The organism is Streptomyces sp. NPDC111516, assembly GCF_055635345.1.
Genome location: NZ_JBVKBV010000002.1, coordinates 110,395 through 167,188 on the forward strand (window position 1 = coordinate 110,395; position 56,794 = coordinate 167,188).

Genomic DNA, 56,794 nt, shown 5'->3' on the forward strand with positions numbered 1-56,794 from the left:
GGCTGTGCAGGACGGCGGCCTGGGCGACCGCCCAGCGCGCCACGGCGCGCGCTGCCGGGCCCTCGCCGGCGATGCCCAGGACGTCGTGCTCCCGCAACGGAACGGTCACCGGGACGTCGTACGCGGTCCGTGGGTCCTCGCGGCGGTGTTCGTCCTTCGTCGGGTCCTGGAGCACCACGTCGGAGGCCAGATCGGCGGTTCCGATGCGCAGTTCGAGGAAGTCGGCGTCGGAGGTACGGCGTTCCCACAGACGGCGCCGGGGGCCGACGGCGGTCAGGACGACCTCGGCCGGGTCCGGGAAACCGCGGCGCCGGGCGGTGCGTTCGTCCGCCAGGGCCTTCGCCGCGTCGCCCTCGATGCGTGCCTTCTTCTCCTCGTAGGCGGCGACACTGCCGGAGTGGGTCTGGCGCCCGGTGCGCCGGCTCATCAGATAGTTGCCGAGGATCGCGACCGGGGAGAGCAGCCCGAACAGCAGCATCGACATGCGGCCGAAGATCAGCGCCCCGGCCCCCGCCATCACCAGCGGGGCCGCCGCGGTGATCCACGGGAGCGGCCGGGCGGCGGGCGGGGCGGGCGGGGAGGGCAGGGTGAAGCGGGTGGCGTTCTCGGCCGGCCGCAGCCGCGGCGGCCGGTTGTAGTCCCAGCCGGTGCCGTCCTCCGACTGCTGCACGGCCGCGTCCGGCTTCTGCGGGAGGGCGAGTTCGAGCAGGCAGTCCCCGACGAGGAGCTGTGCGCCGGCCGGCCAGGCGGTCGCCTCGGCGAGGTCCTCGCGGTCCAGTTGCAGGGTGCCGCCGTCCGGCGCGGAGGCGTCGGGCGTGATACGGCAGCGTCCTTGGGGGCCGACCGCCAGGACGGCGAACGGACGGTCCGGTATGGCGCGCAGCACCTGGGCGGTCCCGTCGTGGGCCAGCCCGATCCGGTACTCGCCCATGTCGAGCCGGTGCACGGAGCCCGCGCCGGTCCCGCCGACCGTACGGACCTCCACCAGCCCGTCCGGTTCGGCCGACGCGGTGCCCGCCGGGCGGCCCAGGCCCACGATGGCCGCGTGGTGCAGCGGCGCGTCCCGCAGCCGCATATCGGCGGGCAGCAGCCGGTCGCCGGCGTACAGGCCGAGGCCCTCCGGGGGCCAGTGGACGCCTCCCGCCCCGGCCAGCGCCTCCGCGACAGCGCGCGCGGGCGTGTCGGGGTCGGCGTCGAGGTGGACGTCGAACGCGTCACCGCCCTCCTCGACCACGGTCAACATCAACGACACGAGAACGTCCTCCAGCCGGCGTGAATGGGGGGCCTCGGCAGCCGCACTCGGCGGCTCCCGTGCCACTGACGGGACCTACGGCGCCCGACCGCGGATGGTTCACCCGGCGCACCGGTGAACCATCCGCCGCCGGGCGCCGTAGTCGCCATCGGGTGCACGGCGCAGCAACTGTGCCGCCCTCGTTCTCGACCGTCCCGGCTCCGCCGCCGGGGCGTCCCGACAAGGAGTCAGAAGATGATCTGGTACGTCCTGGCCGTGGTGCTGGGGCTGGCGCTGATCGGGGCGGTGGCCGCACTGATCGTCACCGAGCGACGGCCCCGCCCGCCGAAGCCCGTCGCCGCCTCGGCGGCCGTCGTGGGCCGGGAGGCGCTGGACGTGGTCAACGCGGGCTTGCGCCGGCTGACGGGCGAGTGCCTGCGCTCCGGCCGGTCGCTGCCCGACCTGTACGCCGTCGTCTACTCCGAGGAGCGGCTCGCACTGCTGCTGGCCGGGGCCGAGGAGACCGCCCCCGCGCCCTGGACCGTCGAGGCGGACGGCGAGCGCTGGACGATCTCGCCCGACGATCTGCACCGCCCCGGCCCGGAGGGCGAACCGGCCCTGCCGTACGCGCTGACGGTGACGGTGGGCCTGGACGGACCCGACCGCGTGCTCGTCGACCTCTCCCGGGCGGCGGGGCCCGTCTCGGTGACGGGTCCGGACGAGGAGGTGCGCAGCCTGGTACGGGCCGTCGTCACCGAGGCGCTCGCCGGCCCGGTGGGGGCACTTGCCGAGGTCACCCTGGTGGGATCCCTGGCCGACGGCCGGCTCCTTTCCGGCGACGAGCCGCGGACCTCGCGTCTGCACGACGCGGCCAGCCTGGAGGAGGCGTTCGCCACGGCGGCGGCGTCGGCGGGCACGGGAGCGCCGGAGCCCGGCTCGCCCGACGTCACCCAGATCTACCGGCTGATCGAGGGCAGCAGCCGGATCGCCGTCCAGGGCGAGGCGCCGCATCTGTTCGTCGTGGACGCCTCGCAGCTCCCGCGACGGGAGGGGGCACTGGCCGGTCTGCGGCGCGGGGACGCGCTGCTGGTGCTCGGCGAGGCACCCACGGGGTGGCGCTGGCGTGCCGGTGCGGGCGGATCGCTCGACACCGGACCGCTCGGCCTGGAGATCACCCGGCACGCGGGACGTCTGGCATAAGAGCGTCCGGCAATTGGGGGGTGGAAGAAGGAGCGGGGCCGGGGTGCGTGCATCGCAAGGCGGAGGATTGAGGCAGATGGGGTCTCCCCTGCTCGAACGCAGCTGAGAGCTTGGGGAAGGAGCCATGGTGATTGACGACAACGCCGCGAGGTGCGTGCCTCAGCCCCGTGACGCCGGCCCCCAATTGCCGGACGCTCCAAGCGTCATCCGGCCTCGCGGTCCAGGCCGCCCGCGTACAGCCCGCGGCTGTGCAGTGCCTCGCGCAGGGCGCGGGCGGCGTAGTACGTACGGGACTTGACCGTGCCCGGCGGCACGCCGAGGACCTTGGCCGTCTGGTTGACGCTGCGTCCCAGGTAGTGCACGTGCAGCAGGACCTCGCGCTGTGCCGGCCGCAGGTCCCGCAACGCCTCGATGAGCACCTGGGAGGTGAGGATGTGGTCCACGCCGTCGGACACCGGCAGGTGGGCGAGTTCGGGGTCACCGGTCTCCGGTGGTCTGGCCTGGCGAGCCCGGTGGCCGTCGATGACGAGATTACGCAGCACGGTGAACAGCCAGGGCCGCACCGAATCCGCGGTCGGGTCGAGTTCCCCGGCGTGCCGCCAGGCGCGTATCGCGACTTCCTGGAGGACGTCCTCGGCGCGGTGCCAGTCGCCCTCCAGCCGCCGTGCGGCGAACTGCAGCAACGCGCTGCCGTGGAAGTCGTAGAGCGCTCTGAGGAACTCGTCGGGGCGGGGTTCCGCGGCGTGGGGGCCGGGCATTAGTTCTTCGGTCGTGCTGGCCGACAAGGGCCTTTCCTCTCCGGTCGTCTGCGGGGAAGACGGGTTCCGCCGGCTGCGGGACAACCGGCAGGCGCCGCCGCGAGCCGCCGTGCGCCCGTGCGGCGCCCGTCGGCCTGCGGCGGCGGTGAACTCGCCCCGTCAGCGCCGGTCAGCCCGGTTCGTGAGAGGAAAGCGAGTTCACCTCACGGGACGTCAACTCCCGGTTGTAGAGATGTACGTCGGCGATGTCACCGTTCCAGTAGTCGGTCGCTTTCCCCTCGAACTTGGCGCGTCCGATCACCACAGTGCCAGTGGGTTTCACGCCGTTGGAAGCCACCCTGGTTCCCGCGAGCCGGCCGTCCACGTAGAGCTGCATCCGGTGGTCCTTCTGACTGTACGTGCCGGTCAGGTGGTACCAGCGGCCGGGCTGCGGCTTCTCGGTCTCCGCGATCGTACGGGTACCGAAGAAACTGAAGGCGAAGTTCCCGTCCTGGCCGGAGTACTGGAGGAAGAACGTGCTGATCCCGTCGCCGTCCTGGGACACGGCGGTGCGCATGCCCTTCATGCCCTGGGGGGTGAGGCGCACCCGCGCGGCGACCGAGTAGTCCTTGCCCACGGTGTCGAGCCGGGTGTTGGAGTCCGCGTATCCGCTGGTGCCGTCCAGCCGCAAGGCGCCGCCCTCGGGGCCGTCGGTCCACTGCGTGCCGCCGCTGACCACAGCGTCTTGCTCGCCGGCCTTCGCGGTGCCGGACTGGTGCAGGGGCCACCAGCCGAGGCCCTGCAGCGACTCGGTGCCGCCACTCGGGCTCGCCCCGGCCTGTTCCTTCCCGGCCGGTTTCGCCTCGGCCTGTTCCTTCCCGGAGTCCTGGCCGCGCACCAGTTGGACGACGACGAAGGCCAGCGCGACGGTCAATACGGTGATCGTGGTGATGAGCGGCCATCTGCGCGTCATGAATGTCCTCAGGAGGTGCGGCATAAATGTGTCACCGGCGATTACGCGTCCGATCCGGAAGTGGTTCAGTGTGCACGTAAGTTGTGACAGGCGTGCGAGACGGCGGACCTGTCCGCCCCTGGACGTGCGCCCGTGAGCCGGGAGATGCGGCGACGCCTTGCCCGGGGCAGTGGAACACGGGGAGTTGTGACAATCCCGCGGCGTGGGCACATCGTCCGCCAACCGTTCCCGAGTGTTCACGTCGCGGTCGCCGGCGTCCGCCGTCTTTCCCCTGCCGGGAGCACGGCCCGCAAGTCCTGGCCCGGTGAGGCGACTGTGCCGAACTCGTGTGCGGGCCGGATCAGTTACGTGCCGATCCCGGCCCTGGCCGGCCGTACCTGGCCGCTGGCGTGGCACTTTCCGCCGACGGCGCCCGCAAGGTTCGTCCCCGCCCTGTTGCTGCTGAGCGCGGTGTCCGCGTTGCTGGGTTGATCAGCCGGTCCTGGTGTACGTGAGCTTTTCGCCGGTCTCCGGGGTCTCCCGGCTCAGGGTGCCGTTCGGGAGCAAGGTCAGCGTGGTGGCTTTCCCCGCGGTGCAGGACGACATGGGTTCGCCGACGGCGACGGTGGAAGGCGCGATCTCGACGGATCCGTTCGGGGTCGGTTCCGAGGCCAGGCCCGCCTCGAAGACGCAGTGGTAGGAGCCGCCGTTGTCGAGCGGGCCGTCGGCGGTGAGGGTGAGTACGGACTGGCCGACGGTGCCCTGCTTGATGACGAGTTGCCGGGTGGAGTGGCCCGCGGGGTTGTCGATGGAGCCCGACCAGGTGCCGAGGTAGCCGGCCGGGACGGAGCCGTCGCTGTTCCTCTTCTCGTCGGTCGGGCTCGACGCGGCCGGTTTCGCCCCGGCCTGCTCCTTCCCGGCCGGTTTCGCCCCGGCCTGCTCCTTCCCGGCCGGTTTCGCCCCGGCCTGCTCCTTCCCGGAGTCCTGGCCGCGCACCAGTTGGACGACGACGAAGGCCAGCGCGACGGTCAATACGGCGATTGTGGCGATGAGCGACCATCGGCGCGTCATGGATCTCCCCGGAGGTGCGGCATAAACGTGTTACCGATGATCACGTGTCCGATCCGGAAGTGGTTCAGTGCGCATGCACATTGTGACAGGCCTGTGAGACAGCGGACCTGGGCGCTCCTGGATGTGCGCGGGGAGACGCGGTGGGCCTCGCCCGGGGCGGTGAACCATGGGGAGTTGTGCCGTTCCGGCGGCGCGGGCGCGCCGCCCACCAGCTGTTCCCGAGTGTTCACGCGGCGGTCGCCGGAGTCCGCCGTCCTTTCCCGGGCGTTCATCCGGGTGCGGTGCGGGGCGGGATCTGCGCGTACCCGAGGCCGCGCGGCTGCGTCCGGCCAGCGCGGGCGGTTGACCTGTATGCCTCGCTCGGATGGCAGGGTGGGTGCCGCCTCGCATAGCGTGGCAGCCGGCTGCGCAAGGTGGTCGATCGCGTCGGGCGGGAGACGGAACACCGATGGGAATCCCGAGTACGAATCCGGCTGAACACTCCGGCCGGGGCGGCGGCCTACCGCCCCGTACCCCCTTGACCCGCGGAGGCCGGACGTGAACCTCGGTCTGCACTACTGGAACTACTCGACACCGGCCGACCCCGCCCTCATCGCGCCGACCCTCGCGGAGTCGGTGCGCATCGCCGAGCAGGCGGGGATCGCGTCGTTCACCCTGATGGACCACTACTTCCAGATGGAGACCGGGCAGACCGTCGCCGACGAGCCCATGCTGGAGGGGTACACCACGCTCGGCTACGTGGCGGCGGTGAGCGAGCGCATGACGCTCGGCCTGATGGTCACGGGGGTGATGTACCGGCACCCCGGACTGCTGGCGAAGATCGTCACCAGCCTCGATGTGCTGTCGGGCGGCAGGGCCAGGCTGGGTATCGGCGCCTCCTGGTACGAGCGGGAGCAGTACGGGCTCGGAGTGCCCGTGGTTCCGGTCGCCGAGCGTTTCGAGCGGCTGGAGGAGACGATCCTGATCTGCCTGCAGATGTGGAGCGACGACAACGGCCCCTTCCACGGCCGTCATTACCGGCTCGCCGAAACGCTGTGCGTGCCCGAACCGATCGGCGAGCGCCCGTCGATCATGATCGGCGGCGGGGGCGAGAGGAAGACGCTGCTCCTGGTCGCCCGGTACGCGGACGCCTGCAATCTGTTCGCCACCGGTCAGGAGGAAGTGGCCCACAAACTCGATGTGCTGCGCGCCCACTGCGCCGCGGAGGACCGGGACTACGACGCCATTACGAAGACCGTGATGTACAACGGCCCGGTGCTGGAGCGGCCGGACGTGTTCCTCGCCGACGCGGAGGCGTACGCGAGCCTGGGCATCAGCGAGATCCAGGTGCTGCCGGACCGGCACCCGGTCAGCTTCACTCACCAGATCGCCGAGCACCTCGTGCCTCGGATCGCCACGATCGGTTAGGCACCGATCCGGCGCCCCGACGCTCCACCCGCATGCACCGCCGGAACATCGACGCCGGGCGGATGGGACGGAGGAGACTCCCGACCATGGACACCGGACAACAGCAGTCGGGAGAGGACCCCCAGGACCGGACCGGCTGGTTCAGCGCCGGGGTGGGCAGCGTCGGCGCGGCCAGCTTCTTCAGCGACTCCGGGCACGAGATCGCCACCGCCGTGATGCCGAGCTTCCTGACCTCGACCCTGCACGCCTCGCCCGGCGCGCTCGGCCTGGTCGAAGGGGTGAGCGACGCGCTGACCGGGATCGCCAAACTGGCAGGCGGCCCGCTGGCCGACGAACCGGCGCGGCGGGCACGTATCGCCACCGGCGGCTACATCGGAACGGCCCTGGCCACCGGCGCAATCGGCCTCGCCGCGACGGTCTGGCAGGTCGGCGTGCTCCGTGCGCTGGCCTGGGTTTCGCGTGGATTACGATCCCCGGCGCGCGATGCGTTGCTGGCCTCACTCGTCCCGCGCCGGGCGTACGGACGTGCCTTCGGCGTGGAGCGCACGGGCGACAACCTCGGCGCGGTAGCAGGGCCGCTGCTCGCGGCGCTGCTGATTTCCCTGGTCGGGATCCGGGAAACCCTGTACTTCGCCGCGCTGCCGGGCCTGCTGGCCGCAGTGGCGATCACCGTCGCGGGCCGCGAGGCACGCCGCACGCTCACCGAACCGGCAGCCCGGCGCCGCATCAGCCTGAACATGAAGGAGCTGCGGCGGGCCGGGCTGCCGCGGGCGCTGGTGCCGGTGGCCCTGTTCGAGATCGGCAATGTGGCTGTGACGCTGCTGATCCTGCGCGCCACCCAGCTGCTGCATCACGGCACCCGGGATCTGGCAGCCGCGACCTCCCTGGCCGTGCTCATCTACGCGGCGCACAACGCGTTCGCCGCCGTGGTCGCGTACGCCGGCGGGCACTGGATCGACCGCGCCGGTCCACGTGCCGCGTTCGCCGCCGGAGGAGTGCTGTACCTCGCGGCGTACGGCATGTTCGCCGTCTCCTGGCACGGATGGCCGCCGCTGCTGGCCGCCTTCGTGCTGGCGGGCAGCGGCATCGGGCTGGTGGAGACCGCCGAGTCGACCCTGGTGGCGGGCCTGCTCCCCGACAAGTTGCGCGGCAGCGGGTTCGGGCTGCTCGGCCTGGTGAAGTCGGCCGGCGACTTCGCGTCCTCGGCCGCGGTCGGACTGCTGTGGACGCTGCTCAGCCCCACGGTGGGCTTCACCTACGCCGCCGTGTGGACCGGCGCCTCCGCCCTGGCGGTGTGGATTCTCCGTCCTCCCCGGACAGAACACTAGGTGCCGGTGGTGCCGTCGACGATCTCCCGGATCATGTCGAGGTGGCCGTTGTGCCGGGCGGTCTCCTCGATCAGGTGCAGGACGATCCAGCGCAGATCCGGGTGACGGCCGTCCCTGCGTGGACGTTTGGCCGGCGTGTCCAAGTCGTGGGAGGCGACCAGTTCGCGGTAGCGGGTGGTCCGTGCCTCGTACTGCGACAGCACATCGGCGAGCGGCATGTCCACCGCGATGCGCATCTCGCGGTCGGGGTCCTCGTCCGTCCAGGGGCCTTCGTCCTCACCGCCGAGGAAGGCCACCTCGAACCAGTGGTACTCGACCCAGCTGAGGTGGTTGATCAGCCCGGCGATCGTCATCAGCGGGGAGCCGGGCAGCGGGGCCCGGCGGGCGTCGTCCGGCGAGACGCCCTCGCACTTCGCGCGTGCGGTGTCGCGTACGTAGTCGAGGAAGGTGGCCAACTGGGTGCGCTCGTCCCATGCGGGAGGCGAATCGGTGCGTGTCATCGACGTACACCATGGGCGCTTCAGCGGCCGTTGTCCATCGGATAGTTCGAGGGCGACGGACACCGGCCGGTGAACCCGACGCGGTTGTCCAGGGGGACCTGAGTCCCCCTGGAAATGGGGGACAGGCCCAATGCTCCCGGGGCCGTCCCACGACAGACTGATCTCGCCGGACCAAGAGGCCACTCGCAGGAGGCAGCAGTCATGACCGCACCAGCACCGCCCAGACCCTGGCAGCCGCCACTGCGGGGACTCGCCCTGGTGGCGCAGAAGGTGCCGCAGCTCGCACTCTTCGTCCTGATGGTGATCTCCCTCGTCTACCTCGGGCTCGGCGTGGGCGTGCTGCTCCTGCCGCTCGTCGTGGCGGGTGTACGGAAGCTGGCGAACCGTTCGCGGCGCCTCGCGCACACCTGGTCCGAGGTCAGGATCTCCGAGCCGTACCTTCCGCTGCCGGCCCGCGAGCCGGGATTCGCCGGCCGGTGGCACCGGTGCCGGCACCTGCTCTCCGACCCCGCCACCTGGCGGGACATGCTGTGGACGATCAGCGACCCCGTCGTCGGCACCGTGCTCGCACTGCTGCCCGCGGCGCTGCTGGTCTACGGGCTGGAGGGCCTGGTCTTCCCGTTCGTCTGGGACGACCTCGTGTCGGCCGGTTACGACGACCGCTACGCCGGCCTGATCCGGGTGAGCGGCGAGCGGGGCACGGGCACCTGGCTGATGCCCCTGGTGGGCATCGGGTTCATCGGCCTCGGTGTCTGGGCCGGACCCCGGCTCCTCACCGCCCACGCCCGGTTCACCCGCAAGCTGCTCGGGCCACGCCCCGGGGACGAACTCGCCGCCCGGGTCGGGCATTTGACCCGGACGCGCGGGGCGGTCGTGGACAGTCAGGCGGCGGAGCTGCGCCGCATCGAACGCGATCTGCACGACGGGGCGCAGGCCCGGCTGGTCGCCATGGGCATGAATCTCGACGCCGTCGAACAACTCCTGGACACCGACCCCGAAGCCGCGCGGGCCCTGTTGGCACAGACGCGGGACTCGTCCTCGAAGGCGCTCGGCGAACTCCGCGACCTCGTCAGGGGAATTCACCCACCGGTCCTCTCCGACCGGGGACTGGGCGATGCCGTACGCGCCCTGGCACTGGACAGCCCCCTCCCGGTCGACGTCGTCGTCGATCTGCCGGGGCGGCTGGACGCACCGGTCGAGTCCGCCGCGTACTTCGCCGTCGGTGAACTGCTGACGAACACGGCGAAGCACGCCCGTGCCGGACGCGTCTGGATCGACATCCGGCACGACGACGACGCGTTGCGCATCAGCATGAGCGACGACGGGATCGGCGGCGCGAACCCGTCGGCAGGGACCGGGCTGCGCGGAATCGAGAGCCGCATTGCCGCATTCGACGGCATACTTGCCGTGAACAGCCCCCGGGGCGGACCGACGATGGCGACCATGGAGATCCCGTGCGCATTGTTCTCGCCGAAGATCTCTTCCTCCTGAGGGAAGGCCTGGTCCGCCTCCTGACGGCCCACGGATTCGAGATCGCCGCCGCCGTCGACAACGGTCCCGAACTCCTGGACGCGCTCATCGAGCACCGGCCCGACGTGGCGCTCGTGGACGTACGCCTCCCCCCGACCTTCACCGACGAGGGGCTGCGCGCCGCCATCGAGGCGCGGACCAGGATCCCCGGACTACCGGTGCTGGTGCTCTCGCAGTACGTGGAGCAGCTCTACGCCCGCGAACTCCTCGCGGACGGCTCCGGCGGGGTCGGCTACCTGCTCAAGGACCGGGTCTTCGACAGCCGGCAGTTCATCGACTGTGTGCGCCGGGTAGCCGCCGGAGGCAGTGCGATGGACCCGGACGTGGTGGCGAAACTCCTGGCGGGCAACGCGAGCGACGAACCGCTGGCCCGGCTCACCGCACGTGAGCGCGAGGTGCTGTCACTGGTGGCGGAGGGCCGCTCCAACGCCGCCGTCGCGGGACGGCTCGGCGTCAGCGAGAAGGCCGTCACCAAGCACACGTCGAACGTCTTCACGAAACTCGGCCTGGCACCCTCCGACGACGACAACCGCCGCGTTCTGGCCGTCCTCGCCTATCTGAATTCCTGAACTTCGCAGCCGTACAGGCGCCGCACAGCCATCACGGGCGTGCCGCGCCCGATGAGGCATGACCTCATTCGGGGGAGAGGCCCGGTTCAGGCCTGCCCGCGACGACGCGGAGGCGCCGCCCACCGCGCCCTGGTCGCCGCCCCCCATCCCACACCCACCCCTGGACGAGGAGCCCCCATGCCAAGACCGCACAGCTGGGCCGACCGGCTCGTGACCTCACCGGCCGGAAGGAAGGGAAAGTGGCTGACGCTGATCGCGTGGCTGATCGTCGTCGCCGTCTCCGTGCCGCTCGCCGGACAGCTGTCCGGCATCGAGAAGGACGAACTCACCGTCGAACTGCCCCGCGGGGCCGAGTCCACCGAAGTCGCGGGCCTCGCCGACCGGTTCGCCGACGGCCGGATCTCGCTCGGCATCGTCGTCTACGCCCGCGCCGAGGGGCTCACCGCCGAGGACGAGGCGAAGGTCGCCGCCGACATCGAGGAGTTCGCCACGCTGGCGGCCGGGCCGGTCGGACCGCCCCGGCCCTCCGTCGACGGCAAGGCGCTCACCGCGCTGGTGCCCCTCGCCAAGGAGGACGGCACCACGCTCGCGGACAACGCCAAGAAGGTGCGGGACCGGGCCACGGCCGACCGGCCCGACGGCCTCGAAGCGAAGCTCACCGGCCCGGCGGGCAACTCGCTGGACGCCACCGACGCCCGTGAGTCGACCGGCCGGGCGCTGACCGTCATCACGGTCCTCGTCGTCGCCGGTCTCCTGCTGATCACGTACCGCAGCGCGATCCTTTGGCTGCTGCCCCTCCTCGTCGTGGGCGTCGCCTTCCTCACCACCCAGGCCGTCTCGTACCTCCTCGCCAAGGGCTTCGGCCTGACGGTCGGCGGCGGGAACGAGATCGTGGTGACGGCCCTGCTGTTCGGCGTGGGCACCGACTACGCGATGCTGCTGCTGGCCCGCTACCGCGAGGAGCTGCGGGTCCACGACGACCGGCACCGGGCGGCGCGGACCGCACTGCGCCGGGCCGTACCGGCCATCGCCGCGTCCGCCGCGACCGTCAGCATCGGTCTGCTCTGCCTCACCCGGGCGGACGTCGGCTTCAACTACACGCTCGGCCCGGCCGGCGCCATCGCCATCGTCTGCGGACTCGCCGCGATGACCACACTCTTCCCGGCCGTGCTGGTGCTGCTCGGACGCTGGGTCTTCTGGCCCCGCGTGCCGCGCGCCGGGGTGGCCGTGCCGAACGCCGGCCATCGCCTGTGGGACCGGATCGGCGGCCGGATCTCCCGGCGCCCCCGCCTCGTGTGGATCGGCTCCGCTCTCGTCCTCACCGTCCTCGCGCTCGGCTCGCTCGGCCTGAAGACCGGACTCGACGACGAACACCTCGTGGTCGGCAAGCCGGGCTCGATCGCCGGCCAGGACCTCCTCGCCGCCCACTACCCGGCCGGACAGAGCCGGCCCGCCGAGGTCATCAGCAAGGCCGGCGCCGCCCCCGCGATCGCCGCCGCACTCAAGGGCATCGACGGGGTCGCCGAGGTCGCCCCGGCGGAGAAGTCCACCGACGGCACCCTCGCCGCCACGCGCGCCGTGCTGAAGGACAGCGCGGACAGTGCGGCCGCGGCCCGCACCGTGGACCGGGTCCGGACCGCGGTGCACGCCGTGCCCGACGCCGACGCGCGGGTCGGCGGGCCCACGGCGATGGCCCAGGAGAAGGCAGCGGCCCAGGCCCACGACCGCAAGGTGGTGATCCCGCTGGTCCTCGCCGTGGTCTTCCTCATCCTGGTGGCGCTGGTACGGGCGCTGGTCGCCCCGCTGCTCCTGATGGCGACCGTGGTGCTGTCCTACTTCGCGGCGCTCGGCATCAGCCGGCAGCTGTTCCAGCACGTCCTGGGCTTCCCGGCGGTGGACGTCCAGGTCATGCTGATCGGCTTCCTGTTCCTGGTGGCGCTCGGCGTCGACTACAACATCTTCCTCATCCACCGCATCCGCGAGGAGGCCGGTCACCGCGGCCACCGCGCCGGGGTGCTCGCCGGCCTCACCTCCACCGGTGGCGTCATCACCAGCGCGGGCGTGGTTCTCGCGGCGACCTTCGCCGCACTGACCACCGCACCGCAGGTCGCGTTCATCGAGATCGGTCTCGTGGTGGCCATCGGTGTCCTCATCGACACCTTCCTCGTCCGGTCCGTGCTGGTCCCCGCCCTGGCTCTCGATGTCGGCCGTACGTTCTGGTGGCCGGGCAGACCCTGATGCCGTGGCCGGGGGCCCTGCTCATTGGGGCCCGCCCCTGGGCCCGTGGGCCCAAGCCCGGGCAGGCGGAGCTCATTACGCTCGTACGTGACCGACCGTGAGCAAATCCGACCCGGCGCCCGTCACGGGCGTCCGCCCGGCGCGCCCATACGCACGTTGATCTGCACCCTCCACCTGTATCCGTTCCCTGGGGTGATGTATCGATGAGTAACGGTTTCTTCTACTCGTACCACCTCGGCTGGAGCCGCCCGGACGCGGAGTCGCTCTTCGGCGATCTCGACGCTGCGGGACTGCGGCTCAGCCACCCCGTCACGCGGCGGGTCACGCTCCTCGGCCCCGGGCCCGATCCGTGGGGCACTCCCTCGTGGGTGACCAGGGAACAACTCGTACTCCTGGCCGGCCTGCAACGGATCGACACGGTCGACTTCCTGCTGTGGGTGAACAGCGGAACCGACGTCCCGGCGCGCATCCGGCGGATGGGGGACGGAGTCGTCGCGCTCGAATTCGGATTCGGGCGGCTGACGCGGGACGAGCAGGAGGTGGCCGCGCGGGCGATCAGGGAGGCGATAGGGCGGGCTTCCGTGCTGTGCATCGGCTTCGTCGTCGACCGGGAGGGCGCTTCCGCGGCGACCGACTGGAGCGGAGTCGTCATCAACGGCACGACGTTCTTCGACAGTTGGCCGGACACGCTCGCCGTACGGCACGAAATCGCCGCGACACAACCGCAGTTGTCCGGAGTGGCGTCGTTCGACCAGTCGCCGTGGATGCTGTTCGGGAGCGAGGTCCCCAGCCGTTAGGGCCGTGCCTGGGCAAGGCCTGCCGGGAGGGGCGCCGGCAGGTCAGAGCCACCCTCGCAGCGCCATGAACCCCAGCAGCAGCCCCACCGCGAACACCCCCGGCACGACGGCGAACACCGCGGGCATCATCACCGGCCCCCACGCCCCCGGCCCCGCCACCGTGGCGTGCTTCGCCGGGTCCGCCGGGTCGTAACTGACCCGGACGGCCGCCCCGACCTCGAAGCCGAACGGGCCCGGGGCATGGTCGGTGAACTCGATCTCGCGGCCGTCGCGGGTACGGAAGGCGAAGACGTACTCGGTGACGTAACTCCGGTCCGTGCCCGGCCCCCGGTCGACCGTCCGGCGGTCGGCGCACCGGCCCTCGGCGCGCTCGCCGTGCCGGACCAGCCGCAGCACCCGGCTCAGCCGCAGCGCCGACCGGATGGCGAACGCACCGAGGAGGAGGCCGAACAGCAGCAGGAAGGTGGCCGTGCCACCGGGCAGGATCTGCATGAACGAGCGCCCCTGATCCGCTACTTGACCGTGATCGAATCAACGAACGCGTCGAGGTCCTGCCGGCTCAGCGAGCCCTTCACCGCATTGATCCGGACGGCGAACGGCACGTGCTTCGAATCGACGCCCGCGACCACCACGCCTGTCATCACGGTGCCCGGCGCGGGCGTCTGCTCCTTGCCGCTCGACGTGAACTCGTAGTCGATCCTGCGCGCCTCACGGGCGCTCTCCGCACCCGCCAGCCGTACGTCCGTGGTCTCCTTGCGGGTCGTCCCGAGCCCGATACCGGCACCCGCCGCGGCTGCCGCCTCACCGGCGTCGTCCACGCCCTTGGCGAAGTCGAGCTGCACGGAGACCATGCCGGTGCGCAGCCCGCCCTCCTCCTTGAGCGCCACGGCGGCGTTCGCCTTGGCGCGGTCGGCGGCGGGCTGCTCCTTGTACCCCTTCTTCTCCGGGTAGCCGACGGAGAGGCTCTTGGTGTCGAGCTTCCCCCAGCCCTCCGGGGCCGAGGCGGCCTCGTCGCCGCAGCCGGTGAGCAGAGTGAGACCGATGGCGGCGGCAGCAGCTGCGCCGAATGCCCGGGACATCTTCATCGTCGTCGTCATCGCCTATCGCCTCTTCGTCGTGCGTGCTTGCCGTGCGCGGTGCGGCCGTACCTTCACCAGAGCTACAGGTACGGCCGCACCTTTGGCTACCCGCGCTACTTCGCGCAGTAGCTGTAAGGAAGGTACGAGCGCTTGTCACCGTTCGGGGCCCCGAGGAACTGCGCGTCCGTCAGGGTCTCCTTCTTGTGCTCGTCCGAGATGGAGAGCCCGAGACTCATGCCGAGCGAGATCTCGAAGCCGAACTCCTGGGCGTCCGTCCGACCGTGGTACTTCATCGAGCTCGACAGGCCGTCCTGGAACATCAGCTGCTCGAACGGGTCGTTCCCGGTGGGCTTCTGCTGCATGGAGTGGTCACCGAACATGTACTCGAACGGGGCGGTGTTGTTGCCGGAGCCGTTCAGCCACTGCTCGGCGACGGCCCGCTTGTCCTCGGTGGCCCGGTCCGTGTCCTTACCGAAGATGATCGAGTTCGTCTTGACCTCGATACCGGTGTCGCCGGAGGAGTCGGTGCCGCTGACCTTGCCGCCGCGCTTGTCGTCACCCTTCTTGCCATTGTCGCCGCTGATGTCGCCCTTGTTCGCCGTCGAGTCCTTCTCGACGGTCTGGGTCATGTCGATGCGGACGATCTTGCCGGTCTTCTGGTCGCGGGTGACGGTGATCGCCCCGGTGCGGCTGTCCTTCGAGGTGGCCGCACCGCCGTACGGGCCGACCGTACCGCTCACCTTGCCCTCCAGTTCGAGCTTGGCGGTGTACGTGTACGACTCGTTGCCGTTCACGTCGTCCTTGGTGATGGTCACCTCGGGGGAGAACTTGGCCTTGCCGCCGAGCTTGGCGCCGAGCTTGGTCTCGTCGCCCGAGCTGATGGAGAGGCCGCCGTCCGCGTAGGCGTTGAGGCCGATGGTCGAGTAGGAGATCTTCTTGTCGCCGATCTTCTTCTCGATTTCCTGCTTCTTGTCGGCCCACTTCATGCCGGAGTACCAGCCACCGCCGTAACCACCGCTGTACTTGGTGGAGTTCTCCCATATCTTCAGTTCTTCGATGTCCTTACGGAGCTTCTCGGCCTCTTCCTCGCTCTTGAAGACCCAGGTGTCACCGTTGGTGATCTTGATGCCGCCGCCGACGTCCACGTCCGCCTTGCCCAGCTTGCCGAGCTTGATGCCGGGGGTGCTGGCGGTGCCGCCGGCCGAGGCGGCGTCCGTGAACGTCATGTAGACCAGCTTGTCGTTCTCGTCGACCTTGCCGTCGCCGTTCAGGTCCGTGTTGGCCTGGCTGACCTTCTGCTGGAAGCCGTACTCGTTGCCCCACTCGAACCAGCCGAGCTTGACCTTGCCGCCGGCGGTGTCGGAGATGCTGGAGACCTGGCACATCCTGGGCTGGTAGTCGGCGTCCGCCTTCGGCTTGGCGGTGGTGTCGCCGCCGCCCGTGGAGCAGCCGCCGGCACCGCCGCCCAGCGAGCTGATCGCACAGCGGATGCGTTCGCCGATCTGCCCGCCGACCCCCGCCATGGCCATCGCGCCGATCATCGTGACGACGAGGACGATCACCCCGAGGTACTCCATGGCGGTGGCCCCGCCGTCCCGCCAGGAGTACGGCTGGTACGGCGTCGGGGAAGGCTCTTCGTCGCGGTCGTCCAGCAGCCGGTCGACGGCCAGCCCCGCGGCCGAACCGGTCGCCAGCGTGACGACCGGCATCAACGTGCCCTCCAGGCCCATGAGATGCCAGGACACGGCGAATCCGTAGGCGAGCGCGGCCAGCGGGACACCCAGGGAGGCGAGCAGGGTCAGCGGCCGGGACTCGCGCTGCTCGTCGGGCAGGACGCGGGCCGAGGCCAGGACGGTGAGCACGGTCGTGATGACGTTCGGCACGTGCAGAAGCCCCAGGCGCCAGCCGAAGCTCGCCAGCCGCTCGTCGGTGGCGAGCATCTCGACGAGCCCGCGCGACACCAGATATCCGGCGGCGATGTAGACCAGAGCGCCGGCGGCCCAACTACGGGTCAGGGCGAAGAACACGCCACTGCTGGCCCCGGAACCACCCCCGCCTCCCGGTGGTATGCGGCCCGCGCTTCCGCTCTCCCAGCCCCCGCCACCACTCACGGTTCTTCCTCTCCGACGCCTACTCGACATGCCTGTGCCCGCAGTTCCGCAATTCGGGTGTGGCGTGAGCGTACGGGTGTACGAGCCGGGTGACCTGGGCCCTCGGCCCCAAAACCGGGCCCAACGGGGAACGCCCCTGCCCTGCCACTGCCCCGCACCGAGCTCCGTCCGCAGCCGGGGCCGCTGACCCGGCCCGCAGCGGGTGGGGCCACCCGCTGCGGAGATAATCGATTGCATGCCCGACGACGATCCGGCCACTCAGGCCACCGCCTCCGCCCAGCAGCTCGTTCGGCAGCGCAGCCGCCGAACGCGGCCGCAACCGCCGCAACCGCCGCATCCCCCCGTCCGAGGCCGCCTCGCCGCGGCCCTCGCGGCGGCGGCACCGGCCCTCGGGGCGTATGCGGCCGTGCGCCTGATCGGTCTCGCCGTCCTCGCCGCCGCCGCGTCCGACGCCGGAAAGAGCGCCTTCCACCTCCTCGGCGAACGCTGGGACTCCGTCTGGTACCAGCGGATCGCCGAGAACGGCTACGGCTACACCGTCACCCTCCCGAACGGCGGCATCCACTCCGACCTGGCCTTCTTCCCCCTGCTGCCCGCTCTGGAGCGCGGCATCGCCGAGCTGACCCCGCTCTCCCTCGCGGGCGCCGGACTGCTGGTCGCCTGGGTCGCCGCGCTCTTCGCGGCCTGGGGGATCTTCGCCGTCGGGGCGCATCTGTACGGGCGTCGGGCAGGGGTGGTGCTGGCCGCGCTGTGGGGCGTGTACCCGACGGCGTTCGTCCAGTCGATGGCGTACACCGAAACACTGTTCACCGCCTTCGCCGCCTGGGCGCTGTACGCCGTACTGACCCGGCGCTGGATCGTGGCGGGCGCACTGTGCGTACTCGCCGGGCTGACCAGGCCCTCCGCGGCTGCGCTCATCGCCGCCCTCGGGATCACCGCCGCGGTCACGCTCGTACGGGAGTACCGGGCCGGCCGGATGGACGGCATCGTCCGCCGCAACACACGGATGCTGATCGGTACCGTGCTCGCGCCGCTGGGCTGGCTCGGGTACGTGGTGTTCGTCGCCGTACGGGAGGGCAGCCTCTTCGCGTACTTCGACGTCCAGGCACAGTGGGGCAACAGCATCGACGGAGGCGTGGCGCTCGCCACGTTCATCCTCGGTCTGCCGCTGCCCGGCGCGCTGGGGCTGGGCGCGGCGCTGGTGGGCCTCGGATGGCTGGTGTTCCTGTGCGTACGGCAGCGCCAGCCGCTCCCCGTACTCGCCTACTGCATCGCCGTCGTCGTCATCGCGCTGATCGGCTCCGGGTACTTCGGGTCCAGGCCGCGGCTGATGATGCCCGCGTTCCCGCTGCTCCTCCCGCCCGCCGTCGCGCTGCTGCGGCTGCGCACCACGGCTCGCACGGTGGCGGTCGTCGCCGTGCTCGCGGTGGCGTCGGCGGCCTACGGGGCGTGGACGCTGCTCGGCTCCGGCCCGCCGTGAGCGCGAGCATGTGCGTGAACCCGGTCGGGGCCGGGGCAGGTCGAAGGGGACACGGCGGGTCGCGCGGCCCTGGGTGTCCAGGAGCCGGCCGCCCGGCCGCCCACGCCTCAGAGGTCACCCGACAGGCTCTCAGCCCCGGCCCTCCTCGGTCCGGACGATCCGCACCCGCGCCCCCGGCCGCAGTCCCCACTTCTCCATCGCCCCGGCCTCCGACTCGATCACATGACGGGCCCGCAGCCGCGGCATCCCGAGTCGGCCCGGCTTCATCGTGTGCACGGCGACCACGTTGAACTTCCGGTCCAGGTACGCCACATCGATGGTGAACCGCATCCGGAAGGTGTGCACACTCCCGCACGGGGTGATCAGCAGGGCGCCGTCGATCCCGTCCTGCCCGAGCAGCCCGCGGCTCCTTGCCCGGTACGTGGCCGCGATCCGCAGCGGTATCTCCGGCTCCTGCCCCCCCTGTGGATCGGTGACCGTCAACGTCCCATTCCCATTGCGCCATTGAGCCATGGCCAAGACGGTAGCGTCCGGTGACGGCCGCAGGGTCCACAAACGTGTGCAGTGGGCCCCAGGACCCATGACCCGTGCCCCGCACCCGCCTAGGGTCTGATCCGTGTACGCCATGCTGACAGTGCTCGCCGCACTCTGGGGCGCAGCGGCCGGACTGCTGGTCCCGCGCGCCGCCTACCGGTTCTCCGTCGAACCGGAGGACGCCTGGCGGGACACCTGCCCCGCGGGCCACGCCCTGACCGGTGCCGCCCGCGGCTGGCTCGGCTCCACCCGGTGCGCCACGTGCGCGGCGGCGGTGCCGGTCCCCGCCGCTCCGGGCGCCGAGCAGGGAGGCCGAGGCGGCGGAGAAGACACCGGGCAGCCCGCGGCGCGCTACGCCCCCGGTGTCCTCGTCCCCGTCGTCACCGCGCTCGCCTGCGCCACGCTCGCAGCGGCCACCGGACTCCGGCCCGAGCTCGCCGTCTGGCTGCTGCTGGCCCCCGTCGGCGTACTCCTCGCCACGATCGACCGCCGCGTCCACCGCCTGCCCGACCAGCTGACCCTGCCCGCCGCGGGGGCGGTCGCCGTACTTCTGGGCGTTGCGGCGCTGCTCCCGGAGCACGGCGGATCCTGGCTGTCCGCCCTGCTCGGCGGTGCGGCCCTCGGCGCCTTCTACTTCCTGCTCTTCCTCATCAACCCGAACGGAATGGGCTTCGGAGACGTCAAGCTCGCCCTGTCGCTGGGCGTGGCCCTCGGCTGGTACGGCTGGGCCGTGGTGTTCGCCGGGGGTTTCGCCGGGTTCCTGCTCGGTGCGGTGTACGGGTTCGGGCTGATGGTCCTGAAGCGGGCCGGGCGCAGGACCGGCATCCCGTTCGGACCTTTCATGATCACGGGCGCGCTGCTGGGCATACTGCTCGGCGGACTGGCCGCCTGACCGCTGCCCGGCCTGCCGTCCGCCCCGCCGTATTGAGGTCGCGCCGGACACCACCCGGCTGACACCATTGCGGTATGCCCGGAACACCCGCGGAAGCAGCAGAACACGCACGGTTCGACGCCCTGGTCGCGGAGGCCGCCGCAGTATCCGTCGACGGCTGGGACTTCTCCTGGCTCGACGGCCGGGCCACCGAACAGCGCCCCTCCTGGGGCTACGCCCGCGCCTTGGCGGACCGGATGGGACGGGCCAGGGCCGCGCTCGACATCCAGACCGGCGGCGGCGAGGTCCTCGCCTCCGTGCCGAAGCTGCCGCCGCTCACCATCGCCACCGAGTCCTGGCTGCCGAACATCGGCCGCGCCACCGCACTCCTGCACCCGCTCGGTGCGGCCGTGGTCGCCGATGCGGACGAGCCGCCGCTGCCGTTCGGCGACAACGCCTTCGACCTGGTGGTCAGCCGGCATCCGGTGACCACCTGGTGGGCGGAGATCGCGCGGGTGCTGACCCCCGGGGGCACGTACTTCTCGCAGCAGGTCGGCCCGGCCAGCGTCTTCGAACTCGTCGAGTACTTCCTCGGCCCGCAGCCGCCCGAGGTGCGCGGCGCCCGCGACCCGGAGAAGGCACGGGCCGAAGCCGAGGCGGCCGGGCTCGAAGTCGTCGATCTGCGGATGGAGACGCTGCGTACCGAATTCTTCGACATCGGCGCCGTCGTCTACTTCCTGCGGAAAGTGATCTGGATGGTGCCGGGCTTCACCGTCGAGGAGTACCGGCCGAAACTGGCCGCGCTGCACCACCGGATCGAGACCGAGGGGCCGTTCGTGGCCCACACCACCCGATTCCTGATCGAGGCCCGCAGGACCGAGGCCCGTAAACCGGAGTAGGCCGCGCCCCTTGCTTTCGCCCGAAGGGTGCGACCCTTGGCGGTGAGCGCACAGGAGGGAACCGGCCATGTGGGTGGGGAACGAAGACGAGGCACCGCGTGTCCCGGAGCACGCCGGCGCCGACTGGCTCAGAGGCGCACGGATCGTCGGAGTGCTCGGCGTCTTCTACCGGCCGGAAGGGCGGATGGGGGAGCCGGAGGCGGTCGAATTCCTGCTGGCCGACGGCCAGTCGGTGGTCCTGACCTGTGCCTCCGACGGGACCCTGCATGTCGGCCCCGGCACCTGGCCCCGGCTGCCCGGCTGGTGCGTACCGTCGGGACAGTGGGAGTTCGCCGCCGTGCCGAACCTGCCGCAGCCCCCCGACGGCGGCTGGACCGTCACCCGCACCGAGGAACGCGTGGACGGGCGGGGCGAGGTGCACGAGGCCGTCATCCGGTGCGAGGGCGGACGCTTCGTGGTCATCGGCGGTGACACCGTGTCGATCCGCTTCACCCGCGGCCACCGGGGCGCACCGGCGAGGAGCTGACCCGGCGAACCAATGCTGTCGCAGCATCAGCCGCACCGGCAGGCGTTACGCGTGCGGCCCCACCGTCACCTTCCCCACCGTCAGGTCCGGTTTGCCTTCAAGGACTTCGCCGACCCGCGCCACCTGCTCCTCCAGCCCCCGCAGCTGCCCGGGCGCGCGCGGTGAAAGCGGCTCCACCGTCACCGCGATCCGCCGGCCCGACCGGCGCTGGTGCCACACCCCGGCCACGGTCCCGTCGATCAGCAGCACCGGGAAGTTCCCTGCCTGGCCACCCGCCAGCGCACGGGTGTACGCCGCCCCGGGGAAGAGCTTCTCGCGCGGCTGGGACGCGATGAGATACGCGTCGAAGTAGGGGAGCAGCCGCACCCCGCGCACCGGCTCCACCGGAAAGGTGGTGTCGCCCGCCACCAGCCAGGCCGGCTCCCCCTCGTACACCACCTCATCGATCTCCCCGCGCGCGGCCATCCCCGCGAACACCTCTGCCGCCCAACGCTGCGGCGCCGCGAGTCACTTCGCGAAGTGCTGGGGCGTGGCCGGACCGTACGCGTACAGATAGCGGCGTACGAGACGGGCGAGCGCCTCCGGACCGTAGAGTGGGACGACGTCCGGGCGGGTGTAGGTGACCTTGCGGCCGCGACCGGGCGCGAAGCACAGCGCGCCGCGGTGACCCGCAAGATGCATCACCTGCCGCCAGCGCGGCCACATGCCCTGGAACGCGGGCATCACCCGGTCCCCGGCCCATGCCCCGGCACGATCCACCACCGCCTCCGAGAGCTCGTCGACGGTCAGCTCGGCCCCGGTCAGCGCGTCCGCGATCGCGGCGAGCACCGCCTCGGTCTGCTCCGGCGTCATCCGTACATCCTCGGGGAGCGGATTGCGCCCGGCCGGTACGGCGGACAACGCGCTGGTCCACATGGACAGTTCGGCCATCGGCAGCAGATGGACGGTGCCGCGCGGCCCGTGCGTCTTGACCAGGGTGCGCTCGGTCCACAGTGCCTCGCGAACATCGGTACGGGTCGCGCCCGCCGTCCGCAGCCCGACGGAGAGCTCGGCGGCCGACAGCACCTGGGCATGCGCGGCGGGCAGCGCGCCGACCACATCGGCCGGGGTGAGGTGCACCGGAGCGGCGAGCCCCTGGCGTTCCATCCGGCGCGCGTTCGCCCCGGTCCAGGTAACGGTCGCGGTTCGTGTCGTCATGATTCGGAATCTAGCGGCCCATCAGGTCAGGGCCTGTCCCATACTCGGCCCATGACCTCTCGGAGACGTACAGCGAAGGCCTCCGCCACCGCGACGGCGCTCCTCCTGGCCACTGCCCTGGCGGGCTGCGGCACGGAACGGGTCGGGGACGCCGGACCCGGCGCGGGCAGCAGCAGCGCGCCCGCCGTGGGCGCCTCGCCCTACGTCGGACCGGGCGCGGGCGACGACGCGTCGCGCTACCGGGAGAACCACGCCTTCCAGTCCACCGCCGAGCTGTCCCCGGCCGACCGGGCCAAGGGCGATGCCGAGGTGAAGAAGGTCGAAGAGGGTCTGGCCGGGCTCGCGGAGGGCGGCAGGAGCACCGAGTCCCAGCTCCATGAGGCGCTCACCGGTCTGGGATACAGCCCCCAAGCGATCACCACCAAAACCTTCGGCCCCCACCGCAACACGTTCACCGTCGAACTCGGCCCGATCTGTCTGGAGGGGGCGCTGGACGGCCGGGTCAACGGACTCGTCACGGCCGAGGCCCACGGCCGGTACCTCGAAGGAACCGGCTGCGTGAAGCCGGTCGGCGGTCACTGACACGTCAACCGGAGAGCAGTGCTCGCACCGGAGTCCGATGAATTCGGAGAGTGATTGTGGAGTGGCGTGGCACCCAGCATCACTTACGAAGGGTTATGGTGGAACCCCCCCCTCGGGCCGGTCCGTATCCCCCCCACGGACCGGCCCGTTTTTTGTGGGCGCGCTGTGCGCCCCGCGTGGCGGCCGCGTGCCGACTGCGTATCGGCCCCGCGAAGGCCGCCCCCGTCAGCTCCGTCCGGCCCAGATGTTGGTGCCCGCGGTGTCCACGGCGAAGGTGTCGATCTCCTTCAAATCCTCGGCGGACAGAGGCGGTCCGGCGAGCGCCGCGACGTTCTCCTCCAGCTGCTTCACGCTCGAAGCGCCGATCAGCGCCGATGTCATACGGCCGTCCCGCAGCACCCAGTTCAGCGCCAGCTGGGCGAGTGACTGACCGCGTCGCCGGGCGATGTCGTTCAGCCCGTTCAGCCGGCGGAGCACCTCGTCGGAGAGCAGGCCCGGGTCCAGGGACTTGCCCTGGGTGGCGCGCGAACCCTCCGGGATGCCCGTCAGGTACTTGTTCGTGAGCAGGCCCTGCGCGAGCGGCACGAAGGAGATGCAGCCCATGCCGGCCGCCTCCAGGGTGTCGAGCAGCCCGTCGTCCTCGATCCAGCGGTTGATCATCGAGTAGGAGGGCTGATGGATCAGGGCCGGTACGCCCATCTCCTTGAGCAGCCGGGCCGCCTCCGCGGTCTGCTCCGCGTTGTACGAGGACACACCCACGTACAACGCCTTGCCCCGCTGCACGGCGGAGGCCAGCGCCCCCATCGTCTCCTCCAGCGGAGTGTCCGGGTCGAAGCGGTGGGAGTAGAAGATGTCGACGTAGTCGAGCCCCATCCGCTTCAGTGAGGCGTCCAGCGACGACAGCAGATATTTGCGGGAGCCCCATTCACCGTAGGGGCCGGGGTGCATGTCGTATCCGGCCTTGGTGGAGATGATCAGCTCGTCCCGGTAGGGAGCGAAGTCCTGCCGGAACATCTTGCCGAAATTGAGCTCGGCGGAGCCGGGCGGCGGCCCGTAGTTGTTGGCCAGATCGAAGTGGGTCACCCCGAGATCGAAGGCGCGGCGCAGGATCGCCCGCTGGGAGTCCAGCGTGCGGTCGTCGCCGAAGTTGTGCCAGAGGCCGAGGGAGACGGCCGGGAGCTTGAGACCGCTGCGGCCGGTGCGGCGGTACTCCATGGAGTCGTAGCGCGAACCGGCGGCCCGGTAGAAGAGAGGAGAATCAGTCACGTTTCTCTCCCTATCACGGACTTGTGACAGGCCGGGTTGGGCCGGTGTGCCGCCTGCGCAGTAATGTGGCGGCCTCGGGGAATGCCACGGCACGGCGGGGCGATGGACTCTGTGGAACGGTGCGGTGATCCCCAGGGAGACGCCCCCGGGCCCCGGGCCATGGGGCGGGCGGGCCCGCACAGAACCGAGAGGTGAACTCAGTGAACTTGCGCGACCTGGTGTACGGGCTCTACGCGCGCCGGGTGGAGGCCCGCCTCGACCTCACCCAGGTGCCCAAGCACATCGGTGTCATCCTCGACGGCAACCGGCGCTGGGCGAAGGCGTCCGGCGGTACGGCCGCGCAGGGGCACCAGGCAGGCGCGGACAAGATCCAGGAACTGCTCGGCTGGTGCAGCGAGACCGATGTGGAGGTCGTCACACTCTGGCTGCTCTCCACGGACAACTTCGACCGGCCCGAGTCCGAGCTGACGCCGCTCCTCGGCATCATCGAGAACACCGTGCGCGACCTCGCGGCGGACGGGCGCTGGCGCGTCCACCACGTCGGCACACTCGATCTGCTGCCCGCCCGCACCCAGACCGTCCTCAAGGAGGCCGAGCAGGCCACGGTCGGTGTCGACGGGATACTGGTCAATGTCGCCGTCGGCTACGGCGGCCGCCAGGAGATCGCCGACGCGGTCCGCTCGCTGCTGCTGGACCACTCCGCCAAGGGGACGTCCTTCGAGGAGCTTGCGGAGATCGTCTCCACCGACCTGATCTCCGAGCACCTCTACACCCGGGGCCAGCCCGACCCGGACCTGGTCATCCGCACCAGCGGTGAGCAGCGGCTGTCCGGCTTCATGCTCTGGCAGAGCGCGCACTCCGAGTACTACTTCTGCGAGGTCTTCTGGCCGGCCTTCCGCCGCGTCGACTTCCTCCGCGCCCTGCGCGACTACGCGGCCCGCCACCGCCGCTACGGCGGCTGACGCCCCCGCCCGGCTTACAGGGCGCTCCTCCCCCCCCCGGCAGTGCACCGCTCCCCGGCGGCACCGGTTCCGGGCGGCCACGGTCATTTTCAGCCGGTCCGGCGTTTGAGGACAAAACCGTGCGGGTGGTGCGCCCGAACCCGTGTACCCGGGCCACACTCCCAGCTCAACCGCCCGCCCGGGGCGGCATGGCTTCGCGTGTTCGAGGGAATACCCCTGACAGGTCGACGTCCGATCACCAACCAGGCGGACGTCGTGTCCAAGTGAGCGGCATGGAGTCCGCTCGCCCGGGAGGCCCGTTGCACACGAAGGACCGTACATACAGTGCGGCCGACGCGGAGGGCCGGCGCTCGGCCCGTGCATCGGGGTCGCAGCCCGGTCCGTCCTCTCCCATTGGGATGCTCCGCGACGCCGTCGCACCCCAACCTCGTCCGAGGGGGTACGTCCTTCCGTGGTGACCAGCACGAAGCGCCGCATGCTCGACAGGCGCACCTATGTTCTCGACACCAGCGTCCTGCTGGCCGATCCGAACGCCATGGCCCGGTTCGACGAGCACGAAGTCGTGCTCCCGATCGTCGTGGTCACGGAACTGGAGGCCAAACGGCACCACCCGGAGCTGGGGTACTTCGCCCGCCAGGCCCTGCGCCTGCTGGACGACTTCCGCACCCGGTACGGCCGGCTGGACGCCCCGATCCCGCTCGGGGATCTGGGCGGGACCCTGCGCGTCGAACTCAACCATTCCGATCCCGGCGTACTGCCCGCCGGCTACCGGTTGGGGGACAACGACTCACGGATCCTCGCGGTCGCGCGCAACCTCCAGGCCGAGGGGTACGACGTCACGGTCGTCTCCAAGGACCTGCCGCTGCGCATCAAGGCGTCCTCGGTCGGCCTCCTCGCCGAGGAGTACCGCGCCGAACTCGCCATCACCGATTCCGGCTGGACGGGGATGTCGGAACTGCCCCTCGCCGCCGAGCAGGTGGACCTGCTCTACGGAGAGGAGACGCTGTACGTACCCGAAGCCGCCGAACTGCCCGTGCACACCGGACTGGTCCTCCAGTCCGAGCGCGGCAAGGCGCTCGGCCGGGTCACCGCCGACGGCAATGTGCGCCTGGTGCGCGGTGACCGGGAGGTCTTCGGCATCCACGGCCGCAGCGCCGAACAGCGGATCGCGCTCGATCTCCTCCTCGACCAGGACGTAGGCATCGTGTCGCTGGGCGGCCGGGCCGGCACCGGCAAGTCGGCGCTGGCGCTCTGCGCCGGTCTCGAAGCCGTCCTGGAGCGCAGGCAGCACCAGAAGGTGATGGTCTTCCGTCCGCTGTACGCGGTCGGCGGGCAGGAACTGGGCTACCTCCCCGGCACCGAGGCCGAGAAGATGAGCCCCTGGGCGCAGGCCGTCTTCGACACGCTCTCGGCGGTCGCCGGACGCGAGGTGATCGAGGAGGTGCTGGGGCGCGGCATGCTGGAGATCCTGCCGCTCACCCACATCCGGGGCCGCTCGCTCCACGATGCCTTCGTGATCGTCGACGAGGCGCAGTCCCTCGAGCGGAACGTCCTGTTGACCGTGCTGTCCCGGATCGGGGCAAATTCCCGGGTGGTGCTCACGCATGACGTGGCACAGCGGGACAACCTCAGGGTCGGCCGGTACGACGGGGTCGTCGCCGTGGTCGAGAAGCTGAAGGGGCATCCGCTCTTCGCGCACGTCACGCTCACCCGCTCCGAGCGCTCGCAGATCGCCGCCCTGGTGACCGAAATGCTGGAGGACGGCCACATCTGATACGGGATACGACAGTTGGTGCCGCCCGGTGAGCGAAGCAGCTTAGCCGGGCGGCATCGTGCTGCGGTGGCATTTCCGTAAATCACTAGCCCCAAACGGGTGTGAGCTTTCACACGCAACAGAGAATTGCTTCCCGGCGTGCCGTTCCGGCAGAGTCTTGCTTCCGTCAGGCCCCGCATACGGCACACCCGCACCTCCAGAGGTGCCACGCACCACACAACTCAACAATCGCCGTCCGTATGCCGCCCGCGAGCACCACGCGGCACTCCCTCCGGGGGGTCGCCCACCGGGCCCGTGCCTCCCGTGACCCAAGCAGTAGGGAGGCCAGTGCCAGGGGCACGATTGCGTCCGCGAGGTCACCTAAGCGGGCGATGCTGGAAGGACACCGTGTGAGCCGGATCTCGGTCCGGGGGTTCGCCGTGGCGTCAGCCACCGCGGTCACCACCGTCGGCGCCGTCGTAGGCGTTGCCTCGGGCAGCACTCCCGCTGCCGACGACAACAACTTCGAGGCGGCCGCAGCCGACACCACGCTTCTCGCCGACATCCCTGCGGGCCAGCAGGCCCAGGTGCAGACCGCTTCGCTGACGCAGCAGGCCGACGCCCAGGCGTCCGCGGCCGACGCGGCGGCGAAGAGGTCCGTGGAGGAAGCGGCCCGCATCCAGGCCGCCAAGGACGCCAAGTCGAAGAAGCAGGCGGCCGAGGCCAAGCTGGAGAAGGAGCGCCAGGACAAGAAGGACGCGGCCGATCGCGCCAGCCGTTCCGAGATCCGCAGCACCGCCACGTTCGCCCAGCAGAGCTCGTACACCGTGGCCGAAGTCCAGGCGATGGCGCGGCAGATCGTTCCCGCCGACCAGTTCCAGTGCTTCAGCAACATCGTGAACCACGAGTCGACCTGGAACTACCAGGCGAGGAACCAGTCCTCGGGTGCCTACGGCCTCGTCCAGGCGCTGCCCGGCTCGAAGATGGCCTCCGCCGGCGCCGACTGGCAGACCAACCCGGCCACCCAGATCAAGTGGGGCCTCAGCTACATGGACGGCCGCTACAAGAGCCCGTGCGGCGCCTGGTCCTTCTGGCAGGCCAACCACTGGTACTAGAACCTGCCGAGATTCCGGTCTCGACCTCGCGAAGCCCCTCGCCGTCCTGCGGTGAGGGGCTTCGCGCGTGTACGGTCGGTCCGGACCGCTCGGCGGGGGAGCGGTGGGGCGAGATGACGGGGGAAAAGGAACGATCATGTCGAAACTACCGGGGTGGCTCGGCAGTCTGGGCGCCGAACTGGCCGACCTGGGCGAGCGGCTGGAGCGGCGCAGGGTCGAAGCCGAGGGGGGCGAGGTCGAGGGGGGCGAGGCCGAGCCCGTCGAGCCGCCGGTGCCGGCCGCCGTACCCGCGAGAGCCGCCGCCGTACCGGACGAGGCGGCCCGGCCCGACATCGCGGCCGGCGATCGTGTGCCGCCGCCGCCCGCGTACGCCCCCTCCGTGGCCGCCCGGCCCGATCCGGTCGCGGCGATCCCCTGGGGCATGCGGGTCGCGGCCGAGGCCGGCTGGCGGCTGCTCGTCCTGGCGGGCACGCTCTGGGTGCTGATGCGGGTCATCAGCGCCGTACAGCTGGTCGTTCTGGCCTTCGTCGCCGCGCTGCTCGTCACCGCGATGCTGCAGCCGACCGTCGCCCGGCTGAAGGGGTACGGTCTGCCGCGCGGACTGGCCACCGCGGTCACCGCGATCCTGGGCTTCGTCATCATGGGGCTGGTCGGCTGGTTCGTGGTCTGGCAGGTCATGGACAACATCGACACCCTCTCCGACAAGGTGCGGACGGGTATCGACGATCTGAAGAACTGGCTGCTCGACAGCCCCTTCCATGTCACCGAGCAGCAGATCAACGACGTCGCGAAGAACCTCAGCGACACCATCGGCACCAACACCGAACAGATAACCTCCGCCGGACTGCAGGGCGTCACCGTGATGGCGGAGCTCCTCACCGGGATGCTGCTGGCGATGTTCTCGACGCTCTTCCTGCTGTACGACGGGAAGCGCATCTGGCACTGGGTGTTGAAACTGGTGCCCGCGCAGGCCCGGCCGGGTGTCGCGGGTGCCGGGCCGCGGGCCTGGCGGACGCTGACCGCCTATGTGCGGGGCACGGTCGTCGTGGCGCTGATCGACGCGATATTCATCGGGCTCGGGATCTGGTTCCTCAAGGTGCCGATGGCGGTGCCGCTCGCCGTCTTCATCTTCCTCTTCGCCTTCATCCCGCTGGTCGGCGCGGTGATCTCCGGGGCGCTCGCGGTGGTCGTCGCGCTCGTCACCGAAGGCGTGTTCACCGCGCTGATGGTGCTGGCCGTGGTGCTCGCCGTGCAGCAGATCGAGGGGCATGTGCTGCAGCCGTTCATCCTGGGGCGCGCGGTACGGGTGCATCCGCTCGCCGTCGTCCTCTCGGTCGCCGCGGGCGGCATGATCGCGGGCATCGGCGGAGCGGTCGTCGCGGTGCCGCTGGTCGCGGTCACCAACACGGTGGTCGGCTATCTGCGCGCGTACGGGCAGGAGGAAGCCCTGCGGCACGCTCCGTCCCCACGCGGGGCGTCCGCGCTCGGCGTCGCTCCGACCCCCGCGCCGGGCTCGCCGCCCGAGGACATCGACTACGGCGACGACGAGGACGGCGCCGACCAGACGGCCAAGTGAACAGAAGAAGGGCCCCGGGGACGGTCGGTCGTCCTCGGGGCCCTTCTCGTACAAGGGGTACCGCTGGTCCTACTCGGCGAGCACGGCCTCGGCTTCGAGGGTCACGCCGACCGCCTGGATCACCGAGGCAATCTTGACGGCTTCCTGAATGGTCTCACGGTCCACGCCCGCCTTGCGCAGCACCTGCTCGTGGGAGTCCAGGCACTGGCCGCAGCCGTTGATCGCGGAGACCGCGAGCGACCACAGTTCGAAGTCGATCTTCTCCACGCCGGGGTTGCCGATGACGTTCATCCGCAGGCCCGCGCGGAGCGTCCCGTACTCGGGGTCCGACAGCAGGTGCCGGGTCCGGTAGAAGACGTTGTTCATCGCCATGATGGCGGCAGCCGACTTCGCGGCGGTGTACGCCTGGGCGGAGAGGTTGGCCTTCGCTTCCGGCTCCAGCTCGCGCAGCACCTTCGGCGAGCGCGAGGCGATCGCGCAGGCGAGGACGGTGCCCCACAGCTGCTGCTGCGGCAGGTCGCTGTTCCCGATGACCGAACCGAGGTTCAGCTTCAGGTCCTTGGCGAAGTCCGGAACAGCGGCCTTCAGTTCGTCGAGTGCCATGTCGCCGTCAGCTCACTCGCCCGCGAGGAGCGCGACCGGGTCGAGGGTGTTCTCGCCCTTGGTCCAGTTGCAGGGGCACAGCTCGTCGGTCTGCAGGGCGTCGAGGACCCGCAGGACCTCCTTGGGGTTACGGCCCACGGAACCGGCGGTCACCATCGTGAACTGGATCTCGTTGTTCTGGTCGACGATGAAGACGGCGCGCTGGGCGAAGCCGTCCTCGCCCTCGATGCCGAGGTCACGCATGAGCTCGTGCTTCGAGTCGGCCATCATCGGGAAGGGCAGGTCGGTCAGGTCCGGGTGGTCCTTGCGCCAGGCGTGGTGCACGAACTCGGAGTCACCGGAGAAGCCGAGGATCTGGGCGTCACGGTCGGCGAACTCTTCGTTCAGCTTGCCGAAGGCGGCGATCTCGGTGGGGCAAACGAAGGTGAAGTCCTTCGGCCACGCGAAGACCACTTTCCAACCCTCATACGACTTGTGCGTGATGGTCTCGAACTCCTTGCCCTTCTCCAGGGAGACGCAGGCGGTCAGTTCGAACTCGGGGAACTTGTCACCGACAGTGAGCATGGTTCTTGGTACTCCTGTGTTGCTTGGGGCTGGACCAGGCCACCGTGCCACACCCCCCATTGATCAGGGAAATCGGTATTGGCGGGGGAATTGATCGTGAGTCGCAATCAGTGGTAAGCGTGCGATACTCGTGCCAGCGGCCCGCTCTGAGACCCCTCCCCAGGATGAACAGAGCGGGCCGCTTCTCTTTGGCTCCATCCGGCACGAAAACGGATGGGGTCGACTTGTGCTTGTTTTGCCTAATGGGGCCTACTGTCCGGTTCGGACTCGCTTGAAGATCACCCTTATGGCCGTGTTTGAGTTGTTGAAAACTAACCGACCACTTCGCAGGGAACAGAGTGGGTAAGCGTAGGAAGAAGTCCCTACCCTTAGCGGCCACCGTCGGCTACAGCTGCTAGGACCCGTTTTCAAAGTCGGCAGTCTGGCCGGGGATCCGTGGTGGACCGTACATCGACTTCGTCAGTGCGCGAGGCCGTCGATCAGTTTGCCAAGCGTGGCGCTGATCTCTTGCGGTTCGGTGAGCATGGCCAGGTGGTGTGCGGTGCGGCGCGTGACCCGCCAGCCTTCTTGCTCAGCCTGGTGAGCTTCGGCCGTGTACGCATCGCTCAGCTGCAGGTAGGCACTGTGAGAGGGAGCAGGCCCTGAAAGTTCTGGGGCGGGCTCCTCGAAGTAGGCCAAGGGCAGGCGGGGGAGCTCTCCGCAGAAGCGGGCGCGCATGTGCGGGTCGGGCAGGATCTCCTCGACGGTGCCCGGCGGAAACCACTCATTCCAGGGCAGCAGAAGCCCGTCCCGGGCTTTTCCGCGCAACTGCTCGCACATTTCCGCTGGGACTGTGTCGAACCAGCTGCGGCCGGGGTGGGGTAGGAGGGCATCGACGAAGATCGTGCCGACAACCGTCGCTGTCGTTGCGCCGACGACAGCGGGCAACAGGGCGCCGGCGCCGCTGTGCCCTACGAGCACGATCCGGCCGTCACCGCCGTGTCGGTCGATTTCGTTCGCGACGGTTGCAGCAATCCTTGGATAGTACGGTGCAGCACCTGCGAACGCCTCCGCCAAGGAGGACACAATCGTCGCGTGTCCTTGCGCGCGCAGTGCGCTCGCGATCGGCTGCCAGACCGAAGCCCCTACCAGAGGGCTGTGCACCATGACCAGGGTCGGTTGTCCTCGCATGACACCTCGTTCTCGATCACCACGCAGCCGTGGCGGAATCGTAGACACTGGCAAGCGTTGGGTGCGCTTACGCGCTGGGCGTTCGCTGAGGGGAGAGTCGAATCATGTCCAAGTGCATCGGCATGAACTCCCACTCTGGTCGGCGAGTTTATGTCGGCGCCTCCGACCTGATCCCTTGAGTGAGGCGACTTTCGAAAGTGCTGGTCACAGCCACTCGTTGATGGCCGCGACCAGAACGGTCGCCTCGTAGCGGACGGCGAATTTGTCGTACCTGGTAGCCACGGCGCGGTGGCGCTTGAGGCGGTTGACGCCGCACTCCACCGTGTGGCGCTCGCGGCAGTCGGCCTTGTCGCACTTCGGCGGGCGGCAGCCGCGGGAACGGCGTTACGGCCGTCAGGCGGTGTACTCGAGCTCCGTCAGGGCGGCCTGGCGTACGGCCAGAGGTGCCTGGGTCACATCTATCCCTGCCAAGTACTGGACCAGGCGTCACGGGTATCCAGTAGCTGCCGCCCCAGCTCGACACCTTCCAGTTGTCCAGGACGGATGACCCGGCGGAAACGCCCCTCCTCGATGGCACCGACGACCAACTTCTCGGCCAGCCACAGCGGCGTCCGTTCCCTGATCGCGAACGTCAGATGAACGCTGGTCTCGTCAGAGTCCGCGACGAGCGGGTTGTGGACCCACCCTCTCGGGAGCAAGAGGGACTGGCCGGCCTTGAGATCGACCTCGATGTTGGGGCCCTGCTGTGCGGGGCCAGGCATGGCGCGAGCGGAACCTCGAACTGTGGGGTCTGAAGGACGCGGCCGGTAGCAAGTAGTAAGAAACCCCCTGCCGGGCGGAGGGGGTTTCCTGGTGTTTGCTACTCGTCTTCCATCCAGACGATCTCGATCAGCTCCGGGTCGAACTTCTTCCCGCGGCCTGCGGGGTGGACCATCACGGCCCGGATCGACTCGCGGAGCCGGGTCTTCTTCTGCGAGACCGTGTATTCCTCCCACTCCTCTAGGAGGGAGGGGGAGGCGTTCTGCCTGCGGACCTTCGCGGCGACCAGTTGGCGACGCTGCCGGTTCAGCTCGTCGCGCTCACCCTCAAGCTCCTCGATCATATCGAGAGCCGTACCCATGCTGATCCGCTTCGCCCTGCGACGCCCGTTGACCTCTTCGATCTCCTGGTCGATCTCGGCTAGCCGGGCATCGTGCTTCGTCTCGTCGACCTCGTCTTCCTTGACGACCATGCCGAGGCTCCGCTGGACCTCCATCAGGAAGATTTCCTCGACAAGCTCTTCCATCGGGGGGCCGACGCGGGTGACGCCACCGCAACCGCCAAGCGTGGTGAGGCAGGCGTACCGGTATCCGTACCTCTCGTAGGAAGTGGTCCCCTTCGAGTACTGGTTGGACATCAGAGGGAAGCTGCACTTGCCGCACCGGGCGATTCCGGAAAGCAGGTACTTGGCCGAAGTGGTGTGCACCGCACGGCCTTCCTTCCTGGCCTTCTTGCGCTCCTCGATGGTGGCCACGCAGGCTTGCCACTGTTCGGGGGAAACGATGGCTTCCCAGTCACCCTTTACCGGCTTGCCGTCCTTGTAGACGACGTAATCAGGCAGCCAGGGCTTCTTGGCACCGCGTCGCTCAGACTGCGGCAGGTAGATGCGGTATCCGCAGATGCGGGGATTTACGAGACGCGCTTCAACAGTGCTGTGCTGAAGGCTGTGCGACCCGGCCTTCTTCTTGTTGCGTGTGGGCTCGAACCCGAGGTCGATCCACTGCTTGCGAACTTCGCCGACCGTGAGGCCGCCGGGAATCGCGAGAACTGCCGCCCGAAGCACCTCGGCTTCAGTCTCGTGAAGCGACTGACGGTCTTCGGCCCATCCGAAAGGCCGCGGGGCTCCGTGCATGTGTCCACGTTCAGCCAGGCCCTTGTTCCTTCGGGCGACACGGCGCCCGGTGTTGTACACCTCCATGCCGCCCATGGTGGCCTGGATGGTGAGCATTGACCGGCCCTCTTGGGTGGACAGATCTGTACCACCCATAACGGCCCGCCCCACATATTTGGGGTTGAGCTGGAACAGCCGGTTTACTCGGGCTGCATCGTATTCCTGCCGGACCAATCGGTCAGCGTGGTAGAAGAGGATGCCCCGGATCGTGCCGTTCTCCAGGTCGACCAGCATCTCTTCGAAGTCCTTGCGGACGATGTGCGGGTTGCTGGCCGGGGTGTTGTTGTCGTTGTAACGACGTGTGATGGTCAGGCCTAGTTCGGCCGCGACCTCATCCATGTCTTTGAACTGCTCGGCGACCTGTTCGCCGATCTCGCGCCAGTCGGCAGCGTTCGCCTTGAGCGCCTTGTCCTCCGATACGCGCGCATACGCGCCTACGGGATGCACGTCAGACCCCTCCCCAGAAGTTGACTTGAGTAGGACGCTAGCACCGGGCAGGGCGTTATTAGTAGGAATTCCCTTTTTTGGGGGAGTTCCTGAGGGTTGGATGATCCCGCCTTGGCGCAGAGCGCATTGATCAGGGAAATAGCTACACTAGGTTGTGATGATCGGAGGTCCCTATCAATGGTGCAGAGGAATCAGGGCAATCGCCCCAAGCAGCCCAGCCTGTCGCAGCTGCGCGCCTTCGCGGCCGTCGCCGAGTATCTGCACTTCAGGGACGCGGCGGCAGCAATCGGGATGAGTCAGCCGGCGCTCTCCGGAGCCGTGTCGGCGCTGGAGGAGGTACTGGGTGTCCAACTCATCGAGCGTACGACGCGCAAGGTGCTGCTCTCGCCGGCCGGGGAGCGGCTCGCGGTCCGGGCGCGGGTGGTATTGGAGGCTGTGGGCGAGCTGATGGAGGAGGCCGAGGCGGTTCGGGCGCCGTTCACCGGAGTGCTCAGGCTCGGCGTGATCCCGACCGTCGCGCCGTATCTGCTGCCGACCGTGCTGCGGCTGGTCCATGAGCGCTACCCGGAGCTGGACCTCCAAGTGCACGAGGAGCAGACCTCCTCGCTACTGGAGGGGCTGGCTGCGGGAAGGCTGGATCTGCTGCTGCTCGCCGTGCCGCTCGGGGCGCCGGGAGTGACCGAACTTCCGCTCTTCGACGAGGACTTCGTATTGGTGATGGAGCGGGACCACTGGCTGGGCGGGCGCACCGACATTCCGCGCGAGGCCCTGCGCGAGCTGCCGCTGCTGCTGCTCGACGAGGGGCACTGCCTCCGTGACCAGGCGCTCGACATATGTAGGGAGGCGGGGCGCACGGAGGGTGCGCCGGTCACCACGACCGCGGCCGGGCTCTCCACGCTGGTGCAACTGGTCGCTGGCGGGCTCGGGGTGACGCTGCTGCCGCGTACCGCGGTGACGGTGGAGACCGGTCGCAACGACGCGCTGGCCACCGGGTATTTCGCGGAACCAGCGCCTTCGCGGCGGGTGGCGCTGGGGATGCGGACGGGGGCGGCGCGGCACGAGGAGTTCGAGGAGTTCGCGGCGGCGCTGCGGGAGGCGATGCGGGCGCTGCCGGTACGGGTGACGGGGAAGGGGTGAGGGGTGCGCCCCCCGGGGACCGCACCTCTTGCGGCTACGCCGTCACTCCGTGCGCAGGCCGTCCGGGCGCATCATGTGCCACAGGGGCGGCAGTGACATGTTGGACTGGCGGGTGCTGCCCCTACGTCCGAGGTGGTCTCCGACCAGCCCGCCCGGACGTCTCTCGATTCCGTTGCCAAGCTTCCGATGGTGCGCTCGTCGGTGCCCACCGCCCCTGAGGGGACATCGCCCCTGAGCGGACACACGCTCACAGGGGCACCACCCGGAGCGCCGTCGCTGCTCCGGCCTTCGACGGAGGCGGCGAGGGGCGGCTCGACGAACCCTGTCACCTCAATGCGGCCTGTTCGAGGCGTAGTTGAAGGTCGCCTGCCCGGGATGGCCGGGCGCGGGTCGATCGAGTCCGTGCAGGGGTGCACCCTCGTGAGCAGCGGTACGGAGTCGGGTGGGCGCATGGTGGGCATGCCGGGGCAAGGTGCCCCGGGCTCGGTACCCGGCCGGGGCGTGGCGCCGGGAAACCACGGGATCCATGGCGGTCGTCCCGGGGAGCCCGCAACGGCAACACTTCAAGCCAAGTTACCTATGCAAACTCTTAGTTCTCGCAGCCGCCGAACTGCGGTCCGAGCAGCGCGGGCTCTCCGGAAGGGCACGGATTCGGGCGGCCGGAATGAGTCAAGGAGCCAACCCGGCCGTGTGCCGGGTTCGGCCTGACCGGGCCCAGGTACGGATACTCAGGCCGGGATTTGAGTGATCGTACGGACGTCACTTAGCGCACTGAATGTGTAACGTCTGCAACTGCAACCTCAATGAGCGCGACGGACCCATGAGGAAGCTTGCCCGGATGGCATCCGGGACACGGGGGGAGAGATCAGACATGGCGTGGGACGAATGGGAACAGCTCAAAGCCGATGCGGCGCAGCGCCACACCACGCACATGCAGATCAACGGCCTCCAAGGCGAAGGCGGATATGCGAAGCCGGCCAGTACCGGGGGCGGGGCGGGCAGGCTCAAGCACAAAGGCGGACCGTGGACCGAGGCCGCCGGTACGGCTGATGACCTGCAGACCACCACGAGCACGTGCAGAGTGGAGCTCCGCTCCGCTCACGAGGGCATAGGCGGAGGTCTCGAAGGACTGGCCAGCCTTGGCTCGCTGAAGACCGTGCTCAGCTCCTGGGAAGAGCGCCTCAAGGCAGTCCGGGAAGAGTGCAGTTCACTCGAACCCAAGCTGCGCCAGGTGGCTGTCGACCTCAGAGAGGTGGACGCCGAGGTGGGTGCCAAGGGCAAGGCAGTGAGGGTTCCTGGTACGAGGATGGGGCAGTAGTCATGGCGTCCGGACTCACCTGGCAGCAGCTCCGCGACCTCAAGCTGTCCGAGCTGACCGACGCAGCCGACGGCTGGGCTGCGCTGATGCGCCGTGCCGGTGCCTCGCGCGAGCGCGTCGACGGTGACATGAGCGGCAGCTCACCAAGACGCAGGAAAGCGAGTCGGCGGAATCAGCCGTCAAGCGGCTGAAGCGCCTTGGCGAGAACTACCACTACATTCAGACCGAGACGGGCCTGATCCGAGGCACACTTGATGGCCTCGCCACCGAACTCACCGCCCCGCAGCGCCGGCTGCGTGATGCTCTCGAGGATGTGGCCTCCCTGGGCTACAAGGTCAACGACAACGGCAGCATCGACTACCCGGCCGGCGGCAAGAACGCGATGACCGGTGACGCGATACCGGGTGGCTCCGTGATGGGCAACAACGGTCTGATCGGCGCCGGAAACCCCGGCCTGTACCGCGACGGTAACGGCATGTACGACCCCGCTCTGGGACCGGATGCCCCGCAGCTGAAGAGTCCGAATCCCCACCGAGCCAAGGCCCAGGACGTCGCCGACCGCATTGCTCATGCCCTGCGTGAGGCCTGTGAAATCGACGAACGGTACAGTTCGGCTCTTCAGAAGCTCAAGGCCGCGCCTGGTCTCACGGTTGACAAGAAGACCTGGGCGAACGTGGCGGGGGACGTTACTGCCGTGGAAAACGCGGCCCGTGAGTATCTGGCAGATCAAGTGCTGGACAAGTCACCGGCTGAGCGCAAGGAATGGTGGGACCACCTGAGCAAGGAAGAGCGTCAGGAGTACATCACGTCCTTCCCCGACGTGATCGGGAACCTCGACGGCATCCCGGCTACGGTGCGCGACGAAGCAAACCGCGCGAACCTCCCGTTGGTGATCGCCAGCCTCGAAGGGCAGACGGCCGACGGCGCGCAGGATAAACTCGCAGGACTGAAGGGTATTCAGTCTAAGTTGTCCCACGGTTCACACCCACCCATGTACCTGCTTGGGTTTGGAACAGAGGGGAAAGGCCGAGCCATTGTCAGCTACGGCAACCCCGACACCTCCAGGAACGTCTCCTCGTACGTGCCGGGCCTCGGGACGGTTCTCGACAAAGACTTCGCGGACGACACCGTGCGCAGGGCCTACCAGACCGCGAAGGGTGCCCATAAATACGACCCGTCCAGCGCATCCATCGTCTGGCTGGGATACGACGCACCGGGCTTAAAGGACGTCATGTCGACGACCGACGCGAACAAGGGCGCGCCTGACTACAACTCGTTCATGGACGGCATTCAGGCGACCAACGAGCACGAGGACCCGCACATTACAGCGATCGGCCACTCCTACGGATCTCTCACCGTAGGTACCGCGGCCCGGCAGGACGGTGGCATCCCGGGCGCCGACGACATCATCCTGCTCGGCAGCCCGGGTACCGGGGCCGGCAACGCTTCGGAACTGAACGTCGGTAAGGGGCACGTGTTCGTCGGTTCCGCCGACAACGATCCCGTAACAAAGCTACCTGCCAAAGAGGATCTGCTCGGCGCGGTCAACCCTATCCTTGGGGCAGTCGCAGGGGGAGGCCACGATATCTGGTTCGGTACGGACCCGGCGAGTAAGGAGTTTGGGGCCACGAGAATGGAGAGCGGCGACGGCCCGCTCCCGCTCTGGCTGTCCGGCCAAGGGGCAACTCCCGCGCATTCTGGGTACTTTGACGCTGACAGGAACCCTTCAGCGGCGGACAACATCGCTAAGATCGTCGCCGGACATTCAGACTCGATCACTACAGAGGCCCCGCGGTGAAGTACGTTCCCACTCGCATCGCCGTCCCTGTGCTTGCCATAGCTTTCGTAGCAGGCTGCGGGGGTGGCGGCAATAATTCCCATGCTCCCCAAAGGAGTTCCAGTGTGAATATGCAGGAGGCTGCAGACAAGGCTGACCGGCTCATCGGCAACACGCTGTCTTCTGTGCACCCTCCCCTGGAGTGGACACACGATGAATCCGACAGTGGAATGTGTACTGACGCCCCGGAACTCGGCGACGTCACGCGCCGCGCTGTGGTCATGACTCAGGTTTCCGAGGAACGCAGAGGTTCGCTTCTCGGAATCATCGAACGGGCATGGAAGAAGTCGGGCTACATAATCACCAAGGTCAACCCCGACAAGGAGTTCCCTGCCGTCTATGCCGATGCCGGTGACGGGGTATTGAAGATGGGCTTGACCGTCGGGTACAAGGGACAGTTCTTCCTGGAGGTTCAAACGGCCTGCGTGGACAAGTCGAGGGTGGCGCAGCCCTCCACTCCAGGGAAGGGCACCGAATACCGCGGGAAGGACGTGCCCACTCCCAACGTGCACTCCGACTTCTGGTCGTCCGACAAGCCGGTCCCTTCGAGTTCTCCAAGCTGAAGCCGGCAGCACTGTCGTCGGCAAGTCCGGTGTGACCACACGATCAGCGCCCGCTCACTCTGAGGATGTTGGCGCTTCGTCAGCCCATGGGTGCGAGGGTGGCCAGTAGGGGTCCGGCGGCCTTGTTCCACTGCCGCCTGCCGCGCGGAAGGCGCGGGGTGCGGCCCCCCCCCGGGGACCGCACCTCTTGCGGCTACGCCGTCACTCCGTGCGCAGGCCGTCCGGGCGCATCATGCGCCACAGGGGCGGCAGCGACAGCAGGGTGACGAGCAGGATCAGAGCCACGCCCGCCCCCACCATCGGCAGGAACAGCCACCAGGCGGTCACGTCCTTGGCGATCATCCAGATCATCGCCGCGCCCAGGCCGAGGCCGCCCGCGATCGCGACCACCAGACCGATGACCACGGGCACGGCGGTCTGCCAGAGGACCGACAAGCCGAGCGTGGTCCGCCGGGTGCCGAAGGCGACCAGGACCGAGAGCAGGCGCTTGCGCTCGCGCAGTTGCTCCAGTTGCGAGACCAGCATCGCCGCGGCGATCAGCAGCAGGGTCGCGGTCGCGCCGACCCGGAGGCCGGTCTGCACGCTGGCGTACTGACGGTCGCGGGCCACCGAGGCCATGGTGACGATCCGCATCCCCCGGTCGAGCTCGGCCGCCGTGTTCCGTACGTACTCGGCGACGTCCTCGACGCTCTGGTCCACCTGTATCTGCGCGTTGGTCTGGGCGTGCGGCAGGGTCCTCGGGTCGATCGCACCGACCGTCGCCACGATGCCCCAGTGGTCCTTGCCCATCGCGTCACTGCGCGCGACGACGGTCGGAGTGCCGGCGGGCAGGGTCCACAGCTTCGACTTCTCGCCGGTTATCGATCCCGCCTGATAGTTGAGCTCGACCGGCTGGCCCTTGCGGGCCGTCTGGTCCACCCAGTCGGACATCTCCTTGTCGCCCGGGGGATGGACGACGAACACATCGCCCTCCTTGCAGGAGTCGACCCGGGCGATCTCGCGCACGGTGGCGCAGTCTCCGACGGTCAGCGAGGTGGTGGGCTGGACGTCGTCGCCCTTGTACTTGCCCGGCTTGACCACGAACGTCTCGACCATCCCGATCACCCTGGTCACGCCCTTGGTGGCCCGGAACTTCTGGATGGTCCGGGTGGCCGCGTCACCCGTGACGGTTTCGGAGAACGTGTAGAACTGGGCGCGACTCGTGTCCTGCCCCGTCATCCGGTTGAACTCGTCGCCCACCGCGGCGAACAGCATCTGCAGCGCCACCGCACCGGCGATCGCGACCGTGATGCCACTGACCGCGCGGGAGGCCGCCCCGCTGCTCAGCTGGAGCCTGCGGGTGGCGAGCTGCCAGGGCACCGGGCCGCCGCGCAGCCGGTTCACGCACGCCTCGACCAGCCAGGGCAGCAGCAGCGCGAGCCCGACCAGCACCAGTACGGCACCGCCCGCGATCGGGTACGGATTCACCGGGGAGAACTCGTCGACCTTGCCGGTCAGCCCGAGCACCGCCAGTCCCGCGACCGGCACCAGCAGCCGCCACCAGAGCCGGCGCCTGCGGTTGCGGCCGTTGCGTACGACGCCGAGCGGTTCGATCACCACGGAACGCAGGGCGGCCAGCGTGACGAGCACCGCCGCCACCGGAACCGCGACGGCGATCAGCGTCGCCGGCCAGGGTGCGGGGACCAGGTCCGCCGGGAAGGCGCTGACGTCCCACACCTCGACGTAGGCCATGAGCTGACGCCCCGCCAGGAAGAAGGCGAGGCCGAACAGCAGGCCGAGCGCCGCTCCGAAGAACGCCTCGCCGGCCGCGATCCGGCGGGTCATCCGGATGTCCGCACCGACCAGACGCAGCGCGGCGAGCCTGCGGTCGCGGCGGTCGCCGCCGAACCGCACGGCCGTCGCGATGAAGATCGCGACCGGCGCCAGCAGCACGACGCAGATCATGATGACCAGCACGATGAGGATCGGGGACATGGGCTCGGGCGGGCCCGGGTCGCCGTAACCGGCGATCCGGTGGCCGCCGTTGGCGGGGGTCAGGGTGTCGCTGCCCGCGTAGTAGAGCAGCTCGCCCGGGGCGACCAGGCCCGCGTCGCCGATCGTGCCGATGATCCGGTCCGGCAGCCGCTCCTTGAGCAGGCTGCCTTCGGGGGAGGCCAGCAGCTCCTTCAGGGCGGGGGAGACCACCATCTCGTCCGGCCCGGGGAAGCGCCCGACGCCCGGCGGCACGACCGGGTGCGTACCGTCCGCACGCATGAGAAAGCCCAAGATGGTACGGCCGCGGTACTCGGTCTCCGCGTTGATCCGGAGCACTGACGTGTCGGACTTCTCGGCCTGGGCGTCGGGCGATTTCGAGATCTTGGTCTCGGAGCGGGCCTGGTCGCGCGCGGAGCGGTGGTCGAGCATGTGCGGTACGGAGGCGGCGACGAGCAGCAGCGTCACGCCGAGGCCGACACCGACGGCGGTCAGCAGCGTGCGGATCCAGCCCTCGCGCCCGCCGGAGGAGGCGAACCGGACGCCGAGGGCGAGGTCGCGCAGCAGGGCGGTGAAGCCGGTGGGCTCGGTGGGGCGGGGTGCTGCCTCGGCCGGGGCGTTCTTGTGGTCGAGCAGGGTCACAGCGCGTGCTCCAGGTCGCGGGTCCGGCCGTCGCGCACGGTGACGTCGCGGTCGGAGTACGCGGCCACCCGGGCCTCGTGGGTCACCAGGACCACGGCGACCTGGGCGGACCTGGCCGCCTCGGTGAGCAGTTCCATCACCCGCTCGCCGTTGAGGGAGTCCAGGGCGCCGGTCGGCTCGTCGGCGAAGATCACCTTCGGGGAGGCGGCCAGCGCACGGGCCACCGCGACGCGCTGGCCCTGGCCGCCGGATACCTCGCCGGGGCGTTTGGCGGCGACGGTGTCGACCTCCAGACGCTCCAGCCAGTGGCGGGCGGTGGCTTCGGCGGCCTTGCGCCTGGTGCCGCTCAGCCGGAGCGGCAGGGCGACGTTCTCCACGCACGTCAGCTCCGGGACGAGCTGGCCGAACTGGAAGACGAAGCCGAACTCGGTGCGGCGCAGGGCGCTGCGTTCGGCGTCCGACATCGCGGAGAGCTTGCGGCCCGCGTAGGTGATCGTGCCCCTGTCGGGGGTGACGATTCCGGCGAGGCAGTGCAGCAGGGTCGACTTGCCGGAGCCGGACGGGCCCATCACGGCGACGACCTCGCCGGGATGGATGGAGAACGAGGCACCGTCGAGCGCGGGCGTGGAGCCGTACGACTTGTACAGGCCGTCGGCGACGAGGAGGGAGCCGGCGGGGATCACGCGCCCACCTCCGCGGCGAGCCGGTCCAGCCGGGCGGCGGTCAGTTCCAGCCAGCGCAGATCGGCTTCGAGGTGGAAGAGCGCGTGGTCGCAGATCAGCTGATCGGCGAGGTCGCCCTTGCGCTTGCGGTCGGTGAGGATGCGCATGAGACGCAGGTGCTCGGTGCGCTGGGTGTCCAGCAGGGCCTCGGCGCTGCGGCCGGTGAGCAGGGCGAGGACGACCTTGGTGTAGAGCGTCGACTGGAGGTACGGCTCGGGCTTCTCCGGTTGCGCGAGCCAGGCGCCGACGTCGGTGATGCCCGCCTCGGTGATGGCGTACCGCTTGCGCTCGGGACCGCCGCCGCTCTCGACGCCGTCGACCTCGACGAGGCCGTTCTTCAGGAGCCGGGACATGGTCGAGTAGACCTGCCCGTAGTGCAGGGGGCGGTCGTGGCCGAACTTCTCGTCGAACGTGCGCTTGAGGTCGTAGCCGTGGCGGGGGCCGGACTCCAGGAGTCCGAGCAAGGTGTGGCCGATAGACATGCGCAACACTGTACTCAGTGTGTATACCTCGCGTGTATACCGGGCTCCCGCCCTGGATCCCCGCCTCCGGGCCCCGCCCCCGGACCTCTGGACCCCCGGACCCCTGGGCCTCAATCCTCGGACGGGCCCGGTCTGTCCTTCGGGGGGCGTCCCCGGCGGGGAATCGGGCGGGCCGTGCCCGGCAGGCGGCCCGCCTCCGCCAGCGCCCTGCGCAGCAGGAACTCGATCTGGGCGTTCGCGCTGCGCAGGTCGTCGGCGGCCCAGCGGGCCAGTGCGTCGTGCACCGCGGGGTCCAGCCGCAGCAGCATCTGCTTGCGCTGCGGCGGGGTCCGACGTGCCGGGGTCTGTTCGGTCACTGGTAGAGAGTGCCCGTATTGAGGACCGGCTGCGCCGCACGGTCGCCGCACAGCACCACCATCAGATTGCTGACCATGGCCGCCTTCCGCTCCGAGTCCAGTTCGACGATGTCCTGTTCGGCGATCCGGGTCAGCGCCATCTCGACCATGCCGACCGCGCCCTCGACGATCTGCTGCCGGGCCGCGACCACCGCGCCGGCCTGCTGGCGCTGAAGCATCGCGGAGGCGATCTCGGGCGCGTACGCGAGATGACTGAAGCGCGATTCGATGATCCGCACACCGGCGGCCTGCACCCGGGCGGTGAGCTCCACGGCCAGCTTCTCGGTGATCTCCTCCGCGTTGCCGCGCAGGGAGAGGCCGCCCTCCTCGTGGGCGTCGTACGGGTACTCGATCGCGATGTGCCGGACGGCCGCCTCGGTCTGGGTGGCGACGAACTCCAGGAAGTCGTCGACCTCGAAGAGCGCCTGCGCGGTGTCCTCGACCTTCCAGACGACGATCGCGGCGAGCTCGATCGGGTTGCCGTAGGCGTCGTTGACCTTCAGGACCGCGGTCTCGTGGTTGCGGACCCGGGTGGAGATCTTCCGGCTGCTGGTGAGCGGGTTGATCCAGCGCAACCCGTCGGTACGGATCGTGCCGACGTACCGGCCGAAGAGCTGTATCACCCGTGCCTCGCCCGGTGCGACCATCTTCACACCCGTCATACAGAAGAACGAGGCGATGGCGAGCAGGATCCCGGCGATGCAGACCGGGACGCCCACTCCGTTGTTCCCGTTCGAGCCGACGACGCCGCCGACGACGGCCAGGCCGATGCCGGCGATCACCCCGATCACGGTCAGCAGCAGGCCGACGCCGCCGGGGATGCTGTGCGCCGTCACCTCTCTCACCTGCGGTTCGGGCATCTCGGGGGCGTCGGGCGTGAGGTCGGCGGTCAGGGTGGACACGGTGTGCGGATTGCCTTGGTCCGGCATGGAATCCCCCGTTTCGAAAGACCGGCCGTAGCCGGCGGAGACTGACTCGGTGCTAGCAATGTGATTACACATTACCGGGATTCGCAACCCTGAGCGCCTCTCATGAGTCGGTTCCCTAGAGAGCGGGTGCTGATTGTCACGTCCGGAAAAGACCGCATCGCTTGCTATTTGTCCTTGCCGACGGTGTTAGCTGGCTGGGCTGAGCTGATCTGGTCGAGCAGAGAATCGGGAGCAACACAGAGATGGGTCGAGCGGATGCGCGGCGTGGGTCGCGGCGGGCTGCGAAGAGCGGCGGCATACGCAGACTCTTCACCTGGCGGAAGATGCTGGGCACGTTCTTCGGGTTCTGCCTGCTGATGATGGGCGCCTTCGTGGCGCTGTACATGTACGTGGACATACCCAAGGCCAACGCCCTGGCCGAGCGGCAGAGCAACGTCTACCAGTACAGCGACGGCACGGTGATGACCCGCACCGGTGACGGGGTCAACCGGCAGATCGTGGATCTCGCCGAGGTTCCCAAGGAGGTGCAGCACACCTTCGTCGCCGCCGAGAACAAGACGTTCTACAAGGACAAGGGCGTCGACCTGAAGGGCACCGCGCGCGGCCTCTTCAACACCGTCACCGGCAAGGGCAAGCAGGGTGGCTCGACCATCACCCAGCAGTACGTGAAGAACTACTACCTGACGCAGGACCCGACGATCAGCCGCAAGCTCAAGGAACTGGTGATCTCCCTCAAGGTCGACCAGAAGAAGAGCAAGGACGACATCCTCGCCGGGTACATCAACACCGCGTACTACGGACGCGGCGCGAGCGGCATCCAGGCCGCGGCACAGGCCTACTACGGGGTCGACGCCAAGGACCTCGACGTCTCCCAGGGCGCCTACCTGGCCGCGCTGCTCCAGGCCCCCAGCCAGTACGACTGGGCGACCGCGACGCCGACCGGCAAGAAGCTCGTCAAGGACCGCTGGGGCTACACGCTCGACAACATGGTCGAGATGCACTGGCTCGACAAGTCCGAGCGCGACAGCCTGAAGTTCCCCGTCCCGGACAAGCCCAAGCCCGCCCGCGGCATGGAGGGCCAGACCGGCTACCTCGTGGATGCGGCCAACAAGGAGCTGGACAAGCAGGGCATCACGGAGGACGTGCGGCGGGCCGGCGGCTGGACCTTCACGCTCAACATCGACAAGAAGCGGCAGAAGGAGCTGGAGAAGGCGGTCGACCGCCAGCTGGAGTCCAAGCTGGACCGCAAGGGCAACAAGGTCGACGCGACCGTCCAGGCGGGTGCCACCTCCGTCGACCCGAAGACCGGCGCCGTCGTCGCGCTCTACGGCGGAGTGGACTACGTCAAGCACTACATCTCCAACGCCACGCGCCAGGACTACCAGCCCGCCTCCACCTTCAAGCCGCTGGTGCTCGCCTCCGCGCTGGAGAACGAGTCGAAGACCCAGGACGGCGATCTGATCGGCGTCAACACCCGCTACGACGGCACCAGCAAGCGGCCGGTCGTGGGCAGCGACACCCCGTACAGCCCGGAGAACGAGGACAACCGGAGCTACGGCGACGTCACCGTGCAGACCGCGATGAACAAGTCGATCAACTCGGTCTTCGCGCAGATGGTCGTCGACGTCGGCCCGAGCGCGGTGAAGAAGACCGCGCTGGGGCTCGGTCTGCCCGACAAGAACTTCCCCGAGCGCCCCGCCATCACGCTCGGCACGATGAACGCCTCCACCTGGGACATGGCGGGCGCGTACGCCACGCTCGACAACCACGGCAAGAAGGTCACCCCCTTCATCGTGAAGTCCGCCAAGCACCGCGAACGGACGGTCGAGCCGGTCAAGGGCATCGGCGACCAGGTGATCAGCCGCAAGTCCGCCGACACCGTGACCTCCGTGCTGAAGGGCGTCGTGGACAGCGGCTCCGGACAGGCGGCCAACACCTCGGCATACGAGGCGGCCGGCAAGACGGGCACCTCGGAGAACAACAAGGCCGCCCTGTTCGCGGGCTACACCCCGGAGCTCACCACGGTCGTGGCGCTCTTCGGTGAATCCCCCAAGGACGGCGGCGGCCAGGTCAGCCTGACCGGTACCGCCAACTCCGGCCGGGCCAACGGTGGCGGCTTCCCGGCGCAGATCTGGGCGGACTACACCCTGGGCGCGCTGAACGGAGGCTCCGACGCCCGGTTCGACCTCCAGGACGTCGAGCCCGGCCAGGTCACCCTGCCGACGAGCCCGTCGACGACCACTTCGCCGTCGCAGAGCCCCGACCCGTCGTCGTCCCAGCCGTCGAGCCCGCCGGCGCAGAGCCCGAGCGACACGCCCAGCCAGTCGGCCAGCCAGTCGCCCGAGCCGCCGCCGAGCCAGTCGCCGGACGTGCCGCCGCCGAGCGAGTCCCCGATCCTGCCCGGCGACGGACTGAGCTCCGGACGGCCGGGCCACCAGGCCAACGGCAACCCGGCCGGGCAGTGAACGCATGAGTCAGGGGCGGTGCCGGCCGGCACCGCCCCTGACCCGTGTGTTCGCGTACGACGGGGTCAGCCGCCGTTGACCTTCTGGGCGATCCGGTCGCCGAGGTCCTTGTCCACGTTGCGCCAGTACTGCAGCGCCCGCTTCAGGACCGGGGCGCTCACACCGTCCAGCAAATGGCCGGAAATGTTCGAGACCAGGCGCTCGCGCGCCGCGTCGTCGAGGACCTTGCGCACCAGCGTCCCCGCCTGGCCCCAGTCGTCGTCCTCGCGGTGCAGCTTGTACGCCTCGTGCACCATCTCGCCCGCCGTGGCCCAGCCCGCCGGGTCGCCGAAGCGCTCGGTGTCCGCCGCCGGACCGCCGTACGAGTTCGGTGCGTAGACCGCTCCCGTGCGCGTCGGCTCGTACCGCATGGGGCCGTCCTTCGCGTACGAGTTCCGGCCGAACCGCGGACGGTTCGGGGGCAGCTGCGCGTAGTTCGGGCCGATCCGGTACCGGTGGGTGTCCGGGTACGAGAAGAGCCGGCCGAGCAGCATCTTGTCGGGCGACGGGCCGATGCCGGGCACCAGGTTCGACGGCTCGAAGGACGCCTGCTCGATATGGACGAAGAAGTCCTCCGGGTTCTCGTCGAGCGTCATCCGGCCGACTTCGATCTCCGGGTAGTCGCCGTGCGGCCACACCTTCGTGAGGTCGAACGGGTTGAACCGGTAGTCCGGCGCGTCCTCGAACGGCATGATCTGGACGTACAGCGTCCAGCTCGGGTGGTCACCGCGCTTGATCGACTCGTACAGGTCGCGGCGGTGGACATCGCCGTCGATGCCCGCCATCTCGTCGGCCTCGGCCTGCGGGTAGAAGTCGATGCCCTGGTCGGTCTTGAAGCGGTACTTGACCCAGAACCTCTCGCCGCCGGCATTCACCCACATATAGGTGTGCGAGCTGTAGCCGTTCATGTTGCGGTACGTCTTCGGGATGCCCCGGTCGCCCATCAGCCACGTCACCATGTGCGCGGACTCGGGGGAGAGCGTCCAGAAGTCCCACTGCATGTCGTGGTCGCGCACCGCACTGTCCGGGCGGCGCTTCTGTGAACGGATGAAGTCCTGGAACTTCATCGGGTCGCGCACGAAGAAGATCGGCGTGTTGTTGCCGACCATGTCGTAGTTGCCGTGCTCCGTGTAGAACTTCAGGGCGAATCCACGGGGGTCGCGCCAGGTGTCGGGGGAGCCCTGTTCGCCGGCGACCGTGGAGAAGCGGGCGAGCATGGCGGTCTGCTTGCCCGGTTGGAAGAGGTCGGCCTTGGTGAACTGGCTGACGTCGTTGGTCACCTTGAAGAAGCCGTAGGCGCCGGAGCCCTTGGCATGGACCACGCGCTCGGGGACCCGTTCACGGTTGAACTGGGCCATCTTCTCGATGAGGTAGTGGTCCTGGAGCAGGATCGGTCCGTCGGACCCGACGGTGAGCGAGTGTTCGTCGCTCTCCACCGGGTTACCGGCGTTGTTCGTGGTGTAGGGAGTGTTCCTGGTCTTCGTTTCCTCAGGCACGAGCGTCCTCCCGTCGGTGGGGGTTTCGGTCAGGTCGTCTCGTTCACGACTGAAGTCAACTCCGCCGACAGGAGGTCGGCAACATTTGGCTACCGTCCGTGCAGGGTTCCCGTCCGTGCCTGGTCCGGACCCCTTTCCCCGCCCGGTCCGGCCCCTTCTCCCAACCTGGTCCGGACCCCTCTCCCTGCCTCTTCTACTGGCCCCGGGCCGGCATCTCGAACCAGACCACCTTGCCCGTCGACAGCCGCGTGGCCCCCCACCGCCGGGCCATCCGGTTCACGAGGAACAGGCCGCGGCCGCCCTCGTCCATGTCCCGGGCCCGGCGCTGCCGGGGCAGCTGCGGGGCGTCGTCGCCGACCTCGCAGCGCAGGATGTCGGTACGCAACAGTCGCAGCGTCACCGGTCGCTCCGCGTAGCGCACGGCGTTGGTCACCACCTCGCTGACCAGCAGCTCCACCGAGTCGGAGAGTTCCTCGAGCCCCCATCGGTTCAGCGCCCGGCGGGCCAGCCTGCGGGCCCGTCCCGGAGCGGTCTCCTCCGGTTCCAGGTGCCAGTACGCGACATCACTCGGCGCGATCCCGTCGAACCGGGCGGCGAGCAGCGCGATGTCGTCGTCCCGGTCACCGGGGCCGAGCATGTCCAGGACGTCGTCGCACAGCGCCTCCAGCGGCGGCGAATGGTCCGGGCCGGTCAGCCGGGCGGTGGCGGCGAGCCGTTCGCGCAGCATCTCGATCCCGGTCCAGACGTCCCGCAGCCGGGACTCCACCAGACCGTCGGTGTACAGCAGCAGCGTGGCGCCCGCGGGCGCGTCCAGCTCGACGGCCTCGAAGTCCACACCGCCGACGCCGATCGGGGCACCGGACGGCACCCGCAGCACCTCCGCGCGGCCGTCCAGGTGGAGCAGGACGGGCGGCGGATGCCCGGCGTTGGCGATGGTGATGCGGTGCGCGACGGGGTCGTAGACCGCGTAGAGGCACGTCGCCATGCGGTCGCTGCCGAGCCGCTGCGCCTGCTCGTCGAGGTGGTGCAGCACCTCCTGCGGCGGCAGGTCGAGCCCGGCGAGGGTCTGCGCGGTGGTGCGCAGCTGGCCCATGATCGCCGCCGAGGTCATGGAGTGGCCCATGACGTCCCCGACGACCAGGGCGACCCTGCTCCCGGGCAGCGGGATCGCGTCGTACCAGTCGCCGCCGACCCGGGCCGTCTCGGCGGCCGGGAGATAGCGGGAGGCGAGCCGGACACCGGTCGGCTGCGGGAGCGAGTCGGGCAGCATGGTGCGCTGGAGCTCGTCGGCGATGTACGCCTCGCGGCCGTACAGCATGGCCTTGTCGATGCCGAGCGCGGTGTGCGTCGCCAACTGGGCGGCGACCAGCAGGTCATTGGCCTCGAAGGGCAGCCGCTCGGTCCCGCGCAGGAAGACGGCGGCGCCGATCACCCGCCGCCGGCCGCGCAGCGGGGCGAGGATCGCGCGGTGTCCGGTGGGTACGGTCCGGCCGGCGCCGAGCAGTTCGGGCAGCGCTGCGCGGGCCGCCGCGGAGTCCCCGAAGACCGGCCGCACCCCGCGCAGCACCTCGGCGAGCGCGCCGCCCGAGCGGACCTCGCACAGCTCGGCCGCGGGCGGCAGATCGCCGTGCGGATCGATGGCGGGCAGCCGCAGGCGTTCGATCTCCGACGAGGTCTCGGCATTCTCCTCGTTCAGCCGCAGCCGGTCGGACCGGCGCAGCCGCAGCACGAAGGGGGAGACCGGCCGCTCGTCGCCGACCGGGAGCGGGTCGCGGAGGTAGACCAGTATGGCGTCGGAGAACGTCGGCACGCTGGCCCGGCACAGGCCGAGCACGATCTCGTCCAGGTCTATGCCGCGGGCGATCCGCCGGGTGGCCGCCCCCACGAAACGCAGCCGGTCGCCTTCGCGACGGGCCGCGGCCTGGGGGTCGAGTCCTGCGGGGCCGGGGTTCGCGGCGGAGGCCGCCGGATTCGCTCCGGCGCCCGGCGCCGTGGCGGGGCCGGGAATCGCGGCGGTGGCAGGGGAAGCGGCCGACGCGGCATCCTGCTGCCGCGGCCGGGTGCGTTCCTGCGACCGGGCGGCGAGAGGCTGCCGGCCTTCGTGGGAGGTGGGATGCTCCGTCACGCGTGGGATTCCGTCCGTCCGGGCCGGTTGTATGAGGCAATCACCTCGTGGGGCGCTACTGTGCCCCGGCAAGAGCAGCGATCACAACGGCTGTCACCGGATGCCCCCGAAAGAGGGGCCGAAACCGGATGCCCGCAGGGTGATGTGCTGACAACGTTTCCGGTGACGGGGCGGGCGACAGCAAGCACGTCTCCACCCCCTCGTAGTGGCTCATACGATTCATACGACTGATGTGGCTCATACAGCTCATGCAGTGCGTGGTGCTCGTGCGATGACTTACGGTCAGGTCCGGTGCCCCGCACGACGGTTGGAGTGGTGCGACCCTCCGGAGGGTGATCCTACGTTTGCCCCCCTGGGGTACATCAAGGGTCTCACGACGTCATGGGGGAGGGGGTACGGTCCCAGTCATCCGGAAGTGCCGGAACGAGCCACCGCGGATCGGGCCGCCAGTTCTCCCAGCCGTCCCGGAACGGCGCGCCCCAGTCCCGGATCACCTCGACGGCCGCGCGGCCCGCCTCCCGTACCCGTTGAGCGGTTCGCGGGGCCAGCAGACCGACCCGCTGCGCCTGGGCGAACTCGTCCTCGTCGCGCCAGACCCAGCTGTGGTCCGGGTAGACGGAGATGTCGAGAAAGTGATCCTCGGAGTCGACGCCGCCCGCCCAGCGGGTGCGCGGTTCCTCCAGGTTCACGTACCAGCTGCGGAACCTCCAGCCGGGATCCCAGAACAGCCACACCGACCAGGGGTCACCGGGACGGGCGAGCTTCAGCACGCCGTTGCCGAGCCAGGCCGAGCGGGCGGTGGTGCGCGGGGCGGTGTAGCGGGTGGCGAGCGGCTCGTCGTGCACCTCGGTGCCGTTGGCCAGTACCGGCTTCACGCACTCGGTGCCGGGCGCGACCCAAACGGCGAGCAACTCGTCGGTGTCCTGGACGACGGTGACGGGGCGGCAGATGTGGACCGGGCCGGGGGCGGGGTCCGGCGTGGCCTCCCCGGGCAGCGGGCCGTGGTCGCGGTAGCGCCACAGGATCTGCTCGCCCGGCGGCCAGTGCTCGATGTACTCCGTACCTGCCATGGGCAGATCTTAGAGGAGCTCACCGAATGGGCGCCCGGCTCGCGAGATGCCGTGGCCCCGTCGCTGCGAGGCGTGTCAGGGGCGGGTCATGCGCAACACGTCCAGCGCCTCGTCGAGCTGCTCCACCGTGAGGGCGCCGCGCTCGACATATCCCGAGTCCAGTACGACTTCGCGGATCGTCCGGCGTTCCGCGAGGGACTTCTTCGCGACCTTCGCCGCCTCCTCGTACCCGATGTACTTGTTCAGCGGGGTGACGACGGACGGCGAGGACTCGGCGTATTCCCTGGCCCGTTCGACGTTCGCGGTGATCCCGTCGATCGTGCGGTCCGCGAGCAGCCGGGAGGCATGGGCCAGCAGCCGTACCGACTCCAGCAGATTCTTCGCGATGACCGGAAGCATCACGTTCAGTTCGAAGTTGCCCGCCGCGCCCGCGACGGCGACCGTCTGGTCGTTGCCCATCACCTGGGCCGCAACCATCAGGACGGCCTCGGGAACGACCGGATTCACCTTCCCCGGCATGATCGACGAGCCCGGCTGGAGATCGGGCAGGCTGATCTCGGCCAGGCCGGTGCGCGGTCCGGACGCCATCCAGCGCAGATCGTTGGAGATCTTGGTGAGCGAGACGGCGAGGGTACGGAGCTGGCCGGACGTCTCGACGAGCCCGTCCCGCGCGCCCTGCGCCTCGAAGTGGTCCCTGGCCTCGGTGAGCGGCAGCCCGGTGGCGCGGGCGACCTCGGCGATGACGGCGGCGGAGAAGCCGGGCGGGGTGTTGATGCCGGTGCCGACGGCCGTGCCGCCCAGCGGCAGCTCGGCGAGGCGCGGGAGGGAGGCGCGCAGCCGCTCGATGCCGTACCGGATCTGCGCCGCGTAGCCGCCGAACTCCTGGCCCAGGGTCACGGGCGTGGCGTCCATCAGATGCGTACGGCCCGACTTCACGACCGTCGCGAACTCGGCGGACTTGCGCTCCAGTGCGGCGGCCAGATGGTCCAGCGCCGGGATCAGCTCGCCGGTGACGGCGGCGGTCGCGGCGATGTGGATGGAGGACGGGAAGACATCGTTGGACGACTGCGAGGCGTTGACGTGGTCGTTCGGGTGGACCTCGCGGCCCAGGCGCTCGGTGGCGAGGGTGGCCACGACCTCATTGGTGTTCATGTTGGACGAGGTGCCGGACCCGGTCTGGAAGACGTCGATCGGGAAGTGCGCGTCCCAGCGCCCATCGGCGACCTCCTCGGCGGCCTCCTGGATGGCCAGGGCGATGTCCGGGTCGAGCACCTTCAGTTCGGCGTTCACCTTGGCCGCGGCCGTCTTGATCCGGGCCAGGGCCTCGATGTGGCTCCGCTCCAGGCGCTGCCCGGAGATCGGGAAGTTCTCCACCGCGCGCTGCGTCTGGGCCCGCCACTTGGCCTCCGCGGGCACCCTCACCTCGCCCATCGAATCGTGCTCGATGCGGAAATCCGTATCGCTCGTGGGGGACTGCGTACCGGCCTGTGACTCGTCCATGGGATGCAACCTCCTGAAAAAGTTGAGCACTTGTCTTGTTCTGTCTATTCCCAAGTCGGCTACCGACCAGTAAATACCGGGGGTAACCACAAACCCGGGGAGACACAATGAGGCGCACCAGACACAGACTTCGCTGTACGGCCGCGGCCGCCGTGGCCATGGCGGCGGCCTTCGGCGGTATGGCCGCCGCCGCGGGACCGGCCGGCGCGGCGGACCGGTCCGCTACCACCACTACCGCATCCACCCCCCTGTCGCCCGAGTTGGAGGCCATCCGCGCCGCCGAAGCCACCCGGCTGTACGGCGACCCGGCCGAGCGCCCGCTCGCAGACCGCAAGACGGGGCTGATCTCGCTGGGCGACAGCGAGATCTCCGGCGAGGGCGTCGGCACGTACGAGGCGGGCACCAACGGCCCCGACAACTGGTGCCACCGCTCGCCCGACTCCGCCATCCACCGCACCGGAATCCCGGCCGACGTCACGTACAACGTCGCCTGCTCCGGCGCGTACACCGGCAACATCGTGATCGGCGGATCGAAGCAGTACGCCGACGAACTCGTGCAGAGCGACAACCTCGCCATCAAGGCCCGCAACACCCGCATCAAGATGATCCTGCTGGTCGCGGGCGCCAATGACGACCTCCAGTTCGGCCCGGTCATGACGGACTGCGTCCAGCGCTGGGTGCTCTCCCAGGGGACCTGCCAGCCGAAGTACGAGGCCGGCTGGCAGGCGCGCGTCGACGGACTCGTTCCCAAGGTCGAGAAGACGGTGCGCGACCTGAGGACCGTCATGTCCGGCGCCGGATACGGAAACGGCGACTACAAGCTCGTCGTCATGGGCTACCCGAGCCCGATCGGCCCGGACTTCTACGACAACCCGAACTTCCCGGGCAAGCTTCCCGGTGGCTGCGCCGGATACGACTCCGACGCCGCCTGGGGCCGTAACGTCGCGGTCCCCGCCTTCGAACGCGGCATGCGCAAGGCCGCCGCCGACACCGGAGCCGTCTACCTCGACAACTCCCGGCTCTTCCACGGCCACGAGGTGTGCAGCGGGAACACCTGGGCCCGCGGCCTCTACATCGACCTGTCGCACTTCCCGCCGGACTCCAACTCCGTCCGGCAGTCCTTCCACCCGAACGCGCGCGGCCACGCCGCCTTCGCCTCCTGCCTCACCCAGATCTACAACTCGTCCCTGCGCGAGGCGAGCTGCGCCGACCCGGCGAGCACCGGACAGCCGGTTCTCCAGGCCGCGGCGTGGGACGACGTCTTCAAGCCCCTGAAGAACGAGGCCACGGGCACCTGCGTGGACGTTCCCGCCTCGGTGACCCGCAACAACACCCGGATCGCCGGCTGGGACTGCCACGGCGGCCGCAACCAGGGCTGGTGGTACGACTCCGGCACGAAGACCATCCGTACGGAGCTGAGTCACGAGCGGTGCCTCGATGTGCCGGGCGCCGACTACAAGGCCGGCGCCACGCTCATCCTGTGGAACTGCTCGGGCGCGGCCAACCAGCAGTTCGTCAAGCAGTCGGGCACGGTACGCCCGGCGGCCTCGACCGGACTGTGTCTGACGCTCGCGGCGGCCAAGGACCCGCTCAAGCTGCAGAACTGCGACGGCAGCGCGCAGCAGCGATTCGCGTAACTCCGTCACGCGGTGCGGGGCGGCCCGGGCGTGGACCCGAGCCGTCCCGCACCGCACACGCGGCCGTACGTCAGCCGGACGTCACGAACGCGCCCAGGACGGCGGCCGGACGGCCGGGGTCCGCGTTCCCGCACAGCTCGCGCGCCGAGTGCATGGACAGCCCCGCTCAGGGTGCCGGAGCGGCCCCGGGGTTCGGGCCGGTGGGACCGGCAGCGCATCCGCGCCGGGCGTGCCGGTGCGGGGCCGGGCGACCGGACGCGTACGGAGCGCCCGAAGATTGGCTGAATACCGTCGCACCTGGTCCCTCAAAGGGCCACGGTCACGGCGCAGAGGACGAAGGTGGCCATGCCCACCACGAACCCGGCGGTGCAGCCGACCAGCGAGACCACCACACCCGCCGAGGCGAAACCGTCCACCATGGCCAGTGAACGCCCCGTGATGGAAAGGGAGTTCGCCCAGGAACGGCGGTCGTCGCCGACCATCTCGGGAATGGAACTGCGCAGCGACACCATGAAAAGCGTTCCGCAGGCGCCGACCACCACGGAAACGGCCACCAGCGCGGCCGTCCGCATCCCCGGCGGCGCGAAGACCGACGACAGCATCACCGCCGCCTGCGCCACACTCGTCCACACCATGAGGCTCTTCGCCGCGAAACGGGCGAGCAGAGGTCCCGCAGGAGCGTGACCACGGAGGGCCTGCTCCGTCAGGCGAGACCCGGGCCACGCACCGGGATGCTGGTGAACGTCGGCGCCGGGGCGGGCTCGGTGAAGAAGTCGTTGCCCTTGTCGTCGACGACGATGAACGCGGGGAAGTCCTCGACCTCGATCCGCCACACCGCTTCCATGCCGAGCTCCTCGTACTCGACGACCTCGACCTTCTTGATGCAGTCCTGCGCGAGGCGCGCCGCCGGACCGCCGATCGAGCCCAGGTAGAAACCGCCGTGCGCGTCGCACGCGTCGGTGACCTGCCGGGAGCGGTTGCCCTTGGCGAGCATCACCTTCGAGCCGCCCGCCGCCTGGAACTGCGCGACATAACTGTCCATGCGGCCGGCCGTCGTCGGGCCGAAGGACCCGGACGCGTACCCCTCGGGCGTCTTCGCCGGGCCCGCGTAGTAGACCGGGTGGTCCTTCAGGTACTGCGGCATGTCCTCGCCCGCGTCCAGCCGTTCCTTGATCTTGGCGTGCGCGATGTCGCGCGCCACGACCAGCGGTCCGGTCAGCGACAGCCGGGTCTTCACCGGGTACTTGGTCAGCTCGGCGAGGATCTCGCCCATCGGCCGGTTGAGGTCGATCTTCACGACGCTCCCGGACTCGTCCAGGTGCTCGTCGGTGGTGTCCGGCAGGAAGCGCGCCGGGTCCTTCTCCAGCTGCTCCAGGAAGACGCCCTCGGCGGTGATCTTCGCGGTGGCCTGACGGTCCGCCGAGCAGGAGACGGCGATCGCCACCGGCAGCGAGGCACCGTGCCGGGGGAGGCGGACGACACGGACGTCGTGGCAGAAGTACTTGCCGCCGAACTGCGCGCCGATGCCGATCTTCTGCGTCAGCTCGAAGACCTTCTCCTCCAGCTCCTTGTCCCGGAAGCCGTGCCCCGTGGGGGAGCCTTCGGCGGGCAGCTCGTCCAGGTAGTGCGCGGAGGCGTACTTGGCGGTCTTCAGCGCGAACTCGGCCGACGTACCGCCGACGACGATCGCCAGGTGATACGGCGGGCAGGCGGCCGTACCCAGCGAACGGATCTTCTCCTCCAGGAACTTCATCATGGAGGCCTCGTTGAGGACGGCCTTCGTCTCCTGGAAGAGGAACGACTTGTTGGCCGAGCCGCCGCCCTTCGCCATGAAGAGGAACTTGTACGCGCCGCCGTCGGTGGCGTACAGCTCGATCTGCGCGGGCAGATTCGAGCCGGTGTTCTTCTCCTCCCACATGGTGAGCGGAGCCATCTGTGAATAGCGGAGGTTGAGCTTGGTGTACGCGTCGAAGATGCCGTGCGACAAGGCCTCTTCGTCACCGCCCTCGGTGAGTACGTTCTGCCCGCGCTTGCCCATGACGATCGCGGTGCCGGTGTCCTGGCACATCGGCAGGACGCCGGCGGCGGCGATGTTCGCGTTCTTCAGCAGGTCGAGCGCGACGAACTTGTCGTTGGACGACGCCTCGGGGTCGTCCACGATCCGCCGCAACTGCGCCAGGTGGGCCGGGCGCAGGTAGTGGGAGATGTCGTGCATGGCCTCGGCGGCCAGCGTGCGCAGCG

Annotated in this window: 49 protein-coding genes and 3 pseudogenes (2 of these 52 running past the window's edge); 24 read left to right on the top strand and 28 right to left on the bottom strand. The window is 69.6% G+C overall.

Annotated features, from left to right (window positions below):
- Positions 1-1,243 carry the beginning of an FtsK/SpoIIIE domain-containing protein gene (locus ACZ7L9_RS06125; RefSeq protein ID WP_471413478.1) on the bottom strand. Its footprint begins 3,140 nt before the window's first position, so the window shows 1,243 of its 4,383 coding nt (coding positions 1-1,243); it begins with the start codon at positions 1,241-1,243; its stop codon lies off the left edge, out of view.
- A gap of 243 nt (positions 1,244-1,486) precedes the next feature.
- Here ACZ7L9_RS06125 and ACZ7L9_RS06130 point away from each other — a divergent pair, with 243 nt between their 5' ends.
- Positions 1,487-2,431 carry a hypothetical protein gene (locus ACZ7L9_RS06130; protein ID WP_471412980.1) on the top strand — a complete coding sequence of 315 codons (945 nt, stop codon included), beginning with the start codon at positions 1,487-1,489 and terminating at the stop codon, positions 2,429-2,431.
- Positions 2,432-2,634: 203 nt separating this feature from the next.
- Here ACZ7L9_RS06130 and ACZ7L9_RS06135 read toward each other — a convergent pair whose 3' ends face one another.
- Together ACZ7L9_RS06135 and ACZ7L9_RS06140 are read right to left on the bottom strand one after the other, a co-directional pair.
- Positions 2,635-3,216, bottom strand: a complete 582-nt coding sequence (locus ACZ7L9_RS06135) for a sigma-70 family RNA polymerase sigma factor (protein WP_471412982.1) — start codon at positions 3,214-3,216, stop codon at positions 2,635-2,637.
- Between the two features lie 142 nt (positions 3,217-3,358).
- Positions 3,359-4,141 carry a LamG domain-containing protein gene (locus tag ACZ7L9_RS06140; RefSeq protein ID WP_471412983.1) on the bottom strand — a complete coding sequence of 261 codons (783 nt, stop codon included), beginning with the start codon at positions 4,139-4,141 and terminating at the stop codon, positions 3,359-3,361.
- A gap of 315 nt (positions 4,142-4,456) precedes the next feature.
- Here ACZ7L9_RS06140 and ACZ7L9_RS06145 point away from each other — a divergent pair, with 315 nt between their 5' ends.
- Complete coding sequence (locus ACZ7L9_RS06145) at positions 4,457-4,612, top strand: hypothetical protein (RefSeq protein WP_471412984.1); 156 nt, start codon at positions 4,457-4,459, stop codon at positions 4,610-4,612.
- On the opposite strand, the gene ACZ7L9_RS06150 is transcribed toward ACZ7L9_RS06145, so the two are convergent.
- A complete protein-coding gene (locus tag ACZ7L9_RS06150; RefSeq protein WP_471412985.1) occupies positions 4,613-5,191 on the bottom strand; it encodes a hypothetical protein in 579 nt (192 codons plus the stop codon).
- Between the two features lie 537 nt (positions 5,192-5,728).
- Here ACZ7L9_RS06150 and ACZ7L9_RS06155 point away from each other — a divergent pair.
- Positions 5,729-6,598: an LLM class F420-dependent oxidoreductase gene (locus ACZ7L9_RS06155; RefSeq protein WP_471412987.1), complete on the top strand. Its 870-nt coding sequence runs from the start codon at positions 5,729-5,731 to the stop codon at positions 6,596-6,598.
- Positions 6,599-6,684: 86 nt separating this feature from the next.
- Positions 6,685-7,926: an MFS transporter gene (locus ACZ7L9_RS06160; protein WP_471412988.1), complete on the top strand. Its 1,242-nt coding sequence runs from the start codon at positions 6,685-6,687 to the stop codon at positions 7,924-7,926.
- Here the strand turns inward: ACZ7L9_RS06160 and ACZ7L9_RS06165 are convergent.
- A complete protein-coding gene (locus tag ACZ7L9_RS06165; RefSeq protein WP_471412990.1) occupies positions 7,923-8,426 on the bottom strand; it encodes a DinB family protein in 504 nt (167 codons plus the stop codon). The two genes, ACZ7L9_RS06160 and ACZ7L9_RS06165, sit on opposite strands and share 4 nt — an antisense overlap.
- A gap of 201 nt (positions 8,427-8,627) precedes the next feature.
- Between ACZ7L9_RS06165 and ACZ7L9_RS06170 the strand changes: the two genes are divergently transcribed.
- The 4 genes from ACZ7L9_RS06170 (at position 8,628) to ACZ7L9_RS06185 (ending at position 13,560) form a co-directional block, all read left to right on the top strand.
- Entirely contained in the window at positions 8,628-9,917 is a 1,290-nt protein-coding gene (locus ACZ7L9_RS06170) for a sensor histidine kinase (protein ID WP_471412992.1), read from the top strand.
- Positions 9,881-10,525, top strand: coding sequence for a LuxR C-terminal-related transcriptional regulator (locus tag ACZ7L9_RS06175; RefSeq protein ID WP_471412994.1), 645 nt, complete (start codon positions 9,881-9,883; stop codon positions 10,523-10,525). The genes ACZ7L9_RS06170 and ACZ7L9_RS06175 overlap by 37 nt, the downstream gene beginning before the upstream one ends.
- A gap of 177 nt (positions 10,526-10,702) precedes the next feature.
- A complete protein-coding gene (locus tag ACZ7L9_RS06180) occupies positions 10,703-12,763 on the top strand; it encodes an MMPL family transporter (RefSeq protein WP_471412996.1) in 2,061 nt (686 codons plus the stop codon).
- 203 nt (positions 12,764-12,966) lie between these two features.
- Positions 12,967-13,560 carry a hypothetical protein gene (locus ACZ7L9_RS06185; RefSeq protein WP_471412998.1) on the top strand — a complete coding sequence of 198 codons (594 nt, stop codon included), beginning with the start codon at positions 12,967-12,969 and terminating at the stop codon, positions 13,558-13,560.
- Positions 13,561-13,602: 42 nt separating this feature from the next.
- Here the strand turns inward: ACZ7L9_RS06185 and ACZ7L9_RS06190 are convergent, their stop codons facing one another.
- From ACZ7L9_RS06190 to ACZ7L9_RS06200, 3 genes are all read right to left on the bottom strand, one after another.
- Positions 13,603-14,052 carry a DUF3592 domain-containing protein gene (locus ACZ7L9_RS06190; protein WP_471412999.1) on the bottom strand — a complete coding sequence of 150 codons (450 nt, stop codon included), beginning with the start codon at positions 14,050-14,052 and terminating at the stop codon, positions 13,603-13,605.
- 20 nt (positions 14,053-14,072) lie between these two features.
- Complete coding sequence (locus tag ACZ7L9_RS06195; protein WP_471413000.1) at positions 14,073-14,657, bottom strand: hypothetical protein; 585 nt, start codon at positions 14,655-14,657, stop codon at positions 14,073-14,075.
- Between the two features lie 95 nt (positions 14,658-14,752).
- The gene (locus ACZ7L9_RS06200; protein WP_471413001.1) at positions 14,753-16,750 is read right to left on the bottom strand and encodes a hypothetical protein; all 1,998 of its coding nucleotides are present in this window, start codon (positions 16,748-16,750) and stop codon (positions 14,753-14,755) included.
- A 235-nt stretch (positions 16,751-16,985) separates the two neighbouring features.
- Here ACZ7L9_RS06200 and ACZ7L9_RS06205 point away from each other — a divergent pair, with 235 nt between their 5' ends.
- Positions 16,986-18,230, top strand: coding sequence for a hypothetical protein (locus ACZ7L9_RS06205; protein ID WP_471413002.1), 1,245 nt, complete (start codon positions 16,986-16,988; stop codon positions 18,228-18,230).
- A 129-nt stretch (positions 18,231-18,359) separates the two neighbouring features.
- Here ACZ7L9_RS06205 and ACZ7L9_RS06210 read toward each other — a convergent pair whose 3' ends face one another.
- A complete protein-coding gene (locus tag ACZ7L9_RS06210; protein ID WP_471413004.1) occupies positions 18,360-18,743 on the bottom strand; it encodes a DUF192 domain-containing protein in 384 nt (127 codons plus the stop codon).
- A gap of 103 nt (positions 18,744-18,846) precedes the next feature.
- On the opposite strand from ACZ7L9_RS06210, the gene ACZ7L9_RS06215 reads away from it, so the two are divergent.
- The 3 genes from ACZ7L9_RS06215 to ACZ7L9_RS06225 all read left to right on the top strand — a co-directional run bounded on the left by ACZ7L9_RS06215 (position 18,847) and on the right by ACZ7L9_RS06225 (position 21,060).
- The gene (locus ACZ7L9_RS06215; RefSeq protein WP_471413006.1) at positions 18,847-19,656 is read left to right on the top strand and encodes a prepilin peptidase; all 810 of its coding nucleotides are present in this window, start codon (positions 18,847-18,849) and stop codon (positions 19,654-19,656) included.
- Positions 19,657-19,730: 74 nt separating this feature from the next.
- Positions 19,731-20,534: a class I SAM-dependent methyltransferase gene (locus ACZ7L9_RS06220; RefSeq protein ID WP_471413007.1), complete on the top strand. Its 804-nt coding sequence runs from the start codon at positions 19,731-19,733 to the stop codon at positions 20,532-20,534.
- Positions 20,535-20,607: 73 nt separating this feature from the next.
- Positions 20,608-21,060 carry a hypothetical protein gene (locus ACZ7L9_RS06225; RefSeq protein WP_471413008.1) on the top strand — a complete coding sequence of 151 codons (453 nt, stop codon included), beginning with the start codon at positions 20,608-20,610 and terminating at the stop codon, positions 21,058-21,060.
- A 45-nt stretch (positions 21,061-21,105) separates the two neighbouring features.
- On the opposite strand, the pseudogene ACZ7L9_RS06230 reads toward ACZ7L9_RS06225, so the two are convergent.
- A pseudogene (locus ACZ7L9_RS06230) lies at positions 21,106-22,257 on the bottom strand (winged helix DNA-binding domain-containing protein).
- Between the two features lie 51 nt (positions 22,258-22,308).
- On the opposite strand from ACZ7L9_RS06230, the gene ACZ7L9_RS06235 reads away from it, so the two are divergent.
- A complete protein-coding gene (locus tag ACZ7L9_RS06235; protein ID WP_471413009.1) occupies positions 22,309-22,839 on the top strand; it encodes a hypothetical protein in 531 nt (176 codons plus the stop codon).
- 225 nt (positions 22,840-23,064) lie between these two features.
- On the opposite strand, the gene mgrA is transcribed toward ACZ7L9_RS06235, so the two are convergent.
- Entirely contained in the window at positions 23,065-24,105 is a 1,041-nt protein-coding gene (gene mgrA / locus ACZ7L9_RS06240) for an L-glyceraldehyde 3-phosphate reductase (RefSeq protein WP_471413010.1), read from the bottom strand.
- Positions 24,106-24,305: 200 nt separating this feature from the next.
- On the opposite strand from mgrA, the gene ACZ7L9_RS06245 reads away from it, so the two are divergent.
- From ACZ7L9_RS06245 to ACZ7L9_RS06260, 4 genes are all read left to right on the top strand, one after another.
- A complete protein-coding gene (locus tag ACZ7L9_RS06245) occupies positions 24,306-25,067 on the top strand; it encodes an isoprenyl transferase (protein WP_471413012.1) in 762 nt (253 codons plus the stop codon).
- Between the two features lie 451 nt (positions 25,068-25,518).
- Positions 25,519-26,841: a PhoH family protein gene (locus ACZ7L9_RS06250; protein WP_471413013.1), complete on the top strand. Its 1,323-nt coding sequence runs from the start codon at positions 25,519-25,521 to the stop codon at positions 26,839-26,841.
- Positions 26,842-27,230: 389 nt separating this feature from the next.
- Positions 27,231-27,935: an aggregation-promoting factor C-terminal-like domain-containing protein gene (locus ACZ7L9_RS06255; protein WP_471413015.1), complete on the top strand. Its 705-nt coding sequence runs from the start codon at positions 27,231-27,233 to the stop codon at positions 27,933-27,935.
- Between the two features lie 136 nt (positions 27,936-28,071).
- On the top strand, positions 28,072-29,511 hold the full coding sequence (locus tag ACZ7L9_RS06260) for an AI-2E family transporter (protein WP_471413017.1): 1,440 nt from the start codon (positions 28,072-28,074) through the stop codon (positions 29,509-29,511).
- 69 nt (positions 29,512-29,580) lie between these two features.
- Here ACZ7L9_RS06260 and ACZ7L9_RS06265 read toward each other — a convergent pair whose 3' ends face one another.
- From ACZ7L9_RS06265 to ACZ7L9_RS06290, 6 genes and pseudogenes are all read right to left on the bottom strand, one after another.
- On the bottom strand, positions 29,581-30,114 hold the full coding sequence (locus ACZ7L9_RS06265; RefSeq protein WP_471413018.1) for an alkyl hydroperoxide reductase: 534 nt from the start codon (positions 30,112-30,114) through the stop codon (positions 29,581-29,583).
- A gap of 12 nt (positions 30,115-30,126) precedes the next feature.
- Positions 30,127-30,678, bottom strand: a complete 552-nt coding sequence (locus tag ACZ7L9_RS06270) for a peroxiredoxin (protein ID WP_471413019.1) — start codon at positions 30,676-30,678, stop codon at positions 30,127-30,129.
- Between the two features lie 459 nt (positions 30,679-31,137).
- Entirely contained in the window at positions 31,138-31,848 is a 711-nt protein-coding gene (locus ACZ7L9_RS06275) for an alpha/beta fold hydrolase (protein ID WP_471413021.1), read from the bottom strand.
- A gap of 204 nt (positions 31,849-32,052) precedes the next feature.
- Positions 32,053-32,226, bottom strand: a pseudogene (locus tag ACZ7L9_RS06280) (IS5 family transposase); the annotation flags it as partial.
- An 80-nt stretch (positions 32,227-32,306) separates the two neighbouring features.
- Complete coding sequence (locus ACZ7L9_RS06285; protein WP_471413022.1) at positions 32,307-32,609, bottom strand: hypothetical protein; 303 nt, start codon at positions 32,607-32,609, stop codon at positions 32,307-32,309.
- A gap of 98 nt (positions 32,610-32,707) precedes the next feature.
- Positions 32,708-34,225, bottom strand: a complete 1,518-nt coding sequence (locus ACZ7L9_RS06290) for a recombinase family protein (RefSeq protein WP_471413023.1) — start codon at positions 34,223-34,225, stop codon at positions 32,708-32,710.
- Between the two features lie 177 nt (positions 34,226-34,402).
- Between ACZ7L9_RS06290 and ACZ7L9_RS06295 the strand changes: the two genes are divergently transcribed.
- From ACZ7L9_RS06295 to ACZ7L9_RS06315, 5 genes are all read left to right on the top strand, one after another.
- Entirely contained in the window at positions 34,403-35,362 is a 960-nt protein-coding gene (locus tag ACZ7L9_RS06295) for a hydrogen peroxide-inducible genes activator (RefSeq protein WP_471413025.1), read from the top strand.
- 820 nt (positions 35,363-36,182) lie between these two features.
- A complete protein-coding gene (locus ACZ7L9_RS06300; RefSeq protein WP_471413027.1) occupies positions 36,183-36,680 on the top strand; it encodes an amino acid ABC transporter permease in 498 nt (165 codons plus the stop codon).
- Positions 36,681-36,682: 2 nt separating this feature from the next.
- On the top strand, positions 36,683-36,871 hold the full coding sequence (locus tag ACZ7L9_RS06305) for a hypothetical protein (protein WP_471413029.1): 189 nt from the start codon (positions 36,683-36,685) through the stop codon (positions 36,869-36,871).
- Positions 36,872-36,993: 122 nt separating this feature from the next.
- Entirely contained in the window at positions 36,994-38,478 is a 1,485-nt protein-coding gene (locus ACZ7L9_RS06310) for an alpha/beta hydrolase (RefSeq protein WP_471413031.1), read from the top strand.
- A gap of 110 nt (positions 38,479-38,588) precedes the next feature.
- The gene (locus ACZ7L9_RS06315) at positions 38,589-39,080 is read left to right on the top strand and encodes a hypothetical protein (RefSeq protein ID WP_471413479.1); all 492 of its coding nucleotides are present in this window, start codon (positions 38,589-38,591) and stop codon (positions 39,078-39,080) included.
- 201 nt (positions 39,081-39,281) lie between these two features.
- Here the strand turns inward: ACZ7L9_RS06315 and ACZ7L9_RS06320 are convergent, their stop codons facing one another.
- The 5 genes from ACZ7L9_RS06320 to ACZ7L9_RS06340 form a co-directional block, all read right to left on the bottom strand.
- Positions 39,282-41,693, bottom strand: a complete 2,412-nt coding sequence (locus tag ACZ7L9_RS06320) for an ABC transporter permease (RefSeq protein ID WP_471413032.1) — start codon at positions 41,691-41,693, stop codon at positions 39,282-39,284.
- Positions 41,690-42,376: an ABC transporter ATP-binding protein gene (locus tag ACZ7L9_RS06325; RefSeq protein WP_471413033.1), complete on the bottom strand. Its 687-nt coding sequence runs from the start codon at positions 42,374-42,376 to the stop codon at positions 41,690-41,692. The genes ACZ7L9_RS06320 and ACZ7L9_RS06325 overlap by 4 nt, the downstream gene beginning before the upstream one ends.
- Positions 42,373-42,897 carry a PadR family transcriptional regulator gene (locus ACZ7L9_RS06330; RefSeq protein WP_471413035.1) on the bottom strand — a complete coding sequence of 175 codons (525 nt, stop codon included), beginning with the start codon at positions 42,895-42,897 and terminating at the stop codon, positions 42,373-42,375. Before ACZ7L9_RS06330 ends, ACZ7L9_RS06325 begins: the two co-directional genes overlap by 4 nt.
- Positions 42,898-43,007: 110 nt before the next feature.
- Positions 43,008-43,253 carry a type II toxin-antitoxin system antitoxin gene (locus ACZ7L9_RS06335; RefSeq protein ID WP_471413036.1) on the bottom strand — a complete coding sequence of 82 codons (246 nt, stop codon included), beginning with the start codon at positions 43,251-43,253 and terminating at the stop codon, positions 43,008-43,010.
- Positions 43,250-44,221 (bottom strand): SPFH domain-containing protein, encoded by a 972-nt coding sequence (locus tag ACZ7L9_RS06340; RefSeq protein WP_471413038.1) that lies wholly within the window; start codon positions 44,219-44,221, stop codon positions 43,250-43,252. Before ACZ7L9_RS06340 ends, ACZ7L9_RS06335 begins: the two co-directional genes overlap by 4 nt.
- A 242-nt stretch (positions 44,222-44,463) precedes the next feature.
- Here ACZ7L9_RS06340 and ACZ7L9_RS06345 point away from each other — a divergent pair, with 242 nt between their 5' ends.
- Positions 44,464-46,686 (top strand): transglycosylase domain-containing protein, encoded by a 2,223-nt coding sequence (locus tag ACZ7L9_RS06345; protein WP_471413040.1) that lies wholly within the window; start codon positions 44,464-44,466, stop codon positions 46,684-46,686.
- A gap of 65 nt (positions 46,687-46,751) precedes the next feature.
- Here the strand turns inward: ACZ7L9_RS06345 and ACZ7L9_RS06350 are convergent, their stop codons facing one another.
- From ACZ7L9_RS06350 to ACZ7L9_RS06365, 4 genes are all read right to left on the bottom strand, one after another.
- Complete coding sequence (locus ACZ7L9_RS06350; RefSeq protein WP_471413041.1) at positions 46,752-48,221, bottom strand: catalase; 1,470 nt, start codon at positions 48,219-48,221, stop codon at positions 46,752-46,754.
- 193 nt (positions 48,222-48,414) lie between these two features.
- Entirely contained in the window at positions 48,415-50,346 is a 1,932-nt protein-coding gene (locus ACZ7L9_RS06355; protein ID WP_471413044.1) for a SpoIIE family protein phosphatase, read from the bottom strand.
- 371 nt (positions 50,347-50,717) lie between these two features.
- Positions 50,718-51,416: a cytidylyl-2-hydroxypropylphosphonate hydrolase gene (fomD, locus tag ACZ7L9_RS06360; protein ID WP_471413045.1), complete on the bottom strand. Its 699-nt coding sequence runs from the start codon at positions 51,414-51,416 to the stop codon at positions 50,718-50,720.
- 75 nt (positions 51,417-51,491) lie between these two features.
- The gene (locus ACZ7L9_RS06365; RefSeq protein ID WP_471413047.1) at positions 51,492-52,916 is read right to left on the bottom strand and encodes a class II fumarate hydratase; all 1,425 of its coding nucleotides are present in this window, start codon (positions 52,914-52,916) and stop codon (positions 51,492-51,494) included.
- Positions 52,917-53,023: 107 nt separating this feature from the next.
- On the opposite strand from ACZ7L9_RS06365, the gene ACZ7L9_RS06370 reads away from it, so the two are divergent.
- The gene (locus tag ACZ7L9_RS06370; protein ID WP_471413049.1) at positions 53,024-54,553 is read left to right on the top strand and encodes a ricin-type beta-trefoil lectin domain protein; all 1,530 of its coding nucleotides are present in this window, start codon (positions 53,024-53,026) and stop codon (positions 54,551-54,553) included.
- A gap of 308 nt (positions 54,554-54,861) precedes the next feature.
- On the opposite strand, the pseudogene ACZ7L9_RS06375 reads toward ACZ7L9_RS06370, so the two are convergent.
- Together ACZ7L9_RS06375 and ACZ7L9_RS06380 are read right to left on the bottom strand one after the other, a co-directional pair.
- A pseudogene (locus tag ACZ7L9_RS06375) lies at positions 54,862-55,224 on the bottom strand (MFS transporter); the annotation flags it as partial.
- A gap of 32 nt (positions 55,225-55,256) precedes the next feature.
- On the bottom strand, positions 55,257-56,794 hold the 3' portion of the coding sequence (locus tag ACZ7L9_RS06380; RefSeq protein WP_471413051.1) for a fumarate hydratase. The gene runs 139 nt beyond the window's last position; 1,538 of the gene's 1,677 nt are visible here — the last part of the coding sequence; the start codon falls outside the window, past its right edge; its stop codon occupies positions 55,257-55,259.

Bases quoted from the DNA above. Each gene is read 5' to 3' on its own strand.
- ACZ7L9_RS06345 (WP_471413040.1), top strand. From the start codon at position 44,464: ATGGGTCGAGCGGATGCGCGGCGTGGGTCGCGGCGGGCTGCGAAGAGC.
- ACZ7L9_RS06305 (WP_471413029.1), top strand. From the start codon at position 36,683: ATGGCGTCCGGACTCACCTGGCAGCAGCTCCGCGACCTCAAGCTGTCC.
- ACZ7L9_RS06315 (WP_471413479.1), top strand. From the start codon at position 38,589: ATGCAGGAGGCTGCAGACAAGGCTGACCGGCTCATCGGCAACACGCTG.
- ACZ7L9_RS06220 (WP_471413007.1), top strand. From the start codon at position 19,731: ATGCCCGGAACACCCGCGGAAGCAGCAGAACACGCACGGTTCGACGCC.
- ACZ7L9_RS06300 (WP_471413027.1), top strand. From the start codon at position 36,183: ATGAGGAAGCTTGCCCGGATGGCATCCGGGACACGGGGGGAGAGATCA.
- ACZ7L9_RS06235 (WP_471413009.1), top strand. From the start codon at position 22,309: ATGACCTCTCGGAGACGTACAGCGAAGGCCTCCGCCACCGCGACGGCG.
- ACZ7L9_RS06140 (WP_471412983.1), bottom strand. From the start codon at position 4,141: ATGACGCGCAGATGGCCGCTCATCACCACGATCACCGTATTGACCGTC.
- ACZ7L9_RS06210 (WP_471413004.1), bottom strand. From the start codon at position 18,743: ATGGCTCAATGGCGCAATGGGAATGGGACGTTGACGGTCACCGATCCA.
- ACZ7L9_RS06270 (WP_471413019.1), bottom strand. From the start codon at position 30,678: ATGCTCACTGTCGGTGACAAGTTCCCCGAGTTCGAACTGACCGCCTGC.
- ACZ7L9_RS06190 (WP_471412999.1), bottom strand. From the start codon at position 14,052: ATGCAGATCCTGCCCGGTGGCACGGCCACCTTCCTGCTGCTGTTCGGC.
- ACZ7L9_RS06285 (WP_471413022.1), bottom strand. From the start codon at position 32,609: ATGCCTGGCCCCGCACAGCAGGGCCCCAACATCGAGGTCGATCTCAAG.
- ACZ7L9_RS06275 (WP_471413021.1), bottom strand. From the start codon at position 31,848: ATGCGAGGACAACCGACCCTGGTCATGGTGCACAGCCCTCTGGTAGGG.
- ACZ7L9_RS06195 (WP_471413000.1), bottom strand. From the start codon at position 14,657: ATGACGACGACGATGAAGATGTCCCGGGCATTCGGCGCAGCTGCTGCC.
- ACZ7L9_RS06330 (WP_471413035.1), bottom strand. From the start codon at position 42,897: ATGTCTATCGGCCACACCTTGCTCGGACTCCTGGAGTCCGGCCCCCGC.
- ACZ7L9_RS06340 (WP_471413038.1), bottom strand. From the start codon at position 44,221: ATGCCGGACCAAGGCAATCCGCACACCGTGTCCACCCTGACCGCCGAC.
- ACZ7L9_RS06165 (WP_471412990.1), bottom strand. From the start codon at position 8,426: ATGACACGCACCGATTCGCCTCCCGCATGGGACGAGCGCACCCAGTTG.
- ACZ7L9_RS06205 (WP_471413002.1), top strand. From the start codon at position 16,986: ATGCCCGACGACGATCCGGCCACTCAGGCCACCGCCTCCGCCCAGCAG.
- ACZ7L9_RS06265 (WP_471413018.1), bottom strand. From the start codon at position 30,114: ATGGCACTCGACGAACTGAAGGCCGCTGTTCCGGACTTCGCCAAGGAC.
- ACZ7L9_RS06130 (WP_471412980.1), top strand. From the start codon at position 1,487: ATGATCTGGTACGTCCTGGCCGTGGTGCTGGGGCTGGCGCTGATCGGG.
- ACZ7L9_RS06170 (WP_471412992.1), top strand. From the start codon at position 8,628: ATGACCGCACCAGCACCGCCCAGACCCTGGCAGCCGCCACTGCGGGGA.
- ACZ7L9_RS06150 (WP_471412985.1), bottom strand. From the start codon at position 5,191: ATGACGCGCCGATGGTCGCTCATCGCCACAATCGCCGTATTGACCGTC.
- ACZ7L9_RS06365 (WP_471413047.1), bottom strand. From the start codon at position 52,916: ATGGACGAGTCACAGGCCGGTACGCAGTCCCCCACGAGCGATACGGAT.
- fomD (WP_471413045.1), bottom strand. From the start codon at position 51,416: ATGGCAGGTACGGAGTACATCGAGCACTGGCCGCCGGGCGAGCAGATC.
- ACZ7L9_RS06260 (WP_471413017.1), top strand. From the start codon at position 28,072: ATGTCGAAACTACCGGGGTGGCTCGGCAGTCTGGGCGCCGAACTGGCC.
- ACZ7L9_RS06160 (WP_471412988.1), top strand. From the start codon at position 6,685: ATGGACACCGGACAACAGCAGTCGGGAGAGGACCCCCAGGACCGGACC.
- ACZ7L9_RS06180 (WP_471412996.1), top strand. From the start codon at position 10,703: ATGCCAAGACCGCACAGCTGGGCCGACCGGCTCGTGACCTCACCGGCC.
- ACZ7L9_RS06295 (WP_471413025.1), top strand. From the start codon at position 34,403: ATGGTGCAGAGGAATCAGGGCAATCGCCCCAAGCAGCCCAGCCTGTCG.
- ACZ7L9_RS06185 (WP_471412998.1), top strand. From the start codon at position 12,967: ATGAGTAACGGTTTCTTCTACTCGTACCACCTCGGCTGGAGCCGCCCG.
- ACZ7L9_RS06370 (WP_471413049.1), top strand. From the start codon at position 53,024: ATGAGGCGCACCAGACACAGACTTCGCTGTACGGCCGCGGCCGCCGTG.